General features: G+C 44.8%; 49 protein-coding genes and 8 pseudogenes. 32 read left to right on the top strand and 25 right to left on the bottom strand.

Translation table 11 applies throughout. The features are described from left to right. The first annotated feature begins 267 nt into the window (after positions 1–267). From L1D11_RS06935 to L1D11_RS06915, 5 genes and pseudogenes are all read left to right on the top strand, one after another. Positions 268–1,194, top strand: a complete 927-nt coding sequence (locus L1D11_RS06935) for a glycosyltransferase (RefSeq protein WP_239833321.1) — start codon at positions 268–270, stop codon at positions 1,192–1,194. 16 nt (positions 1,195–1,210) lie between these two features. Next, complete coding sequence (locus L1D11_RS06930; RefSeq protein ID WP_239833320.1) at positions 1,211–2,647, top strand: oligosaccharide flippase family protein; 1,437 nt, start codon at positions 1,211–1,213, stop codon at positions 2,645–2,647. Between the two features lie 134 nt (positions 2,648–2,781). Continuing rightward, the gene (locus L1D11_RS06925; RefSeq protein ID WP_239833319.1) at positions 2,782–3,114 is read left to right on the top strand and encodes a hypothetical protein; all 333 of its coding nucleotides are present in this window, start codon (positions 2,782–2,784) and stop codon (positions 3,112–3,114) included. A gap of 109 nt (positions 3,115–3,223) precedes the next feature. Then, the gene (locus L1D11_RS06920) at positions 3,224–3,838 is read left to right on the top strand and encodes a LysE family translocator (RefSeq protein ID WP_239833318.1); all 615 of its coding nucleotides are present in this window, start codon (positions 3,224–3,226) and stop codon (positions 3,836–3,838) included. A 48-nt stretch (positions 3,839–3,886) separates the two neighbouring features. Beyond that, positions 3,887–4,321, top strand: a pseudogene (locus L1D11_RS06915) (N-acetyltransferase). A gap of 35 nt (positions 4,322–4,356) precedes the next feature. On the opposite strand, the gene L1D11_RS06910 reads toward L1D11_RS06915, so the two are convergent. From L1D11_RS06910 to L1D11_RS06895, 4 genes are all read right to left on the bottom strand, one after another. Further along, positions 4,357–4,824 carry a DUF3429 domain-containing protein gene (locus L1D11_RS06910; protein ID WP_239833317.1) on the bottom strand — a complete coding sequence of 156 codons (468 nt, stop codon included), beginning with the start codon at positions 4,822–4,824 and terminating at the stop codon, positions 4,357–4,359. Then, entirely contained in the window at positions 4,821–5,366 is a 546-nt protein-coding gene (locus L1D11_RS06905; RefSeq protein WP_239833316.1) for a glutathione peroxidase, read from the bottom strand. Before L1D11_RS06905 ends, L1D11_RS06910 begins: the two co-directional genes overlap by 4 nt. 85 nt (positions 5,367–5,451) lie before the next feature. After that, positions 5,452–6,795, bottom strand: a complete 1,344-nt coding sequence (locus L1D11_RS06900; RefSeq protein ID WP_239833315.1) for an AarF/ABC1/UbiB kinase family protein — start codon at positions 6,793–6,795, stop codon at positions 5,452–5,454. A 383-nt stretch (positions 6,796–7,178) separates the two neighbouring features. Continuing rightward, complete coding sequence (locus L1D11_RS06895; protein ID WP_239833314.1) at positions 7,179–7,565, bottom strand: DUF393 domain-containing protein; 387 nt, start codon at positions 7,563–7,565, stop codon at positions 7,179–7,181. A gap of 162 nt (positions 7,566–7,727) precedes the next feature. On the opposite strand from L1D11_RS06895, the gene L1D11_RS06890 reads away from it, so the two are divergent. The 4 genes and pseudogenes from L1D11_RS06890 (at position 7,728) to soxR (ending at position 11,453) form a co-directional block, all read left to right on the top strand. Next, entirely contained in the window at positions 7,728–8,285 is a 558-nt protein-coding gene (locus L1D11_RS06890; protein WP_239833313.1) for a DUF1439 domain-containing protein, read from the top strand. A gap of 203 nt (positions 8,286–8,488) precedes the next feature. Continuing rightward, complete coding sequence (locus tag L1D11_RS06885) at positions 8,489–10,051, top strand: glutamate synthase-related protein (protein WP_239833312.1); 1,563 nt, start codon at positions 8,489–8,491, stop codon at positions 10,049–10,051. Between the two features lie 244 nt (positions 10,052–10,295). After that, positions 10,296–10,818 (top strand): annotated as a pseudogene (locus L1D11_RS06880) (NAD(P)H-dependent oxidoreductase). A 194-nt stretch (positions 10,819–11,012) separates the two neighbouring features. Next, complete coding sequence (gene soxR / locus L1D11_RS06875; protein ID WP_239833311.1) at positions 11,013–11,453, top strand: redox-sensitive transcriptional activator SoxR; 441 nt, start codon at positions 11,013–11,015, stop codon at positions 11,451–11,453. 18 nt (positions 11,454–11,471) lie between these two features. On the opposite strand, the gene L1D11_RS06870 is transcribed toward soxR, so the two are convergent. Both L1D11_RS06870 and L1D11_RS06865 read right to left on the bottom strand, forming a co-directional pair. Next, positions 11,472–12,233, bottom strand: a complete 762-nt coding sequence (locus L1D11_RS06870; protein ID WP_239833310.1) for a carbohydrate deacetylase — start codon at positions 12,231–12,233, stop codon at positions 11,472–11,474. A gap of 109 nt (positions 12,234–12,342) precedes the next feature. Further along, positions 12,343–13,671, bottom strand: coding sequence for a 6-phospho-beta-glucosidase (locus tag L1D11_RS06865; protein WP_239833309.1), 1,329 nt, complete (start codon positions 13,669–13,671; stop codon positions 12,343–12,345). 103 nt (positions 13,672–13,774) lie between these two features. Between L1D11_RS06865 and L1D11_RS06860 the strand changes: the two genes are divergently transcribed. The 4 genes and pseudogenes from L1D11_RS06860 to L1D11_RS06845 form a co-directional block, all read left to right on the top strand. Then, on the top strand, positions 13,775–14,659 hold the full coding sequence (locus L1D11_RS06860) for a LysR substrate-binding domain-containing protein (protein WP_239833308.1): 885 nt from the start codon (positions 13,775–13,777) through the stop codon (positions 14,657–14,659). A gap of 74 nt (positions 14,660–14,733) precedes the next feature. Further along, positions 14,734–15,114 carry a VOC family protein gene (locus L1D11_RS06855; RefSeq protein ID WP_008220917.1) on the top strand — a complete coding sequence of 127 codons (381 nt, stop codon included), beginning with the start codon at positions 14,734–14,736 and terminating at the stop codon, positions 15,112–15,114. A 97-nt stretch (positions 15,115–15,211) separates the two neighbouring features. Beyond that, positions 15,212–15,358, top strand: a pseudogene (locus tag L1D11_RS06850) (globin); the annotation flags it as partial. Between the two features lies 1 nt (position 15,359). Continuing rightward, a pseudogene (locus tag L1D11_RS06845) lies at positions 15,360–15,515 on the top strand (arylsulfatase); the annotation flags it as partial. A gap of 70 nt (positions 15,516–15,585) precedes the next feature. On the opposite strand, the pseudogene L1D11_RS06840 reads toward L1D11_RS06845, so the two are convergent. Next, positions 15,586–15,819: pseudogene (locus tag L1D11_RS06840) on the bottom strand (substrate-binding domain-containing protein); the annotation flags it as partial. Between L1D11_RS06840 and L1D11_RS06835 the strand changes: the two are divergent. Continuing rightward, positions 15,819–16,425, top strand: a pseudogene (locus L1D11_RS06835) (L-serine ammonia-lyase, iron-sulfur-dependent, subunit alpha); the annotation flags it as partial. The pseudogenes L1D11_RS06840 and L1D11_RS06835 overlap by 1 nt on opposite strands. A 33-nt stretch (positions 16,426–16,458) precedes the next feature. Here the strand turns inward: L1D11_RS06835 and L1D11_RS06830 are convergent. Further along, complete coding sequence (locus L1D11_RS06830; protein ID WP_239833307.1) at positions 16,459–16,944, bottom strand: Lrp/AsnC family transcriptional regulator; 486 nt, start codon at positions 16,942–16,944, stop codon at positions 16,459–16,461. A gap of 120 nt (positions 16,945–17,064) precedes the next feature. Between L1D11_RS06830 and L1D11_RS06825 the strand changes: the two genes are divergently transcribed. After that, complete coding sequence (locus L1D11_RS06825) at positions 17,065–17,664, top strand: LysE family translocator (RefSeq protein WP_239833306.1); 600 nt, start codon at positions 17,065–17,067, stop codon at positions 17,662–17,664. A gap of 159 nt (positions 17,665–17,823) precedes the next feature. Here L1D11_RS06825 and ahpF read toward each other — a convergent pair whose 3' ends face one another. Then, positions 17,824–19,416, bottom strand: coding sequence for an alkyl hydroperoxide reductase subunit F (gene ahpF, locus L1D11_RS06820; protein WP_239833305.1), 1,593 nt, complete (start codon positions 19,414–19,416; stop codon positions 17,824–17,826). A gap of 212 nt (positions 19,417–19,628) precedes the next feature. Beyond that, positions 19,629–20,186, bottom strand: a complete 558-nt coding sequence (ahpC, locus tag L1D11_RS06815) for an alkyl hydroperoxide reductase subunit C (RefSeq protein ID WP_239833304.1) — start codon at positions 20,184–20,186, stop codon at positions 19,629–19,631. Positions 20,187–20,551: 365 nt separating this feature from the next. Between ahpC and L1D11_RS06810 the strand changes: the two genes are divergently transcribed. Further along, positions 20,552–21,043, top strand: coding sequence for a VOC family protein (locus L1D11_RS06810; RefSeq protein WP_102425069.1), 492 nt, complete (start codon positions 20,552–20,554; stop codon positions 21,041–21,043). A gap of 464 nt (positions 21,044–21,507) precedes the next feature. Here L1D11_RS06810 and L1D11_RS06805 read toward each other — a convergent pair whose 3' ends face one another. Continuing rightward, positions 21,508–22,773: a NupC/NupG family nucleoside CNT transporter gene (locus L1D11_RS06805; protein ID WP_239831560.1), complete on the bottom strand. Its 1,266-nt coding sequence runs from the start codon at positions 22,771–22,773 to the stop codon at positions 21,508–21,510. Positions 22,774–22,836: 63 nt separating this feature from the next. After that, complete coding sequence (locus L1D11_RS06800; protein WP_239831559.1) at positions 22,837–24,045, bottom strand: adenosylhomocysteinase; 1,209 nt, start codon at positions 24,043–24,045, stop codon at positions 22,837–22,839. A gap of 181 nt (positions 24,046–24,226) precedes the next feature. Between L1D11_RS06800 and L1D11_RS06795 the strand changes: the two genes are divergently transcribed. Beyond that, entirely contained in the window at positions 24,227–25,108 is an 882-nt protein-coding gene (locus L1D11_RS06795; RefSeq protein ID WP_239831558.1) for a LysR family transcriptional regulator, read from the top strand. 184 nt (positions 25,109–25,292) lie between these two features. Here the strand turns inward: L1D11_RS06795 and L1D11_RS06790 are convergent, their stop codons facing one another. After that, positions 25,293–26,555: an amidohydrolase family protein gene (locus tag L1D11_RS06790; protein ID WP_239831557.1), complete on the bottom strand. Its 1,263-nt coding sequence runs from the start codon at positions 26,553–26,555 to the stop codon at positions 25,293–25,295. Positions 26,556–26,857: 302 nt separating this feature from the next. Between L1D11_RS06790 and L1D11_RS06785 the strand changes: the two genes are divergently transcribed. Beyond that, on the top strand, positions 26,858–27,352 hold the full coding sequence (locus L1D11_RS06785; protein WP_239831556.1) for a hypothetical protein: 495 nt from the start codon (positions 26,858–26,860) through the stop codon (positions 27,350–27,352). Between the two features lie 74 nt (positions 27,353–27,426). Here the strand turns inward: L1D11_RS06785 and L1D11_RS06780 are convergent, their stop codons facing one another. The 5 genes from L1D11_RS06780 to L1D11_RS06760 form a co-directional block, all read right to left on the bottom strand. Continuing rightward, positions 27,427–29,583: a TonB-dependent receptor gene (locus tag L1D11_RS06780; RefSeq protein WP_239831555.1), complete on the bottom strand. Its 2,157-nt coding sequence runs from the start codon at positions 29,581–29,583 to the stop codon at positions 27,427–27,429. 376 nt (positions 29,584–29,959) lie between these two features. Continuing rightward, positions 29,960–30,916: a GntR family transcriptional regulator gene (locus tag L1D11_RS06775; RefSeq protein WP_239831554.1), complete on the bottom strand. Its 957-nt coding sequence runs from the start codon at positions 30,914–30,916 to the stop codon at positions 29,960–29,962. A 221-nt stretch (positions 30,917–31,137) separates the two neighbouring features. After that, on the bottom strand, positions 31,138–33,135 hold the full coding sequence (gene fhuB / locus L1D11_RS06770; protein ID WP_239831562.1) for a Fe(3+)-hydroxamate ABC transporter permease FhuB: 1,998 nt from the start codon (positions 33,133–33,135) through the stop codon (positions 31,138–31,140). Next, positions 33,135–34,046, bottom strand: a complete 912-nt coding sequence (locus L1D11_RS06765) for an iron-siderophore ABC transporter substrate-binding protein (RefSeq protein WP_239831553.1) — start codon at positions 34,044–34,046, stop codon at positions 33,135–33,137. The genes fhuB and L1D11_RS06765 overlap by 1 nt, the downstream gene beginning before the upstream one ends. Positions 34,047–34,063: 17 nt before the next feature. Continuing rightward, complete coding sequence (locus tag L1D11_RS06760; RefSeq protein WP_239831552.1) at positions 34,064–34,831, bottom strand: ATP-binding cassette domain-containing protein; 768 nt, start codon at positions 34,829–34,831, stop codon at positions 34,064–34,066. A 153-nt stretch (positions 34,832–34,984) separates the two neighbouring features. On the opposite strand from L1D11_RS06760, the gene L1D11_RS06755 reads away from it, so the two are divergent. After that, positions 34,985–36,124: an MFS transporter gene (locus L1D11_RS06755; RefSeq protein ID WP_239831551.1), complete on the top strand. Its 1,140-nt coding sequence runs from the start codon at positions 34,985–34,987 to the stop codon at positions 36,122–36,124. Between the two features lie 3 nt (positions 36,125–36,127). Here L1D11_RS06755 and L1D11_RS06750 read toward each other — a convergent pair whose 3' ends face one another. Then, on the bottom strand, positions 36,128–37,846 hold the full coding sequence (locus L1D11_RS06750; RefSeq protein ID WP_239831550.1) for an amidohydrolase: 1,719 nt from the start codon (positions 37,844–37,846) through the stop codon (positions 36,128–36,130). A gap of 131 nt (positions 37,847–37,977) precedes the next feature. Beyond that, complete coding sequence (locus L1D11_RS06745) at positions 37,978–38,148, bottom strand: hypothetical protein (protein WP_239862298.1); 171 nt, start codon at positions 38,146–38,148, stop codon at positions 37,978–37,980. Positions 38,149–38,232: 84 nt separating this feature from the next. On the opposite strand from L1D11_RS06745, the pseudogene L1D11_RS06740 reads away from it, so the two are divergent. Together L1D11_RS06740 and L1D11_RS06735 are read left to right on the top strand one after the other, a co-directional pair. Beyond that, positions 38,233–38,499: pseudogene (locus L1D11_RS06740) on the top strand (AraC family transcriptional regulator); the annotation flags it as partial. Between the two features lie 147 nt (positions 38,500–38,646). After that, entirely contained in the window at positions 38,647–39,165 is a 519-nt protein-coding gene (locus tag L1D11_RS06735; protein ID WP_137406976.1) for a lipocalin family protein, read from the top strand. 88 nt (positions 39,166–39,253) lie between these two features. Here the strand turns inward: L1D11_RS06735 and L1D11_RS06730 are convergent, their stop codons facing one another. Next, a complete protein-coding gene (locus L1D11_RS06730; protein WP_239831549.1) occupies positions 39,254–39,874 on the bottom strand; it encodes a TetR/AcrR family transcriptional regulator in 621 nt (206 codons plus the stop codon). Positions 39,875–40,053: 179 nt separating this feature from the next. Here L1D11_RS06730 and L1D11_RS06725 point away from each other — a divergent pair, with 179 nt between their 5' ends. The 7 genes from L1D11_RS06725 to cyoE all read left to right on the top strand — a co-directional run bounded on the left by L1D11_RS06725 (position 40,054) and on the right by cyoE (position 49,732). Then, the gene (locus tag L1D11_RS06725; protein WP_239831548.1) at positions 40,054–41,175 is read left to right on the top strand and encodes an efflux RND transporter periplasmic adaptor subunit; all 1,122 of its coding nucleotides are present in this window, start codon (positions 40,054–40,056) and stop codon (positions 41,173–41,175) included. Positions 41,176–41,183: 8 nt separating this feature from the next. Then, on the top strand, positions 41,184–44,282 hold the full coding sequence (locus tag L1D11_RS06720) for an efflux RND transporter permease subunit (protein ID WP_239831547.1): 3,099 nt from the start codon (positions 41,184–41,186) through the stop codon (positions 44,280–44,282). A gap of 694 nt (positions 44,283–44,976) precedes the next feature. Next, a complete protein-coding gene (gene cyoA, locus L1D11_RS06715; RefSeq protein WP_239831546.1) occupies positions 44,977–45,873 on the top strand; it encodes a ubiquinol oxidase subunit II in 897 nt (298 codons plus the stop codon). A gap of 5 nt (positions 45,874–45,878) precedes the next feature. Beyond that, entirely contained in the window at positions 45,879–47,936 is a 2,058-nt protein-coding gene (gene cyoB / locus L1D11_RS06710) for a cytochrome o ubiquinol oxidase subunit I (protein WP_239831545.1), read from the top strand. Next, entirely contained in the window at positions 47,926–48,543 is a 618-nt protein-coding gene (gene cyoC, locus L1D11_RS06705; protein WP_008221707.1) for a cytochrome o ubiquinol oxidase subunit III, read from the top strand. Before cyoB ends, cyoC begins: the two co-directional genes overlap by 11 nt. Next, on the top strand, positions 48,543–48,854 hold the full coding sequence (gene cyoD / locus L1D11_RS06700) for a cytochrome o ubiquinol oxidase subunit IV (RefSeq protein ID WP_004740018.1): 312 nt from the start codon (positions 48,543–48,545) through the stop codon (positions 48,852–48,854). The genes cyoC and cyoD overlap by 1 nt, the downstream gene beginning before the upstream one ends. An 8-nt stretch (positions 48,855–48,862) precedes the next feature. Beyond that, the gene (gene cyoE / locus L1D11_RS06695) at positions 48,863–49,732 is read left to right on the top strand and encodes a heme o synthase (RefSeq protein ID WP_239831544.1); all 870 of its coding nucleotides are present in this window, start codon (positions 48,863–48,865) and stop codon (positions 49,730–49,732) included. Between the two features lie 56 nt (positions 49,733–49,788). Here cyoE and L1D11_RS06690 read toward each other — a convergent pair whose 3' ends face one another. The 3 genes and pseudogenes from L1D11_RS06690 to L1D11_RS22710 all read right to left on the bottom strand — a co-directional run. Next, entirely contained in the window at positions 49,789–50,283 is a 495-nt protein-coding gene (locus tag L1D11_RS06690; protein ID WP_239831543.1) for a peptidylprolyl isomerase, read from the bottom strand. A gap of 228 nt (positions 50,284–50,511) precedes the next feature. Next, entirely contained in the window at positions 50,512–50,652 is a 141-nt protein-coding gene (locus L1D11_RS06685; RefSeq protein ID WP_239831542.1) for a hypothetical protein, read from the bottom strand. A 112-nt stretch (positions 50,653–50,764) separates the two neighbouring features. Beyond that, a pseudogene (locus L1D11_RS22710) lies at positions 50,765–51,119 on the bottom strand (hypothetical protein); the annotation flags it as partial. A 290-nt stretch (positions 51,120–51,409) separates the two neighbouring features. Here L1D11_RS22710 and L1D11_RS06675 point away from each other — a divergent pair. Continuing rightward, on the top strand, positions 51,410–52,396 hold the full coding sequence (locus tag L1D11_RS06675; RefSeq protein ID WP_275665849.1) for a glycosyl transferase family protein: 987 nt from the start codon (positions 51,410–51,412) through the stop codon (positions 52,394–52,396). A 158-nt stretch (positions 52,397–52,554) separates the two neighbouring features. Here the strand turns inward: L1D11_RS06675 and L1D11_RS06670 are convergent, their stop codons facing one another. Beyond that, positions 52,555–52,788 carry a hypothetical protein gene (locus L1D11_RS06670; protein ID WP_239831539.1) on the bottom strand — a complete coding sequence of 78 codons (234 nt, stop codon included), beginning with the start codon at positions 52,786–52,788 and terminating at the stop codon, positions 52,555–52,557. A 303-nt stretch (positions 52,789–53,091) separates the two neighbouring features. On the opposite strand from L1D11_RS06670, the gene L1D11_RS06665 reads away from it, so the two are divergent. The 3 genes from L1D11_RS06665 (at position 53,092) to L1D11_RS06655 (ending at position 57,645) form a co-directional block, all read left to right on the top strand. Continuing rightward, entirely contained in the window at positions 53,092–53,508 is a 417-nt protein-coding gene (locus L1D11_RS06665) for a CBS domain-containing protein (protein WP_239831538.1), read from the top strand. Between the two features lie 174 nt (positions 53,509–53,682). After that, a complete protein-coding gene (locus L1D11_RS06660; RefSeq protein WP_239831537.1) occupies positions 53,683–55,146 on the top strand; it encodes an MATE family efflux transporter in 1,464 nt (487 codons plus the stop codon). Between the two features lie 153 nt (positions 55,147–55,299). Next, a complete protein-coding gene (locus L1D11_RS06655; RefSeq protein WP_239831536.1) occupies positions 55,300–57,645 on the top strand; it encodes a zinc/cadmium/mercury/lead-transporting ATPase in 2,346 nt (781 codons plus the stop codon). Positions 57,646–57,671 lie beyond the last annotated feature (26 nt).

Genomic DNA, 57,671 nt, shown 5'->3' with positions numbered 1-57,671 from the left:
AACCAACAAAGCAAGATACGAACCAAGATCAAACCGTAGCTTTGGCGAGCGTTTCAATGGTTTCCTAAGGTTACCCACCTAGAAGTAGCTCGTTTTCTCAAATTGAAAATCAAATTGAGGTTGTAGGTTTTTCGACCGGTTGTGTTTTTTCGTTATTTTGGGAATGGGCATGTAGGAGGCTGATCTAGAAGTGATTTTATCGCAAGGTACTCTCGGCATGGAACATGCAATGTCAGCCATATAACGTATAAATCTGAGGGCGTCATTATGGCTAAAGTAAGTGTTGTTATTCCCACCTACAACTGTTTGGATTACCTGCCGAAAGCAATTGGCAGCGTACTTAAGCAGACTCATCAAGATGTTGAGTTAATTGTTATTGATGATAATAGTAATGATGGGACGTCGACTTATCTCTCGTCGCTACACGATGAGCGCATCATTAAATTATCAACTCTGGGTGTGGGTGCACCTCAAGCTAGAAACCTTGGAATAGCGAAAGCAACGGGTGAATACATTGCTTTTTTAGATGCTGATGACTTCTGGTTACCCGAAAAACTCGAATGCCAAGTTGAATTTCACCAACGATACCCAGATCTCGCGATGAGCTTTACCAATTACGAACATCTCACTGAAAACTACCAATTCATAGTTGATTGCTTTAGTTATTGGTCGCAGTTTCAGGGCCAAGATGATTTGTTCATCAATATCGAAAAGCCTTTAGAGTTCATCATTGAAAACAATGTCATTGGAACATCGACGGTAATGGTGAAGGCAGAAGTTTTATCTCAAACAGACGGTTTCAGAGCTGATATCAAATACGCAGAAGATTGGGAGTTGTGGCTTCGAATGAGTGAAAATCACCAGATTGGCGTATTGAACTCGGTGCAAGTTGGCTACTTAATGAGAGCAAGTTCTGTCACTCAAACTGAAAGTCTCAAATTGAGAAATTTACAGTCTATAGAAACTATTCTTCAGCGTTACCAAAATGACCCTCAACGATGGAACCTGCCAGCGTCTAGCTTCAAGATAGCAAGGGCGAGAATATTAGAGGGCTACGCTGACTATTACCGAGGTTTACAGAAAAACCGCTTGGCCATCTCTTATAGCATCTGCTCGTTAGTTTTGGCTCCACAAAAACGAACGTTACGACATCTTCTTGGGGACTGTAAGAGTTTCCTAAAGCCTGCATGGTAAGAGATCGGTGACTCGTATGGGTTCGTTAAAACAGTCAGCCTATTACGCTATTGGCATATTGATGATGAAAGGGATCTCATTGGTGATGATCCCTTACATTACTCACAAAATGACGTTGGCAGAATATGGATCATTAGAAGCGATCGTCTTATTGGCGGACATCGGTACGATCTTGTTTAGTTTTGGTATTGTCGAATCGATGTATCGTTACGTTGGCGTCGCTGAAGGCGATGAAAAGCGCAAGCTGATATCTAACTGCTTTACGCTCAGTTTAGTGGTGTGTGTACTTGGCGGCGTGCTCATTGCGCTCAGTATGCCTCTGTTGCTACTGATGTTGCCTGTTGAATTCAAACCCTATCAGATCGCTCTTCTACTCATTCCTACGATGCTCGACGGGGCAATATCCATCCCTCTTACTTTGATGCGTATGAACGCCATGGCGAAACGTTTTTGCCAACTTAACGTATTGAAAGCCGGTGTTCAGGCTGTTATGACGTTTGTCCTGCTTGAAGCGGGTTATGGCATTGATGGCGTGCTGATTTCTGCCGCTGCTTCTAGTCTGCTATTGATGCTTTGTCTGGTGAGTTATCAGTGGCAGCAGATGGGCAGTTTAGGTTGTTTTCAATACTCAGCGAAGATCTTGAAATTTGGGTTACCAACCTTGGTTGGCGGGGCATCCATTTATATGATCACCGGGCTAGATCGCTGGGTGATGGCAAGCTTTGTCGGCGTTGAAGAGTTGGCCATTTATGCGGTTAGTGGTAAGTTTGCGTTAATTTTAGGCTTGCTGCTGCAACCTTACGCGCTTTGGTGGTTTCCAAACCGAGTCGCCATGCTTCAGCTACCCGACGGCAGCAAAATGTGTGCAGACAGAGCGTTAATCGGAGTCAATCTAGCCATAGTGTTAGGAGGGTTGATGATCTTAACTGTCCCTGGTTTCATTTCTCTCATCTTACCAAGCAGCTATCATCAGGCTGGGGTTATAGTGGTCGCATTGCTAGCCATCGCTGTTATTAAAAGTGCGGGCGACTACCTCAACTTAGGCTGTTTCAGCGGTGACTCAAGTCAATCTCAGATGTGGATCCAAGGTGGCTGTGCGATCTTGGCTGCGATTGGCTATTTTGTTGTGGCACCGATTTATGGAGTGTGGGGCGTGGTGGTGGTGCTTTGTGGTACTTATACCGTGAGGCTGTTACTGCTCTATATCGTGAGCCAAAAGATGGAATATTTACCTTATGATCACCGTAAATGGATGGTCGCGGTGAGTATCGGTCTACTTGCGATTATCAGTGACAGGCTCCTTGGTTGGGTGCTGGTTGATGTGCATGATTTTGTTTTAGGCAGTTTTGTTGCGATAGTGACGTTAGTTGCCTTCATTCGATACTCTATTATCCCTGTACCACAGGCGCTACTCGATAAGTTTATGTTAGGTAAGCATTCGCATGTGGGTTGAATTCGTGTCACCTAAAGTACAGCGGGTAATCGGCACTTAGACACACAATCATCCGCGACAATAAAACGCTGTTCATAATCGGTCGAATTAGATAGTATTTATAAATTCGGTGAATACTAACGATGGAAAGATATATGAATAAGTGGATGCTGCTCCTTTCTCTGTTTTCAGCTACCTCATACAGCTCCTTTGATTTTTCAAGCGAAGGTATTACTGCTCCTGACTTCAATTCTCCGGATTTCAAGCCGCCTGAAGTTTCTCAACAGGAACAGCACAATATCGTTTGTGAAAGCGTGGTCTGCAATTCAACGTCTGCACGCCAGCCGGTTCCTGTTGTTGGTGAAGTGCCTGATAGAGAGCTGAACCAAACCATTGAAACTCTTGCGAGTGCTATCTATATCATCGGTGAAATTGGTGTCGCGGAAAACTTGTCTACGCCAGAATATGAGAAATTTTTTGAGAATTAGTTGAAAGGATACGACAGTAGGATTGGTACTGGTTTTAATAGCTGCTATAAAAGGTCGTATCTCACTTAATGATACGACAACCTTGGCATATTGAGACTAGGAAATACCAATGGAAATATGGAAGTTGCTGCTGTTTATCCCAGCGTGTTTTGCGCTCAACATGACACCGGGCCCAAACAATTTGTTATCAATGAACAACGCCCGTTGTTACGGATTTCAGGCCGCCTTTGTCGCTGGGTTAGGAAGAATCCTCGCTTTTTCTGGCATGATTGCTTTGGCTGCATCTGGCTTAGCGGTTGTGCTTTATACCTCTGAAACTCTGTTCTTCCTTATCAAACTATTTGGTGCGATGTATTTGTTGTGGATCGCGTTCAACCTATGGCGCTCACAAGTGAGCCCGGTCGCGGAAATCGAACGAAATAAGAATTGGTTTGGTCTAGTTAAACAAGAGTTCGCACTCGCAGCTGGTAACCCCAAAGCGATACTCATCTTTACCGCATTTCTGCCTCAATTTGTTGATGTTTCTGCGAACGTAAATACTCAATTCTTTGCTTTAGGTAGTACGTTCCTTGTGTTAGAAATGTTCGCGATTTCCATCTATGCGGCATTTGGCTTATATCTACGAAATTGGTTTTCAAAACCTCAAATGGCCAAGCGCTTCAATAAAGCATGTTCTGTGTTTCTTGCCTTGTCTGGTGCGAATTTGTTGGTGAGCCGTCAGTAGCTCTCATTTTGCTTGTTTAGTTTATCGTTAATCTTTTAAGGCCTATGTATGAATTTTGTCTGTGCGGAAAAACAAGAACTGGCTGATATCTACCAGCTTGAACACGCTTTGTTTGGCGAGCACGCCTATCCGCTGTTTTTCTTTCGTCAGGCATTTGATTGCTGGGGGAAGGGCTTGCTGGTGGCGAAACAAGATTTGCAAGTTGCGGGCTATGTGTTAATGACACCAACCGACAAACAACAAGAGTATTGGGTTTTGTCACTGGCTGTTGATGCTGCTTACCGAGGCATGGGGGTTGGTCGTTCATTGATGCAGCAGGCGATAGTAACCTTGCCGCAAGATTCCAAGCTGTTGCTTACCGTTGATCCAAGTAACAGTTAGGCTTGTGAGCTGTATTTGTCGATGGGTTTCGTGACTATCAAGGAAGAGAGTAATTACTTCGGAGATGATGAGCCTCGTCTGGTCATGCAACTCATCATCTAGTTCTTCCTCAAAAACATCTATTTGGGGGCTGTCAATCAAGTCAGCATCACGATACCGTGCATTAACACGACACTAGAGGTTAGCCGAGTCCTCATATCAAAGTAGCCATCGGGGCCTTGGCTCTGGTTCTCTTCTCTCATCGCCCTTTCAGCTCGCCAAACCGCAATATAACCAAAGATGAGAATCAGTGTTGTCACTAGCTCTTGTTGTTCGCCAAGCAATACTGCCAACCAAGCGACTAGTACAATCGCGTTGCTTAGCAGTAGCGCTTTGTTGCTTGATTGGCTTTCAAAGTTTTCGATGCCATTTGCCCACAAGATCCCTGAAAGAAAGCTCAAAATAGCCACGCTGTAGGTGATGAAGAGCGTTTCACCGCTTATCCCCATAAATTGGCTGTCGGTGAGCGAAAGGAGGAGACCGAATAAAAACGGAATTAACCCCATGTACCCCAATTTGGACATGGTGTTACGGGTTTGAGTTGTTGCCATGTAATTCGCCCTCATAGCTGCTGCTCGATCGCGTTTTTGAGCGTAGCGCTCACTGGTGATGTGGAGCTAGGGAAGGTGGCGACGACTTTACCTTCTTTACTGATCAAGAATTTGTAAAAGTTCCATTTAGGCGTTACGCCTGCTTGCTGTTGTATCTCTGCAAACACGGGGTTGGCGTTGCTACCAGACAGTGAAGCTCGCGCCATCATAGGGAAGGTCACGCCGTAGTCGAGGTAACAGACTTTTGCCGTCTTCTCTTCACTTCCCTTATCTTGGCGAAAATCATTACTTGGGAAACCGATAACGGTGAGGCCTTGGTCTTTGTAAGTTTGATGAAGTTGTTCGAGCTGCTCAAACTGCGGAGTGAAGCCACATTGGCTAGCGGTGTTTACCACCAATAGAGTTTTGCCTTTAAACTCATCGCACAGCGCAATTTCTTCGGTTGAATTTAATAAGCGCTGTTTGCCATTAAGTATCTCTGGGCAGCTCGCTGCAAACGCGATGGAGCTCGTTAGGCTTGTAATCAGTGCGGTTGAGCAAAGTAGTGAACATTTCATAGGTTTGGCTCATTTTAGTTGGCGTAATGATTATTACTCTTGAGCACGATGAAATGATCACTTTGCGTATGATTTTACTGTCTCTTTAACTCGCGCTTTTAGTTATACATTTGTTCTCTGACATAAGATATGGAGTGACCAAGCGACTGATATTCACCTTCGCACCAAGGCGAGCTGCTAATAGATACATACCTCCGATCTTTCGGTGCAAGAACAGCGCATCGGCGGGAGGGGTATGCCAATACTCTTGTTCCATGCTCAGAATGGTGCCAGCTTCACGAAGACGTTGTGCTAAACCACTTGCTTTGAAGTCGTAGTCTTCGTCTACCAACATTGGCTCACAAGCCATCTTTACTAGGTTTAGAATCGCTTGGCGTTGTTCGGGAAGAATTGTCTCGCTAAAGAAACCAATCTGCTCTAACGCTTGATTGAGCCCTTGCTCATCGTTGTTAATGACAGAGGAAAAGGCCAAGCGATAACCCTCGCTGAAGCGGTCACTGTATTCACGGGTTGCTCCGAAATCTAACAAGCCAATTTGTCGGGTGTTTTTAACATAAAGGTAGTTAGCGAAATTGGGATCGGTTTGCACCATCTTAAAGTCGAATAACTCTCTGAATAGGAGCTCAAGCAAGCTGTGCATCACAAAGTCACGGGTGCGTTGGTCGTAACTTTCTATCTGTTCTATTGAGACGCCCTCAATGAAGTCCATGGCGAGCACGGATTCTGAAGAGACTTGCGGATGGATCTTAGGTACGACGAAGTGTGAGTGTTCTTTTAATGCATTGTGATAACGAGTCGCATAATCAGCCTCGCGAGCATAGTCCGCTTCATCATGGAGTTGTTTTTTTGCTTCCTCTAACAAACCTTTGTAGTCGACCGATTTTGGTATCAAGCCAACAATGTTGAGCAGTGTGCCCACGTTATCTACGTCACTGTCGATACTTTTTCGAATGCCTGGATATTGGACTTTGACGGCGAGCTTGTCCCCGGCATCGCTGTACGCTTGATGCACTTGTCCTATAGATGCACTGGCAATCGGTTTAAAATTAAAGGAAAGGATTTCGGTTTTCCAATGGTTTCCGAGCGAGCTTTCTAAGACTTGATTGAGCTGCTTTGTTGGCAGTGGGTCAGCGTCTGAGCGCAGGCGAGAAAGAATGTCGGCTAACTCCGGCTCTAAGACATCCCCCGCATCCATTGAAAGCATCTGCCCCAGTTTCATAGCAGCGCCACGTAGGTGCGCGAGCTGATCGGTCAGGCGAGCTATGTTCTGTGGTGTTAACAGTAAATCTTTTGCTTTGGGCATATTGCCTTGTGCAATTTGCTTGGTGCCTTCTGTTAGCACGTTACCTGCGACTCTTGTCGCCAGCGAAGCGAACTTACTAAATCTAGAAAGTCGATGAGTGGGAAGGTTTCTCTCTTTTGCCGACATAAAGGTTCTCTCTGGGAATTAGGTGTGATACCAATCGTAGTAAATAACGGTTCACCCTAGCTTGTTAAAAAACTCGATAACTTCGTTAGATTTTTTGATTGTAGAATAACTACTTATCGAAAAATCTGCCTTGTTCTCAAGCTTTTTCCCTGCGCTATTTTTGACCCCTTACTTACTGTGATTGGTATGACTACAAAGTTCTATCAATCATTACACAACCGTTTGTTATGTTGTGATAACTTGTCGCCTGAATCAGTAACTCGATTGAAAAGGACAAAGCATGAAGTTTATTTGGTTGAAAGTCGCTCTTACCGTATTAGTATTTGCTGCACTGTTCGGCATCGTTTACTACAAAGTCGCCAGTGGTATGTCTTAATTCAATACTATTTCGTGCAGCTGTTTCCGTTGCAACGTGATTTTCCGGTCAGCCAGAATGAGATCTTATATCGATTCTTGGCAAACCTTAGGTAGCACCAGTCTGCAATCGGCTTGAATATGGCCCAACGTAATGGCGCATAAAGCCAACCTTTTCCTACTAGGTTCCATGCTTGGTAGGTCACATCTAACCCCAGTAGTAGCTTTCCGTTTTCATCAAGAGCATGCAGCACTGTGTTCGCCGCATCCGCATCAATCTGAGGATAGTTTGCAAACGCTTCACTGTAGATGTCGATGGTCTGAATCTTGTTCTTGGTATCGTACTTGGCGAGCGCAGCCATCTCTTTTGCACACAGTGGACACGTTCCGTCATAAAATATCGTTAATTCAGTCATTGATTTCTTTACTATTTTTGCCATTTTCAAACTATACGCGAATGTTGATTAGGTGGATCATTCTGCCTACATATCCGACACTGTCAGTGTGACGACTGTTTTACGATATCATCTAGAGGTAACATCCGTTCCATGCAACTAGAAATTAAGAGTCGAATTTACATGACAACCAAGCTAATTAACCGCCTCATCATCGCCTGTATCGCGCTCATCTTGAGTGGTTGTGTCAGCTACAGTATTACTGAGCAAGAGATGACAGAATATCTTGCTGATTCAGTCATGCTTGAACAAGAGGTAGGTGTACAAAGCGTGATGTATGCGCAAGTCGCGGTCGATGATCTACAAGTGAAAATTGGTCGAGCAGATGAACAGCGAGTGTCAGTGTTAGCGAACACCAATGCAAAAGTTCAAGTCTTCAATATGCCGAATATGGGGCTGGACCTAGATTTGGAATTCAGCGCGATTCCAGAATATGACAAGGAAAGTGGTGAAGTGTACCTAAAATCATTGCGCCTCGAGCGCTTTGAAGAGAAGGAGCAACAGCTATCTCCTGAGATTGAAAAGCTGCTTAAGCCTGCGGTATCAATGATCGGTTTTGCTTTGTCTCAATCCCCAGTATACAAACTGGATAGCAACAAGGCTCAGGAGTCGTTGATCAAGTCATCAGAACCGAATCTAGTGATCCGAGATAACAAACTGGTCATTGAGTTATTTGATTAACCCAACATACATCAGTTCTTACTAAGTTATCACACATAATGGCTGCCTATTAAGCGGCCATTTTTCTTTCTATTGAGTTGGTTCACTAACCTTATCTAATAGGTCATTTATTGAATTAGCCGCGTATCTCACCTTTACTTTACTCTTGTGAGCAAGTCATCGCTTCAGTCATCAAATCATAAGAAAGAAAAGGTGAGCAAACTATGAAGAGTCCAGTAATTGCGGATAACAAACCCGTCAAAGTAGAGCTGACGAAGGGAGAGGAGTATTACTTCTGTACCTGTGGGAAATCAAAAAGCCAACCGTTTTGTGATGGTTCTCATTCCGGTACAGGGTTCAAACCGAAAAGCTTTATCGCCGAGGAGGACGGTGAAGGCTACCTGTGCCGCTGCAAGTATTCTAACAACCTTCCTTTTTGCGATGGCACTCATAAACAGTTCACTGCGGAACAAATTGGGCAAGAGGGCCCTGAAGTTCACATTCAAGCGGCAGCCCCTGACTTATCTCCTGCGGCAACCGCAACCAAAGAAGAACCTACTGTGGAGTTTATTCACCAACTGGCGCGTGATGGTTTGTCCAAAGTGGGTCATCATGGGCCTATGACCTCTATGGGTGTACCTAGGCACCTCTTGCCTCACTGGGATGACATTCAAGTGATGGTCGCACAAATGGCCACCAAGCCTTTATTGGAAAACGTGCCAGTAGGAACGGAACTGATCATTGGCCCGAATGCTAGAAAACCGCTGAAGCTCAATATTCCGCTGTTTGTGTCGGATATGAGTTTCGGGTCGCTATCTGAGGAGGCGAAAGTGTCTTTGGCGACGGGGGCTGAACTTGCAGGAACCGGGATCTGCTCTGGGGAAGGTGGCATGTTACCCGAGGAACAGGCAGCCAATTCTCGCTACTTTTATGAGTTAGCCAGTGCTCAGTTTGGTTACGATGAAGCCAAGCTCAAAAACGTTCAAGCCTTCCATTTTAAAGGCGGGCAGGGCGCAAAAACGGGAACGGGCGGGCATCTGCCTGGTGTGAAGAATATCGGTAAGATCGCGGAAGTACGTGGCATTGAAGCGGGTACGGCAGCGATTTCTCCTCCTACTTTTAAAGATCTAAAAACCGCAGCGGATTTCAAGAAATTCGCCGACCGAGTTCGAGAAGTGACAGGCGGTATCCCGATCGGTTTTAAACTAAGTGCTAACCATATCGAAGAAGACATTCAGTTCGCATTAGAGGCCAGTGCCGATTACATCATTTTAGACGGTCGAGGCGGCGGTACAGGCGCAGCACCAGAAATGTTCCGAGACCATATCAGTGTGCCAACTATTCCAGCGCTTGCTCGTGCCAGAGCCTATCTAGACAAGCAAGGTGTCAGTGACAGAGTCACATTGATCATCACGGGCGGTTTGCGCGTACCGATGGACTTTGTGAAAGCAATGGCGCTTGGTGCTGATGGTGTCGCCATCTCGAACAGTGCCATGCAGTCGATAGGGTGTGTGGCGGCGAGAATGTGCAACACCAATAATTGCCCAGCGGGTATTGCGACTCAGAAGGCCGATTTACGCCAGCGTTTAAATGTCGAGAAGGCATCGAATCAGCTTAAAAACTTCTTCGAGGCGTCGACAGAATTAATGCAAGTAATGGCGAGAGCGTGTGGGCATGATCACTTGAATCAATTTAACCCTCACGATTTGGCAACATGGAATCGCGAAATGGCAGAGCTATCGGGCGTTGCCTATTCTGGTGTCAGTCCACTAAACCAACTTAAGTAAACAGCACTTCGATAAGGCACACCTACTGCTTTTTTGGGTGTGCTTATTTCCTCAAACTCAAAACTATCATTTTGTAATTCATTGCTTTATAAGGGTTTTTTTAAAATATCTCCTATTTTTTGAAAATATCGCTTTACCTAAAGTTAACTTGAGGTTTTATTATCATTCCCAATCTAAATACACAGACAATCGCCTCTGAAACCATGAATGTGGAAAGGTGATACAAATGAATTAGGAACCAACAATGAAAGTATTAGCGATTGGCGCGACTAACAGTACAACATCAATTAACCAACAACTTGCAGCTTACACAGCAGGTTTAGTCGAAGGCGCGCAAGTCGAGGTGCTCGACCTCAATGATTTCGAGATGCCAATTTATAGCGAGAAAAGAGAGCAAGACTCGGGCATTCATCAACACGCTCAACGCTTCTTTGAGAAGATTGGAGAGTCAGACGCAGTCGTCATCTCCTTTGCGGAATACAACGGTTCATACACCGCAGCCTTTAAGAATGTGTTTGATTGGACATCACGCATCGACATGAAAGTTTATCAAGGCAAACCTGTTGTTATGCTCTCCACATCACCAGGCCCTGGTGGTGCAAGTTCTGTGTTGTCGTCAGCGGTAAATTCTGCACCTTACTTTGATGCTGATTTGAAAGGCTCTATGTCGATGCCAAGCTTCTACGATAACTTCGATATGGAAAGCGGGAGAGATGACTAACGTAGAGATGATCGATAACCTCAAGATGATCATGAAGAAGATCTGAATATATGGTTTATATTTCAAACTAAGCGAAATCAGCCATCATTTGACGGCTGTTTTTTCTTCAGATAGAGATGTTTTTCGTGGTATGAACGTAATGTAATCAATGGAACTAAACTTAAGGTTAACTTTAGCTTTAGCTATAATCGAAAACGGATTCTAATCTACCAGCAATACATTCAGGGAAAGTAAACAGATATGAAAAACATCGTGTATTTAACGATTGGTCAACTCTCGGAGCGCAGTGGTGTCGCACCTTCGGCTCTGCGTTTTTATGAAACCAAAGGATTGATTGCCTCTATCCGCACCAATGGTAATCAACGACGTTATCAATCAGCGATGTTGAGGCGAATTGCCCTTATTCAAGTTGCTCAGTCGATAGGTTTCACGCTAGAAGAGATCACCGAAGAGCTGTCTAGCTTGCCGATGAACCACACTGCAACCAAGCGCGATTGGGAGCGAGTGGCAAAGAAATGGCAAGGGCAACTCGACAGTAAGATGGCACAGATCCGTTCATTACAAGCAAACCTCACAGGCTGTATTGGCTGCGGCTGCCTGAGCATGCAAAAGTGCCATCTATTAAACCCAGAAGATATTTTGCATGACCAAGGGCAGGGTGCTCAGCGTATCGTTGACTAGATTGGTTTTCGGATTTAGCTAAAGCTGGTTGAATCCAATGCATTCAATACCATTGTCAGAGAGCCATTGTTTTAAGACCGGACTAGTCAATAAGGCGTGTTCTTCCACTCGCTTAGTGAGATAGCTAGACAATGACCTCAGTTCGTCACTGGCAAAAAGCGCGGGATGGCACATCAATTCGATCGTGCCGTTAGGTGTCATGGCTTGGTGGCTTAACAGCAAATCTTGCAAGCCGGTTAGTGAAACCCCGTCATCAAAAAATCGCATATCAAACGCATCTGGCGTTGGCACTAAAAGTGAATCTTGCCCGCTCACAATATTGTCGATTCGTCTCACAGGCAGGCCGATATCATTGGCGGTTCGAGTAAACGCAGCTTTAAGAGGCTGGAAAACGCCGCCGAAGTGATGACTATCGATATGATTGATCTTTAAACCGGCATCAAGTGCAGCTTGGTATTGCGTGTTAAGCTCAAGCACCACCTCTTCTTCGACAACATCTGCTTTGTTGAGTAGGGTAGTTTTATCTAAAAAATAACCCTGATTATCGACAAGGCTGGGGATGAGCTTTGGTGAACTAATGGGTTTGCCTGCGGTGACCGTAAAATGTAATCCAACTTCAGGAACTAAGCCTTGGTGGTAAAGTTCGATGGCATGTTGTGTGCCTGGTTGGTTCATCATAATGGTAGTTGATTTCACCATACCGGCTTTCAAACAATCGACAATGCCAAGGTTTACGCTTTCTGTGAGACCGAAATCATCGGCGTTCAATATCAATTTCATGGTTGGCCTCATTCTAATGAGAAGGTGTGGACTTTTAGTTTTGAATTAGCTCAGCATTTACTGAGCTAATGTACCGAAAACAGTGAGTTATACTGAGGGAGTTATCACACTATGTGAGCCGATGAGCGAACGCAGGCATGAACTCTAAGTTTTCGCGAATCGTTTCTAGTAGAGCCTCATCAATGTGCGAGCCCGTATCGACGATTGGGTTTAGGATCAGGGCGCGTTTCGCTGTGGCAATATCTCCCGTTATTGCAGCTTTTACGGTGAGGGTTTCAAACTCTTTCATTTGTTGGATCAAGCGTAATGTGTCACTGTCAAAAGGCTCGACGTTGAGTGGGATGATTTCACTGCTAGTGATCACAGAGCTGACTTCTACCGCGCAGTCATCTGGCAACCCTTGTATTGCGCCGTTATTGCGGGTGTTTACATGCATGATAGAGCGCTTGTTGTTATAAATACTGCTCATCAACTCACAAGCCGCTTCAGAGTAATAGGCACCACCACGCTCTTCTAACAGTTGAGGTTTGGTGTCTAACCTTGGATCTTTGTATATCTCAAGCAGTTGCTTCTCAACTTGAGCCACCAAGTCGGCGCGGTTAGCGTTGTTCTTCGACGCCTCAAACTCTTTATCTAATATATCTCGAGACTGATAGTAGTAACGCAGGTATGCACATGGAATGATGTTGAGTGAGCGAATCAACTCGCCGTCCCATTCAAAGAGAGGGATATTTTTCGGCATCATTTGATCGTTGCCACCAAGAAGTTGATTGATGACCTCACCCAGTTTGTCTTGCCCTTCATGTAGCACCTTGCGAGCCCACACTAAGTGGTTCAAGCCCGCAATTTGCATCGTAATATCTTCACGTTTTGCGCCAAGCATTTTGGCTGCACCAAGCTCCATGTTGACTGGAACGTTACATAGGCCAACGGTTTTAATCGACGAGTGTTTAAGCAGAGCTTCGGTCACCATGCCTGATGGATTGGTGAAGTTGAGTAGCCATGCGTTCGGGCACAATGCTTCCATCTCTTTTGCGATTTCTAAAGCAATCGGGATAGTTCGACAGGCGTTTGAGAAACCACCCAGCCCGTTAGTTTCTTGCCCGATCATTCGATATTTCAAGGCGATACGTTCGTCACGCAACCTTGCTTCTAGTCGACCCGCTCGAAATTGAGAGCATACGAAATCGGCGTCTTTCAGAGCCAATTGTCGGTCCGTGGTTAGGTGAACATTAATTTCGCAGTTCACTTTATTAATCATACGCTTGGTTAGATCGGCAATGATCTGAGCTTTTTCTAACCCAGCTTCGATATCCACCAGCCACAGATCAGTAATAGGTAATTCGTGATGACGTTTTAACAAGCCTTCAACTAACTCAGGGGTGTAACTTGAACCACCACCGATCACGACGACTTTTAATTTTTGTTCTTGTTTCATGTTATTCACCATTAGACTTTTAGATTACGTGATTTAATCTATATGATGAGTTGGCACACCGACAAACCAGAATTGACGAGTTATAAATTAGTGAGATTAATCCATGAGCTTGTTTGAAAATAGGCAACAGACATTATCACTGCTACACACATTCAGTGTTGCGGCTAAACATTTGAGTTTTACTTTGGCTGCTGAAGAGTTGTTTTTGACACAGGGCGGTGTCAGTCATCGTATTAAAAAGTTGGAGCAACAACTGAAGTTCAATCTGTTTGTGCGCAAGACAAGAAAACTTGAATTGACCCCAGAAGGACAGCGAGTGCTTTCGATGTTGAATGTCTCTTTTGAGTCGATATTTTCTGAACTTATGGACATTCAAACCGGCGAATTGAGTGGTGAGCTATATATAGCAACCTCTCCTTACTTCGCTTCTTCTTGGTTGATGCCACGTCTGCCCGAATTTAGAAAACTCTATCCGAACTTGAGCCTCAAGTTGCAAACCAAACAGAACCAATCTGACTTTCAATTCGAACCTTATGATGTGGCCATTTTTTATAGCGAAGGGCATTACCCTAACCATCACAGTGAGCGACTTTTTTCAGGGATCAGAACGCCTGTGTGCAGCCCAGAGTACGCCAAGAGGTTTAGTCTCGATAAGGGGGTACATCAATTAGCGGATGTACAGTTTATTCATAGCGGGAACGTGACGGCGTGGCAGCGGTGGCTAGCTGAAGCTCAAAGCGATGTGGATTGCACCTTGATGTGTGATTACTACAGTGATAATCGTTTGGCCATGGATGCTGCGATACTCTCAATGGGCGTTGCACTAGGGCGCTTAGAGTTTATGAAGCCGCAAATCGAGCAGGGGCTGTTAGTGGCTCCAATGATGAGTATTGAGTCTGGTAAGGGCTATGACTTGGTGTGCCCGAAAGGGATGGATCAACGAACCAAGTTTCAGGTTTTTGCTCAGTGGATAAAGCAACAATTGTAGTTAGGGAACGCCTAGACAAATGAGGTTGAAGGGACTAGTTTAGGAAGTTCTTTCACTAAAAGAAGAGGTTAGTTATGTTTAGCCATGTTTTTCTAGGTACCGAAGATGTTGAGCGCGCGAAGTCTTTCTATGATCCAATTATGAAGGTGCTTGGTTACAGCGAAGGCTCTGTAGACCCAAAAGGGCGTTGTATCTATGTTAGCCAAACTGGAGTATTGGGCTTAACGAAACCGATTGATGGCCAGCCAGCGACACACGGCAATGGTATGACGGTTGGCTTTTTGGCCTCTTCACCAGAAGCGGTGGATGAGTGGCATCGTGTTGGTGTAGAAAATGGCGGTACGAGTATTGAAAACGGGCCTGGTGAGAGAGGGTCGGATGAACGCCGACTTTACATGGCGTATTTGCGAGATCCTGATGGAAACAAGATCTGTGCAACTCACTTTATGCCTTAGTTCATGATATGCCTCAGTTCGTTTTATGCCACTGTGGCGTATAATTAAGTCATCTTAGTGGTTCAAACCAAACAGACTATTGCAAAGGATTGGTGAGATGACTTCAAACGAACTATTTTATGAGAGCTTTGAGCGTTGCCGGATTGATCAAGCGTTTTTAGAGTCATTCTTGGCCGACTTTTGCCAACATAATCCTAGGTTTTCAGAACGCTTTGAGAAAGTAGGATTGGAGCAACAAACTAAGACAAGAGTCTGGCACGTACTTGAAGTGGATGGGGCAGAAGATGTGGGCATTTGGCCCAGCGCAAGCTGCTGTACAGCAACACTTCGTGACCTTCAAAGAGTGGCCACCTAAAACACCAGAAACCCAATCAGGTAATACTGGTGGCGTGGGCAACTAGTTAAACAGCATAACAAAAATTCCGCTTTGTATGAGCGGGATTTTTGTTGGAAGGTGTCTTTCAGTCGGTATTACTTGAGCGTCGTTTTTCTCTCAATAAACTTCACCGGGACCATCAGTTTTACTAGGCTAGTGTCTTGGTCTTGAATCTGACTCACTACAATTTTCACTGATTCACGAGCAAGGCGTTTGAAATCTTGTTTGAACGTTGTGAGTTGGTAGTTAAGCCACTGCGTTTGAGGAATATCATCGAAGCCAATGACTTGAAGATCTTCAGGGATACGCAGGTTGAACTCTAAACGTGCTGCCATTTCATGAGAATGGCATGATGATCACTGCTTTCGACCAAGCTGGAAATGTGATTGTCGATGAAACCTATTACTCGATCGGTGGCGGTTTTATTGCAACGGCAGATGAATTGCAAAATGGCACTAAAACTCAATCGGTTGAGGTGGCTTATCCTTTTAAAAATGCCGATGAAATGCTGCAACAATCCGAAAAAATGGCATGAGCCTTGGTGGTATGATCCTGAAAAATGAGTCGGCTTTCCAAGATGCTGATGTGATTGCAGAAAAAGCCGATCACCAAACCTACTGAAGAAGTTGGAAACGAATGCTGCGGTTGAAAACGACCCAATGGAAATCATGGACTGGATTAACTTGTTTGCTTTTGGTGCTGCAGGCGTGATTCCAGCTGTGGTGATGTATTACCATCGCTTTATTAAAGTGTTGGATACCAAGCAGCTAAAAGACTTTTTAGCGGTATCGGGCATGATTGGTATTTTGTACAAAACCAACGCTTCCATTTCAGGTGCCGAAGTAGGGTGCCAAGGTGAAGTCGGCGTATCATCTTCTATGGCGGCTGCGGGTTTAACTGCATTGCGCGGTGGTAGCAATGAGCAGATTTGCATTACCGTTGACTAGGCTTTCTAAGTTTTAAACACACTAATCTTGCAGTGGCAGTTGGTAGCTGTTTTTAAGCTCCTTCACTGAGATGTTAGACTGAATTGCGCTGACGCCTTTCACTCGTCGAATTGAACTGATTCGTTCAAAATACTCTTCTAGATCTCTTGCTAACACCTGAATCATGTAATCGGCTCCGCCTGCAATGCAGTGACACATGGTGATCCAATCTGTCACTGCGACAAACTCTTCAAAAGGCTCGGTGTTTTCAACCTCATGGTTGCCGAGTGTCACCAGGGTGAAACCTGCTACATGCAGCCCCAGCTTTTTGCGGTTCAGTTGCGCAGTATAGCCATCGATATAGCCTGTCTCTTCCATGCGCTTCCAACGACGCCAGCAAGGTGTCTCACTCAGGTTGACCTTCTCGGCAAGCTTGCTGTTACTCATGCGCCCATCTTTTTGGATATGTCCAAGAATGGCAATATCCGTATCATCTAGCACTTCATTGGTGGATTCTTTCATTTTCATGGTGTTTTTAGGAAAAGCCTGCTCAAATTTGATTTTATACTAGCGCATATAGCAATTTAATTCCTACTCGAATCGGTAAACTCTTCTCCCAATAACGTTTTATTTACTAGGAGAGAAAGAATGAGCGCTCAATTAATGCTGGCGTTCTTGTTGTTTTCAATATCTATTGGAATTACACCGGGAGCAGGAAACATTGCATTGCTTGGGATATCAAGCCGATATGGGTTTGCGGCAACATTGCCTTTTGTCTCTGGTAACGCTTTTGGCATTATCATCATACTGGCGGGTTCAAGTGCTGGCTTAGTGAGTCTGTTTACCCTCTACCCAGAGATCTACACGGTAATGAAGTACCTTGGGGCAGCTTATTTACTGTTTATGGCGTGGTCGATTGCCAACATGGAAATTGAGCAAGAAGAATCGGTGAATCGCTCAGGATTTCTGTCTGGTGTTTTGATTCAAGTATTGAACCCGAAAGGGTGGATTGCTTCACTGACTGTATTTTCTCAGTTCATCACCACACAGGCAGATTACCTGATTCAAGTGGTGACGATTACCACCATTATGGTGGGAACCGGTGTATTGTGTATGTTGGTTTGGGCGTATTGCGGCACTATGTTGCAGCGTCTATTACAATCACCAAAACAGATGGTGATGGTTAACCGTTGTTTGGGTGGAAGCCTAGCGTTAGTGGTTGCTTTTATGCTCTATCAGCCAGCGTAAAGCGTCTTTACCAAAGAAAAAAAACCACTCCTAAATCCATAGGAGTGGTGTCTAAATATCGACAAAGTCGTTAACAAGAATCAGTCAGTTAATCATCACTAATAAGTTAATCATAACTGATACGTTAACAAGGACACTTAAGGAAATTTGCTTACAAGATTAAGCGGTTTCAGCCTCTTTTACTGGAGCTGGGTTACGAATTAAGTGGTCAAATGCGCCTAGACTTGCTTTCGCACCTTCACCCATCGCAATGATGATCTGTTTGTAAGGTACTGTTGTTACATCACCTGCTGCAAACACACCTTTCATCGATGTTGCGCCATGAGCGTTAATCTCAATCTCACCGCGTGGTGAAAGCTCAACCTTCGAACCTTTCAACCATTCGCTGTTCGGCATTAGACCGATTTGAACGAAGATACCCGCGAGTTCGATCTGTTTCAGCTCTTCAGTGTTGCGGTCTTTGTATTCCAGACCTGTTACGCGATTTCCATCACCCAACACTTGTGTCGTTTGAGCCATTTTGATGATTTCGATGTTTGGTGTTGCGTTCGCTTTATCGATAAGCACTTGGTCAGCGCGTAGCGTGTCTGCAAATTCAAGCACGGTTACATGTTCCACAATACCTGCTAGGTCGATAGCTGCTTCGATGCCTGAGTTACCGCCACCGATAACCGCCGTTTTCTTACCTTTGAACAGTGGACCGTCACAGTGTGGGCAGTAAGCCACGCCTTTGTTACGGTATTCTTGTTCACCCGGAACGTTCATTTCACGCCAGCGTGCACCTGTACTTGTGATAACAGAGCGAGCTCGTAGCGTTGCGCCACTCTCTAATTCAACGTGGATGTATCCGTCTTTCGTGTCTTCTGCAGCAATGATGTTGGCAGCACGCTGCTCAGTCATTACTTCTACACCGTACTCTTTTACGTGCTCTTCTAGGCTCGCCACTAGCTTAGGACCTGTCGTCGCTTTCACTGAGATAAAGTTTTCAATCGCCATGGTATCCATTACCTGACCACCAAATCGGTCAGCAACAACACCAGTGCGAATGCCTTTACGTGCTGCGTAAATCGCTGCTGAAGAACCTGCTGGACCACCACCCACAACTAACACGTCAAATGGTGCTTGTTGATTTAGGTTTGCTGCTTTTTTTTCCGCTGCGCCTGAGTCTACTTTATTAAGGATCTCAGCCAGTGACATACGGCCTTGACCGAATAGTTCACCATTAATGAACACGCTCGGTACCGCCATGATATCGCGAGACTTCACTTCCTCTTGGAATGCTGCGCCATCAATCATAGTTGTCTTAATTAGCGGGTTAATCGCTGACATCATGTTGAATGCCTGAACCACTTCTGGACAGTTTTGGCACGATAGTGAGATGAAAATTTCTACATTAAGCTCTTGATCGAGTTCTTTAATTTGCTCGATTACGTCAGCTTCAAGCTTGATAGGGTGACCACCACTGTGAAGCAGTGCCAGTACCAGTGACGTGAACTCGTGACCCATTGGTAAACCGGCGAAACCAATCGCAGTGTCTTTCTCTTGGTTCACTACCTGCATGATAGGGCTGCGCGTGCTTGCGCTATCATCGCGAGTTACTTCAATTTTGTCCGTTAAAGACGAGATGTCATTTGCTAGGTCTTGGAGTTTGTGTGCGGTATCGCTGTCATCTAGGCTCAGCACTAACTGAACATTGGTTTTTAAGTTTTCTAGGTATGCTTTTAGCTGCTGCTTCATTGCTTGATCTAACATAATCGTGCCTGCTCTTAAATTCTGTGTCTTGGTATTGACCAATACCTTCTTGCTAAAAAAGGAAAATAAAAAGGGGGCGCAAGTCGGCAAATTGAATGTGGTGTTGATGCTTTGAAAGGGTGGCGCGCGACTGCCCTTTAGGAGGGAGGCCGAAGCGCGCCTGTAGAACCGTTTAGCTATTCTGCTTTATTTGTTCTTTGGCTAGGCTTAGATTAAATCTTACCTACTAGGTCTAGAGATGGAGCTAGAGTCTCTTCGCCTTCTTTCCATTTTGCTGGGCAAACTTCACCTGGGTTAGCCGCTACGTATTGTGCTGCTTTAACCTTACGTAGTAGGTCTTCAGCGTCACGACCGATACCTTCAGCAGTGATTTCCATTGCTTGGATAACGCCTTCTGGGTCGATTAGGAACGTAGCACGGTTTGCTAGGCCTTGACCTTCACGCATTACGTTGAAGTTGTTTGTGATAGTGCCTGTTTGGTCGCCTACCATGAAGTATTCGATAGTGCCGATTTTGTCAGAAGTATCGTGCCATGCTTTGTGAGAGAAGTGAGTGTCAGTTGATACTGAGTAAACTTCTACACCGCGAGATTGAAGCTCTGCGTATTTGTCTTGTAGGTCAACTAGCTCAGTTGGACATACAAACGTGAAGTCCGCTGGGTAGAAGAAGAATACAGCCCATTTGCCTTTAACGTCTTGCTCAGTGATTTCTACGAATTCGCCGTTTTTGAATGCTGTTGCGTTGAATGGTTTGATTTCTGTGTTGATCATGTTTTGACTCTCTTTCTAATTTGTAGTGTTTAACGCTATCCCGCGTCGATGGATATATATTGCATTGGCACCGAAAATAAGTGAAATCGGACATTTCTATAGATTCAATAGGCGAATCCTATCTTCGAAAGGAAAGAACCATCGAGAAAAGCTATCAAAGTTGGTTAAAGCTATATGGGTATGGTTTCTTTAGTCCCACTTATAGGCTTAGTTTGAGATTAAATCATAAATAACAAAAAATTATCATTAATATAAATTATGATAATTTAAATTAATTGCAATCTCTCCCTATACTCTCTCCATCGAAACGAAGTACAGAAGCTGAGCTTCGAAAAGTACAGAATTAAAATGAATTGGAGAAAGTTATGAAAATGAATCACGTAGGCATCATGGTAGGCGACATGGACCAAGCAGTAGAGTTTTACACTAAGGCTCTAGGTCTAAGAGTTGTAATGAACAACACTAAAGTGATGGAAGAGCGCGAATCAGCAATCGGCCGCATGTGTATCGCCGTATTTGGCGAAGGCTTCAAAGGTTTCAACATCGCTCACCTAGTAACATCTGATGGTATCGGTGTTGAGCTGTTCGAAATGGTTGACCGCCAAGAGCGTCACGAAGTAGATTTCTCTCGTCTAGGTATCTTCCACTTCTGTCTGCAGCTTCCAAAAGAGCAATTTCATTCAGCTATTAAACGCGTTGAAGAGTTTGGCGGTAAAGTACGTATGGATATTCACCGTTACCACCCAGAAGACGAACTAAAACAAGCACAAATGGTTTACCTAGAAGACCCGTTTGGCAACCTATTCGAATTCTACTCTCACTCATACGAAGATACGTACGCGACTGATTACGAGTAATAGATGCCATCTACCTGTCATAAGGTAGAAAAACCGAAACACCCCCTGAAGAGGATTGGTAGAGATACCAATCCTTTTTTTGTGTGGAGCATATTTGTCAATTTCATCTCGCCGGTCATTGCATATGATATCGAGAGATGAAAAAACGAATAGACCACCAGATTGAAGGCTTGATTTCGTCCAGAATAGCAACTAAAGAGCTTTTAAGATTTTTAGTATAATCTGGCGCGGATCTCATCAAAGAGCTGAGGCTAATGATGTCTCCTATAAACTCTGAATACATTAGCGCAAACCAACTCTGTTATTTTGAATTTATCACTTACAAAATACGGCGTACCATAGATTCTAGACAAAAGCGTGCTAAGCAAAATCGAGTATTACTATTAATGAATGACAGCGAATCTCACGACAAATATAAAAGATAGAGAAAGGCTTCTTGAGCCTCTAAAGCCTTTCTCTATAGTTCAAAGTGACAAAAACAGACCAGCGATTGCGGCACTCATTAAGTTAGATAACGTACCTGCAAGAATGGCATACAGACAAAGGCTAGATATTTCAGAGCGCCTTTCTTTTGCCATGCTACCTAGACCGCCTAACAACATTGCAGCTGCTGAGAAGTTAGCAAAACCACACAAGGCAAAGGTGATAATTGCTGTAGTACGCTCAGATAACGGATGATTTACTAGGAACTCAGTAAAATTGACATAGGCGACAAATTCATTAAGTACTAATTTTTGACCAATAAACGTTGCGGCGTTAAACGCTTCTTCTAGTGGAATACCAATGATCACAGCAAGAGGCGAAAAGAGGTAGCCAAGTATAAGTTCTAATGATAGTTCGGGTATACCAATAACCCCACCGGCTAACCCTAGTAGACCATTTAAAAGAGCAATTAGGGCAATAAAGGCCAGAAGCATCCCACCAACGTTAATCGCTAGAGCAACACCATTTGATGCCCCCTCTGCGGCTGCATCAATCACATTGCTTGGTTTATGAGCTTTTACTGGTTGACTTACCTCACCGTTCTCACGCTCTGCCTCCAACTCTTCTGATTTCTTCGTTTCTGGTAATAAGATCTTCGCAAACAACAGACCACCAGGTGCAGCCATAAACGATGCCGCGATTAAGTACTCTATGTTCACGCCCATGGCAGCAAATCCACCAAGCACCGTGCCCGCGATAGATGCAAGGCCTCCACACATCACAGCAAATAGTTCAGAGCGGCTGAGCTTGTTAATATATGGAGCGATAACCAAAGGGGCTTCCGTTTGACCGACAAAAATATTTGCAGTTGCTGACATCGATTCATACTTACTCGTCCCCAACAGTTTTTGCAAGCCGCCACCCAGAATACGAATGAATATTTGCATGATGCCAAAATAGTATAAAACGGATACTAGAGCAGAAAAGAATACAATTACAGGCAATACGCGAATGGCAAAGACGAAACCACCGCCTCCAAATAGTTCAAACATTTTGTCGCTTGCTAAGCCACCAAATAAGAATCCAATGCCATCAGCTGAATAACCAAGAACCGCATTGATTCCGTTTGATACATACTGGAGTAGATCTTTACCAATAGGCACAAACAGTACGAATGCGCCGATCAAAAATTGAATAACAAATGCACCTAGAACCGTTCTTACGTTTATGGATTTACGGTTCAAAGAAAAGGCATAAGCGATACCAAGCAGCGCTATCATGCCAAGTAGACTAAAGAGGGGTTGCATAGAAATCTCCTTGTTCTTTCAAATAAAAACGGCAAACCCAAATAGTCCACCGTCAAGTAGAGATTAGTGATTGATCCAGTGTTTACAGGCTAGTTCAGCCACCATCATCTCAATGTCGTATGGCACTGGTTGAGGTATCTTAGTGAGTGATTTAGCATTCAGTGCTATACGCTCAAGGCTTAAAGTTTGCAATGCAAGACCTAAGTCCATAATTTCAATTGGATTTCCATCTCCTGCAGACAGATTTACCAAGTTAGCATCAGATAAGACGAACAACACTTTGTCTTCACCTGCGATTTGATAAGCGGTAACGTGGGGACGTATACGATAAACACTCTCGCTCATCTCATTGAGTTGAGGTAGGTTAATTTCTCGTTGAAAGTGACCTGCGTTTACGAGAATGGTTTTATCACGCATGAGTTTGAAATGTTCTTTGCGTAGAACATCGTCGCGACCTGTGATCGTAACAACTATGTCTGCATCCGATAGCGCTTTTTCGAGCGTTGAGGTGTAGAAACCTTCCATATGCGCTTCAAGCTTAGTAAGAGAATTGCTCTCAACCACGGTTACATGAGCGCCCATACCACGCAAACGTTGTGCAGTACCAGAACCACAGTAACCATAGCCGATAACAATTACTTTCTTTCCATGTAGCATTACGTTTGTGGCTCGCATAATGCCGTCAACAACAGAAGACCCCACCCCAAAGCGATTTTCAATGACACGCTTAGACATGGTGTCATTGATGATTAATGTTGACCACTTATCAGATTTGAAGTCTTCACGGAGACGGTTTGCCCCAGTGGTTGTTTCTTCTGTTGCACCTAACAGCGTGCCTTGCAGATGCTCAAATTCAGGGTGTGTAAACACAAGCTCGTGTAAGTCTGCACCATTATCAGCAATTATGTCTGGGTTAAAGCTGAGAACATTTTCACAGTAACGAATGTGGTCTCCAAATGATTCATTACGATGAGAAAATACATGAACACCGTAGTCTTTTACGAGCGCTGCTGCGGTTTCATCTTGGGTCGAGCCTGGTGAACCTGTCAGTACAACTTTTGCCCCGCCTTTTGTTAGGGCTTCCATCCATACGCCTGTTTTCGCTTCTACATGTAGACAGATGCCGATAGTCAAATGCTTGAATGGTTGTTCTTTTTCTAGGCGCTCGATAAGACTTCGCATAATCGGCATGTGTTCACGCGCCCAAGCGATTCGTTTAGTACCGCTAGGTGCAAGACTCAAATCTGCTACGTGATGGATGATGTTCGTCATTTCAGTATCCTTTTGGGGAAATAGGGATAGACACAGAATGCGCGAAATGGAGTTTTTGAAAAACAAAGCTACGTGGAAAGATTGTTCTTCTAAGGAAACTATAACGTGAGGTGTATAGAAGGAACTTCTGAAGTTTTTAGTAGTCGTACGTTAGAATAGATTTGCTATTTGAGGCTCTCTGATGAAAAACCTGAATCTAAACTTGGTTACTACCTTTTACACCGTAGTTAAGAACAATTCTTTTTCTCAGGCAGCCGATGAGTTGATGTTATCTAAGTCAGTTATTAGCAAGCAAATACGCCAATTAGAGAATGAGTTGCAATGTACACTGATTCAGCGCACCACTCGAACGCTTTCATTAACTGAACATGGACAGTATCTCTATGAACGTTACTCAAAGGTTCTAGACGACATCAAAAACGCCCATGACGTGATCGACCAACGAAATGACACATTGAGTGGTTCTTTTAAAGTGCGGATCCCCATTGTTCTTGAGAATGACTTAAGCTTAATGAAAAAAATCAGTTCGTTTGCACAAGTTTACCCGAAAGTAGAGCTCGAGTTTCTTTATGGATATACACTAGATAATTTAGTCGCTGACGGCATCGATTTAGCCTTTCATATCGGTGACATGCCTGATAGCAGCTTTCGATGTAGAAAGATAAAAGACATAGGTACTAGAGTTGTCGCATCCAAGAATTATCTAGATAAAAATGGTAAGCCAAGCGTTCCGTCTGACTTAAAACAGCATCAATGTATGAACTATCGAAGTTGCCTGACTAAGGACAAATGGCGCTTTAATTTTTCAGATGAAACATACGAATTTGTTGATCTCAATTCAGCGATTCGATCTGACTCTGAAGCTATGCTCGTCGAGATGGCAAAGAATGGGGTGGGCGTTGCATGCGCACTAGATTTTCTTGTTAATGATTACATTGAGCAAAAACAACTGGAAAATTTGTTGACAAACTACACGTGGTCTACTGAATTGTACGTTGTTTATCCTAGTTCGGTTATAGTGTCTCATAAGGTGAGAACTTTTATTGACCACATTTTGCAATGACTTCACTGGTTACTGTGGGCTACTACGACAACCCAACTCATCAATAAATCAATAACCTGTGTTTAGTAGTAGCAATGATCTGCTCCAGCAATAAAACAACGCTTAACAAAAAGGGAAGCAAGCGACTAAAAAGTTCGCTTGCCTGACTTTGAGTTTTAGTTACTCAGTGAGTGAATATTGAATACTAAAGCGTGTTTTTGTACACCTTACCGTCTTTCATGATCAGTTTTTGTGTCTCTGTATTGGCAACACATGCCACACCTTCTAGTGGGTTACCATCGATGATCAGTAGGTCGGCATAAGCGCCTTCAACCACTTGACCAAGTTTGCCTTCTTGGTACGGGTGTTGGTATGTCGACATTTCGAATAGTCGTCCACAGTTTGACGTCGCCATGCGAAGTGCAGTGATGGTATCGAATACTTGCTCAATCGCACCAAGCTCATTCAGCTGGGTCGCATGCACATTGGTTTCGCCCACACAGTCGGTACCAAACGCGATGTTTTGGATGTCGTATTTCTTAATCAGTTCTGCCGACTTGAACATGGCTTTACCCACACGCTCTGTTTTGCGATATGTCTCTTCGTTTGGCAGTGGGATCTTACGCTTTGCAATCAATGAAGAGGTAAAGTAAGACGGGATCACCCAAATACCTTTCTCTTTGATGATCTCGGCGATCTCGTCATCCATGATAGTAGCGTGTTCGAAAGACATGACGCCCGCTTCAGCTGCTCGACGCATCGCATCGGAAGTGTGGATGTGCGCGGCAACATAAGTACCATAGTCTGAAGCGGCTTGTACTGCAGCTTCCATCTCGTCAGAAGTAAACTGCAATGTGTCTAGCGGGTCGAAGGTCGATGATGCACCGCCACCTGCCATGATCTTGATTTGTGATGCGCCCATAAATAGTTGTTCACGTACGGCTTTCAATACTTCTGAACGGCCATCGGCCACTCGCATCGCGCCTAGCTTCATCATTGGCGAGTCTTCGTGCCCATTAGCCAAACGCTCTTGTGCTTGGTTTTGGCGATAATCTGAGTGACCGCTGGTCTGTGAAATCGCCGCCATTGAAGGAAGAATACGTGGGCCAGTCGCGTAGCCGTTGTCGATACTGTTTTTAAGGCCAAGCGTGTTACCTGCGACATCACGAATAGTGGTAAAACCGCGCATCAGCATCTCTTCTGAAATCTTGGCAGAGCGAATTGCGACTTCTTCACGTGTCATAGTATCAATCACATTGAAAGGTGCAGATAGCGTGATATGAACGTGGGCGTCAATCAAGCCAGGCATTACCGTGCCACCTTGAGCATCAATGATTTCATCGGCTAACGTAGCGTCAACCTCACCAATTTGAGTGATCAAGTTGTCTTCGATAAGAATAGATACGTTCTCGATTAGGTTGTTATCAACACCGTTAAATACGTTCGCGTTAGTGATTAGCTTTTTCATAGTCTGCACCTTTTTCAAATGAGTGTTTGTCGCTGATGGAGCCATCTTATGAGGTGACGCCTATGAAAAATGGCCATTTGATGACAAGCAGTGACGAGACTTATCTTTTGGCACTTTTCTATATTATTGAGTATTGCCGTATAGAGGGAAGAGAATTATTGGTACAGAAAATGATCAATCAATAAAGATTAACAATTTTGAATGGAAAGGGGATGGTGTCACCAAATGGTAAGTTTTGTTCTGATTCGAACGCTAAGATGTATTTCAAATCGAGGCTACTTATCAAATTAAAGAGAGACAACATGACTAATTCAGACAAAGTTTACGGATTCAATACACCACAACGTTTATTTGTTGGTTACACGTTAGCAGTGCTAGTGGACCTAGTGGTTCTTAACTTCTTTGATGAGTACTGGGACTTTGTGAATATCGAGTCTTTCACTATCTCTTTGATAGCGGCGTTGTTGCTTCAGCTACTATTGAAACTTTCTATTGGCCTAGAACATAAGATTGCTGAGCACTTTAAAAGCAAGCCGGGTATGGCTCCTAAGGTTTACCGAGCAATTACCACTTACATTATTTTGGTGGGTTCGAAGTTTGTCATGCTAGAAGCGATTAACTTATTGTTCGGTGACAAGGTGAGCTTTACTGGCCCTTGGAACGGTATTGTTGCTTTCTTTGCTGTGGTATTTACGATTCTAATTGCTGAAGTGCTTGTGTCGAAGATTTACTTTGTTTTGGATGATAAGCAGGAAGAGAGTGGTAGAAAGGTAGATGGTAAAAAAGTGGAAGCATAGCCTAAACGTTGATGCTCTGGACTCCAAATAAAAGGGTTGGTACTAAATGCCAACCCTTTAATTATTAACAAACTTTAGAACTTAACCTGATAGTTCAGAGTGTAAGTACGTCCACGGCCTTTGTAGCCGTATGCAGCTGGAGCGTAGTGTGCTGAGTACACAATTTGAGCACGCTGTCCCCAAATGGTTGTGTAGTCTTCGTTCAATAAGTTTTGAATACCGAAGCCAAGGCTACCAACAGGAAGCTGATAGGTACCGACTAAATCAAACACGGTGTAACCATCTAGCTTGTTTTGATCCGCATCTTCGTAATCGAACATAGTTTGGCTTTGTAGTTTTACAGATAGATCTGTGTCGTACCAACCAGCCCATGCGTTCGCTTTCGATGTACTTGCTTCACCCGCGGTAAAGTCTTCCCAACCGTCGTCACCTTTTACTTCAGAAATCACATAGTGGCCAGATGCGCCAAGCTGAATGTTATCGTGTACCCAGTAAGAGGCCATCGCTTCTAGGCCGTAAACACGCTTCTTATCATCAATTTCTTCGATAAGTAATGTGTTCTTGTTGTAACTCACAGACTTGTCGGATTGCGAGTAGTACGCCGCCGTTTGTAGGTTTAGCTCGCCGGTTTCTAAGCGGTAACCTAGCTCGAAGCTGTTGGTTTTAATACCAGACATCTTTGAATCATTCACATTGATGCTGTCGTTCAGTTGCCAATGATCGCCAACCAGTGTGTAGTCACCTTGTCCGTAGTATTTTGCAGGGTCAGCAAGGTCAAAGCCTTGAGAGAAGTTTGCCCATACTTGAGACTCGTTGTTTAGGTGGTAAATCGTACCCAAGTTAAATAGACCAACGGTGTAGCTTGTTTCACCGCCTGGTACCGCATCGGCAGACGTGCCAGTGCCAGAGGCAATTTTCTTTTGTTGGCTGTAACCGACAAAATCATCAATCTCGTTAGACATATATTGGTAGCGGAAACCACCTTCGACAGTCCAATCATTGGTTATCGCATAATCCGTTTGGATAAAGCCAGCAATTGAGCTCACTTTTACACCAGGGTAGCGACCTGTTTTAGCATACGTTTTGTTGATCAAATTACCAGAATCATTGGCAATCGTTGGATCATACAGAGCTTGGTTACTATCCAGTTTGTCTTGATAAGCATCAATACCGTAAACAAGATTGAACTTGTTAAAGCTTTTCGCTAATGCTGTTTTAAGTGAGATAACGTCGGTAATTTGCTGACCAGAAGATTGGTAATAAGGTGTATAAGTTTGATCTTCTTTTCGATAAGACGCTTCTGCGATCAGCTGATGACCAAGGAACTGCTCATCAATATAGGAAGCACTCAACATGATGCGCTCTGTGCCATGTTCGCGGTCTGAATCAAATCCTTTTCTTACATCAACAAAGTCACTGCCGACAATGTATAGGCCGTAAGGTGAATCTTGTTGGCTATCGTAGTATTGAGCAAGGAAGTTAAGCTTCTGAGTCTCAGTGATGTTGACACCCACTGTAGTTAAGAAGTCGACCGTCTTATTAAATTGCAGCGAACCTTGTGAAATATCAGGGGTAACAATGTCACCATTTGCATCGAAGAAGCCTTGTGTCTCTGTGTAAACCACAGAAGAGCGAGCTTGAACCGTCTCGTTGCCACCAGAGATAGACTGACCGATTTTGTAATCGAAATCTTCATTCGAGTTGAAGCCAGATGAACCGCCAACAAAGGATTCGAATTCTAGCTCTTCACCTTGCGCTTTTTTGGTGATGATATTGATAACACCACCCGAAGCGCCTGCACCATAAATCGAGGTTGCGCCTGATAATACTTCAATACGGTCGATGTTGAATGGGTCGATGGAATCTAGGTGGCGACTGATTGGACGAGACGACTGTAATGATACGCCGTCAATCATTACTAGCATTTTACGACCACGTAAGTTTTGACCGTAGTTAGTGCGGGCACCACTGCTAACATCTAAAGATGGGATGGTCGCCGATAGAATCTCACCTAGTGATTTACCACCTCGATACTCTTGTTCAATTTGTTCAGCATCGATATACCAAACGGTACCAGGGATATCACTGATGGCTTTAGGCGTGCGGCTAGAAACCACCACCATTTTTTCTTCAGTTGTTAGATCTTGAGCTTGGGCTGTGAATACTGTAGTTACTGCCGCAACTGCTAATGCGACGGTGGAAAGCTTGAAACTTCCTTTTTCGGTCTTCATTTTTTTCTCTGCATTTATCAATGAAAGGCTGCACACATTTCTTTTGGCGCGGTGACTCTATTTTTTATTGTGTTTATCCAGACTCAACAGAGTGGTGAGTAATGACGAATCGGATAAGTGAGTCGTTATTACTGCTGTTTCTGCTCTTGGTCTAAATAAGAATCATTATTATTGTATTTCTGATGTGAAAAAACAATATGAGAATGCAATTTATTTTCAAATGCAATAATAGTGTCTGTTTTATAGGATCGTTAAAGCCCAGCTCTTATGTCTGGTTTCATATTAAGCTTATGATTAAATAGTATTTTTTGCGTTGGGCGAGAGGCGACGGAAAGTAAATGAAGAGAGAGCAGCATCAAAGTATGCTGCTCCTAGGTTAGTTGTTTTTTCCTGAAAGACTGCTGAGTAATTGTTCTCGTTGCTCGCGCGATACGTTCATGACATTGTTGTAGGTGCGATTCATTACTCGTATATCGTTTTCGAGCAGTTGGGCTAGTTGTGTTGAGGCACTTTGATTGTCGCCTTCTAGAACTAGATCCATGATGTCCAAGCGGCGCTGGCATGACTTAACCACGGAAGATTGAATATGCATAGAGACCAAATCCGTAGCCTTACGTAGACGATTTTGTTGTTGCATCATCCCTAACAAAAATCGGTTTCCGGAGCTAGCTGCGATCAGTTCATGGAAGTCGACACTCAGCGCAAAAAGTTGACTAGCGGAAGTCGATTTTGGATTGTTGATGGCGTATATATGGCGATCTCGGCATGCTTCGAGTTCGCTACGCTTTAAGTTCCATGTCGGCTCAAGTAGTCCTGCGGGTTCAAAGATCAAGCGGCATCGATAGCTCTCGGTATGCCTTTCAAGTGTGTTTAGAACACCATCAAGTTGCCATTTATAGCCGGGGCTGCGACGGAAAATACCATCGCTTTCTAGTAGGCGAGTGACATTTTGAATTTCGCCACGGTTGGCCTCATACCGTTCTTGTAAATCTTTTTCCGAGAAGGAGCTGCTTAATTCCCCAAAGAACAGGTCCATTAAAATATTCAGGTACAGTTGTTCTTGGCGGGGCTGTTCGTCGTCTGTCGGTACGTCTAGCTTAATATCAGCCGCATCCATTTGAAGCACCGAACCTTTATAGGGAACAACCTTAGTAATGCCCTGACTCGACAAATGTTTTAAAACGGCGCGTATTGGACTTCTTGAAACTTCGAATTGTTGTGCCAAAGAAGATTCATTGAGGCTACTACCGGCTTTAGCGTCTTCGGCTTTTAAGCTAGCAATGACTTTAAACAGCAAGTCTTGTTGGAGCTTTGTAATTGTCGTTATGTCCATAGGGCTTACAAATCAGTTTGTTATTGGAACCATGGTAAACATAAAAGTGCTCGAATACCATTTATTGTGTTTCTGCAACCAAAAAACAATTGCTAGTATTCCGGATTAGCGATGTCGGTGAGAGGATAAACAAGGATTGAAGGGGTAAAGACAGAATTGAAATAAGCCTCCACTTCGGAGTTCAGCGAAGTGGAGGAGAAATTAATAGGCTTGTTGAAAGGTTACTTTCTCATTAGGTAAAGGAAGTAGCCACCCCCAAGTAGAGAAGCAAGCAGCCCAGCAGGGAACTGCCAAGGGAACCACAACGTACGGCCAATCCAGTCCGCTGCGACCATGATGATCGCGCCCAACAATGCCGCTGTTAGCATTTGCGGGAGCGCTCTATATTGGTGAAGCGAGCGGGCCATGTGAGGCGCTAACAGTCCGATGAAGCTCAGCGGACCAATAACGATGGTGCACAGCGTAGTCAGTGTTGCGACCAATAACAGCAAGGCTAAGCGAACTGTGGTTGTGTTCATCCCCAAACTGCTGGTGGTTACTTCCCCCAGGTTTATAAGCTCAATCCAGCGATGCAGTGAAAGGGAAATAGCACCAACAATTGTCACACCAACAGCAAGTAAAACGACATCTTGTGTGGCAACCAGATACGTTGAACCCGATAACCAAGTCAGCAGTGCCGTGGCATTTTCGTTACCTGAACTCATCGTAATACGCAGCAAAGCATCCAGCCCTGCACTTAACGCGATACCGGTTAATAGAGTTTGCGTTGGCGCGAAGTTGTGCTTTCTGCCCATCAACCAAACTACAGCCGTAACAGACGTTGCTCCAAGTGTACCAAGCAGCATTTGTTCTTCGCGTCCAATCGAGTTGCCCCAGAGTGTGCCAAGAACCAGCGCTAGGGCAGCACCTGAACTTATGCCCAATACTTCCGGGCTCGCCATCGGATTAATTGAAATGCGCTGAATAATGGTACCTGCAAAAGCAAGGCCAATACCGGCTAACAGTGCAACCAGTACTCGTGGCGTGCGTAATTCGAATAAGGATTCATGAATCTCAATACTCCAGCCGAATTGGTTTTTGCCGACAGTGAGCGCAATCAAACATGTAACCGCCAATACCAAAGACATAGCAATCAAGGTTTTGGCTGTGCTAACTCGCTTGTACTGTTCTATATGCTCGTTACGGCTCTTGAGAGCCGATTGAAGTTTAGTACGTTGCAATAGCCACAATAAAAATGGAGCGCCAAGTAATGCTGTCATTGCGCCCGTTGGTAGTAGCTCTCCACCAAAACCTGAGAATGGCTGAATCACTAAATCGACAATCAATAGGATTAAACTACCGATCAAGCCACTGGTTAAAATTTGTTTAGCTAATGATCTAACGCCTAGCAGCCTTGCAATCGCTGGGGCAACAATACCTACAAAGCCGATTAAGCCCACCTCACTGACTACCGCAGCGGTGATAAAGATTGCGAGTGATAGACACAACAGTTTGATTTGCTTAATGTTCACGCCTAGCGAAGTGGCGACATTATCACCAAACTGTAATGCAGATAATGGTCTTTGCAGGGCGAGCAGTAGTAGAGTTGGAATGGCAATCAGGGGTAATAAAACTTGAACGCTAGACCAATCATTTTGGTTAAGCACACCAGCGCCCCATACGAATACACTGGTAAGCTGTTGCTCATGCAGCATCAGTAGCATGGTGTTGAGTGATCCTAAAAATAGGCTCACGACCATACCCGCCAGAACCATATGCAGTGGCGAAAACCCACGTGCAGAGCTGAGTGCAAAGACTAAACCCGTAGCAAGGCAGCCACCAATGAAAGCAGGGATAAAAAGAGGAACAGCGACACTTGCCGGGATTAAAAGCAAACCCAATACCATACCTAGCTCTGCGCCCGCAGCGACACCCAGTGTCGTGGGTGAAGCAATAGGGTTACGTAACACAAACTGCATCACACAGCCGGCGACCGCTAGTGCAAAACCACACAGGAGTGCAACAGCAAGTCTGGGTAAATAAGTGAGATGGGTGATCAGGTGTTGGTAGTTCGCTGAATCAAAATGAAAGAGCGTATCCCAAATCAACTCAATGCCTTTCGAGTAGGGGGCAGTTACCTGCAGTAGCGAGCAGATAAGGAGAACAGCCGTAACCGATAGAGCGACTGTTTTAACGTGAGTTCTTGCCACTGCTGAACCTTCAATCTTGGTGGTTGCTATCATTTTTGGGTCAGTAGTTCTGTTATGTGGTCACTAAATCTTTGCGCAGCGATAAGACCTCCAAAGGTCCAGATGCTCGGAAGCTCATACACTGAATCTGTTCTGGTGAATTCCATTGCCTGCCAAAGTGCAGATTGAGTGAGTTGATTTTTTTCGTTTTCAGTCAAAGGACCAAAAAGCATCACGTTTGTTTGTTGATGTTCCGCGAGCCTAACGACACCTGTGGTGCTAAAGCCCCAAAGGTTGGTCGGTTCCTGCCAATCGTTTTTTAGCCCCATCGCTTGAATGGTCGCTTGAGCTAGTGAACCTTGGCTGTGAATTCGTAAAGTTTTATCGTTGATGAAACGTGCAAAGATCAATGGCTTATCTGAATTGCCTGCTGCTTGTATTTTCTCACCGTTGTCGTGAAGTCGCTGCTTTGTGTCTGCAATAATTTGTTGAGCTCTTTGTTCTTGGTCGAACAATTTACCAAGCGACAACGTAATCGCCGTTGCAGATTCAATCGGCTGCTTCTTTTGGCTGTAAACGCTATAAACTAACACCGGAGCAATTTTATTGAGTTGGTGATAAGCCGCAGCCATGTGTTCGCTAATTAGGATTACATCAGGCTTCAACTTAGTTAATAGTTCTAAGTTAGGCTCGCGTCGAGAACCAACATCGGTGACACCTTGGTTCGACTCTGGCTTCACAACCCACTGTTGATAGCCTTTGGCATCGGCAATGCCTTCTAGCTCAACGCCAAGGCTGAGCACCGTTTCTGACAGAACCCAATCTAACGCCACAACTTTTTTAGGGGTTGTTTCGAAAGAAGCGGTTCCCATTTCGTGTGTGATTTCTAATGCATGAGGGCTCTCTAGCGCATAAGCATTAAATACGAATAAGACAGACAGTAACGCCATGAACTTTTTCATAACAGATTCCTCATCATTTAAGGGATATAACTGATTGGTTGCCCTGTTTCAGGGTGGTCGAATAGCGCCAGCTCCATGCCATAGATTTTCATCAGCGTTTCCGGTGTCATCAACTCTTTCGGAGAGCCAGAAGCGATCACTTCACCGGAGTGAAGAGCAATAAGATGGTCACTGAATTTTGCCGCCATATTGACGTCATGAAGTACCATAATCACGGTCAAACCAAGCGATTGGTTAAGTTCTCGAATTAAAGCCAGTAACTCATGTTGATGGGCAACATCTAATGCCGATGTTGGTTCGTCTAATAAAATACATTGGCTTTGTTGAGCAAGCAGCATGGCGACCCAAGCTCTTTGTCGCTCACCACCCGATAGGGTTGCAACGAATCTATCTGAGAAAGCGTTCAAGCCTACTTTCTCAATAGCTTCATCGACAATTTGGTAGTCTTCTTTGCTGTATCTTCCAAATGCGCCTTTCCAAGGGTAGCGACCAAAGCAAACTAACTCACGAACGGTAACACCATCAGTAATAGGTGGGTGCTGCGGTAGGTAAGCGACTTGATGTGCAAACTCTAGGTTACTGTAGGAAGACAGTGGTTGTTCGTTCAAGAATACTTCTCCCTGGGTTGGGGCATTTTGTCGACTCAGTAGTTTCATGAGAGTCGATTTACCGCATCCATTATGACCAAGTAATGTGGTGACCTTTTTAGGCTCAAAGGTTAATTGGGTAGGGGAGAGGATCTTCTTACCGTCGATTTCGAACGAGGCATTGGTAAGTTTGTACATAGTGAAATATGAAGTTGAGTTATAGGCTACTAGCCGTTAATGTAACATAATGAAAAACAAATGATAATCATTCTTCAAATCAATTAGTTTACTGCCATTCATGTTGTTGCCCACTCACTTGCTTTCGAAAATAGCTTAATCAATCTCGATACTATGTCCGTTATACAAAACAAAAAATTTCATTTAGGGGCCATTAGCCTGATTTCGGCGTTGATGGGCATAGGACAAAACGGCTTACTTGTCTCCTTACCGTTTCTTGTTGAACACTCTGCGTTCAGCTTACCTACGTGGTCTATATTTATCGCGATTGGAAGTTTGCGGTTTTTGTCTTCCGCCCCTTTTTGGGGAAGGTACAGTGATAAACATGGCCCAAAGAAAGTGGTGTTACAGGCGTTATCTGGAATGGCGGTTAGCTTTGCGTTATTGACACTGTTTGCAATGAATAGCGGCTATTTTCAATCGGATAGCCATAGTGATCGTGTGTACATTGTCTGTTTTATTGGGCTGGTCATCGCACGAATTCTATATGGCTGCACGGTCGCAGGTTTGGTGCCGGCAAGTCAGCACTGGGCAATATTGTTGTGTGGTGAGAAGAACCGCTTGCAGGCGATAACATCGGTGAGTATCGGTTTGAGTGCTGGTCGATTGATTGGCCCACTCATTTCAATTGTGGCACTCAAATTTTCTTATTTCTCACCGCTCATGTTGATGATTCTACTGCCGTGTGTTGCGCTAGTCTTAGCTATTTTCTTGCCTGAACCGGCAATGCTAAGTACCAAGCAGGCCCAGCGAGAGAGCGCATCGTGGCTGCCCCAAAAAGGGCTATGGGTGTTTTTGTCGAGCGGGTTGTTGCTTTGTGCGACAGTGGCATTAAAGCAATATAGCTTCTCGCCACTCATTTATGCTGTTACTAGTTGGTCAACTGAAAAAGTGAGTGATGCGATTGGCGTATTATTAACCATTAGTGCAGCGTGTACTTTTTCGACTCAAGTTTTGGTGGTTAAGAAAAGCAAATTGACGCCCACAACTATGTATCGCTTTGGCGCTGCGCTGCTTGTTCCTGCATACACGGTATTTGCGACTGAAAAACAAAATGAAGCCCCCGGTACTGCCGTAGGCTTCATTTCGATGTCTCACACACCTGGCTATGGAGTCGCGTCGTTGCTGGCGTTCACCGCAACTCTCCATCCGCTATACCCAATCTATTTGTGTCTGATCTTTGCCACACTCATTCTTGCCGCATCGTTTTCAGTATCTAATAAAAAGAGTTCCTTAGGTTTAGAACGAGGCTAGGTTTTAATCGTTCTGCGTATACACCACATCGCCACGCAGTACCGTCATTAGCACTTGAGTCTTGGCGATGCCTCTTGCTGACAAGGTGGTGATATCTTTATCTAGAATGGCGAAGTCTGCAGATTTACCAACTTCAATCGTGCCCGTAATATCATCAATTCCTAGGCTTTTAGCTGCGTTGAGGGTGTAAGCGTCGATGGCGGTATAGATATCGGTTAGACCGGTCTTTCCCATGATCAAGCTATTCGCGATGCCAACCAGTGGGTTGATGTCGTGTACGTTCCAGTCACTGCTTAACGTGATATTGGCGTCGGTTTTGAGGATTGCGTCGAGGTTCATCATGGCTTTCGCGCGTCTAGCTCCAAGGAAGGCATTAGCCCATTCGTGGTCATGTTGCGCGACGTAGTCTGATCCAACTTGGAAATCTGCGGTTACGCCGAGTTGTTTAAATCGTGGAACATCCTCATTATTGATCAATTCAACGTGAGTTAGTGTGTATGGCTTTTTCGAACCTTGCTTACGTACGCTCTCGATGGCATCTAAAGATTCTCGAACTGCGCCGTCACCAATGGCATGTATGTGGGCACTAAAGCCGATTTTTTCTAGGGCCGTTAACCACTGCTTCATCTGTGCTGGTGGGATGTAGTTCAAGCCGTTAGGAGAGTTTGGTAAGTAAGTATCTAAGTACGGAGCGAGCGTTTTTGCTGTGCCATTGATAAAAATACCATCGCTGTACATTTTCACCTGATCGACCAACAATAGACGACTTTTTTCATCTGAGTACATCTTCTCAAACACTTCCAATTGAGAAGGCATGGCCATGGAAGGGTAAACCCAAGGGCGCAATGAGACGCGCGCTGTAAGGTCTTGGTTTTGCTCGGCTTCTAGCCAAATATCATACCAACCGCGCTTCCAATACATTCTACCGTCACCTATGGTGGTGATACCGTGCGCGGCCGCTTCTTTAAGGCCGTACATTAAGCCTTGGTAACTTTGTTCGAAGAGTTCGCTTTGACTGTTCCACGCCATTTCCATGACTTGGTCACCGGCGTTGTCCAGTAAGATGCCGTTGAGCTTACCGCTTGTAGGATCTTTTAAATATGCTCCGCCTTGTGGATCTGGTGATTGGGGACTAATTCGGGCGATTTTTAGCGCTTTGGAGTTAACCCACATTGAATGTGAAGTTTGCTCCATGATCACGACTGGTCGATCGGGGAAGACACTGTCGATGATCTCAAGTGGCGTGTACTCGGAGTCACTGTTGATTGTGGATTCCAAAGAAAATCCATACCCCATCAACCATCCTCTGCCGTTTGAATCAGCATTGATTTTGCAGGCTTCTAAGTAGGGGATTTGTTCTTCAAGTGTTGCTTCTGAATCCAGCTCGCAAGTGCCACCCAGCTCAGAGGCGGCCTCAAAAACATGGTTGTGGTTGTCTATGAAACCCGGCAGAACAAAAGCATTCCCTAAGTCGATAACGTCGGTATTCTGCCCTTGAAACGTTTTGGCTTCTTCGAGGTCGCCAATAAAAATGATCTTGCTGTCATGGGTAACGATAGAATCTGACTCTCGATGCCCGTATATATCGGCATTAGTGAAAATTTGGTCAGCCGCTTGGCTTTGCACTGCTGATTTAGCTTGTGCGAGGGCCGGTGATACGGCACTTAACGTTGTGACTAAAGCGGCTAATGCAGTGCGTGGCAGAGTAAGCTTGTTGTTCATTATTGTGTCTTCCATGTTCCACTGTTTAATAAGTATAGAAAGCGAGTGGTCAGTGTGAAACTTTACATGAATGAGGAACAAAAGCCGCGATTACCCCGCGTATTGTGGCTTTGGTATGCCTTTCATCATGGTTATTGTTTCAAACTTTTAAGCAGATCATTCTTGTACTCGGTGTATGAGTGATAGCCATAAAGTTTCCACGTGTGGTCACCTTTAATATTGTGGCTGTAGGTGATTTCTCCGATCCACTGCTGACGTGTGGCATGAATCATATCGCGTATTTTTAATAATAAAGTGTCCATAGTTGCTCTCCTGATTAAGTTCACCTGCAGTATATTTAGCGGAGAAAGTTGGATGAGTACCGTTAGCGCAATATCCAATACTTTTCAGTAAATGACTTAGCTAGTCATTTGTATGTTAGTGAGAGCAGCGTCAGGCCTTTGTTTTAAAAGCACTACAACGAGAGCTTCAGTCAGCGGTTGAAGAAAATTAGATTAAATGTGGCGTGTGATTTACTGCTAAATACAAGTCTGCCTGTGAATTTGATTATGGAAAAAGTCGGTTATGATAACCAAGCGAACTTCAATCGCCAGTTCAAATCTTATAAGCAGGTGACTCCTACTCAATATCGAGAGTCAATGAAGCGGCTTTGATTCATTCACCAACGAAACGATTTCCATAAACGTCTGAATAATTTAATGTTATATGAACCATGCTAATGGGGTTCACGTATTAACAAGGACGTAAGTTAAGACTCAAATGACTTACTCGTATTACGATTAAAACAAGTCGAGGTTAGGATGAAGAAAATACTTTTGCTGCTGAGTGTGATTTTATTGGGCGGATGCGTTGGCATGCCAGAAACCGTCAAGCCAGTTCAGCAGTTTGAATTGGATAGATATTTAGGGAAATGGTACGAAGTGGCTCGCTTAGACCACTCGTTTGAGCGCGGTTTAAGTAATGTGAGCGCTGAATACAGCCTACGCGATGATGGCGGCGTAAAAGTGATTAACCGCGGCTATTCGGCTGAAGAGGGCGAATGGAATGAGGCTGAAGGCAAAGCGTACTTTGTTGAAGGTAGCGACCAAGGTTACTTAAAGGTGTCGTTCTTCGGTCCGTTTTATGGTGCCTATGTGGTATTTGAATTGGAAGAGGAAGGATACCAATACGCGTTCGTTTCTGGGCCCGACACTGATTACTTATGGCTATTAGCAAGAACCCCTGAAGTCGCACCAGAAGTGATGGAGAAGTTTAAAGCGATGTCGAAAGAGCGTGGTTTTAATACCGATGAGCTGATCATTGTGGAACATACCCAATAAACCGATCGCTGTTATTGCTGAGAGTGACTGATGATTGATAAGGCACAGAGGATGAATTTCTCTGTGCTTTTTTTATTCAAAGATAGAGCTACAATTCACGAGGCTGGTTTCCGTTCAAGAAAAGTGCAACGCATTCGCGTGTGTAGTTGAGTCTTTCGTTATCGGATTCACCGCTATCATGACCGAAGAAAGACCAATAGGCTGATTTGCCATGAAACATCAGCAGCAGTTGACGAGCTGCAATGATCGGTGAGCTAGACGTCGACAAAGTAAGGTCACCAGAATCTATTTTCGATTGCAGGTAATCGGCGAGTAATTTTGTTGTTTTTTGAGGCCCACTTTCTAAATAGATAGAGGCGATCTCTGGGTGTGTGTTGGATTGGCTGACCGCATTCTGAAAGGTTTGTCGTGACTGTTCATCCAGCAATAAGTCCTGAAACTTCACACCAAACTTCATCAATTCTTCTTCCAAAGTGGCGTCCATATCAAAGGCTGAATGGCTCAGTTCACGCTCGGCACATTTGGTTTGCATGCAGGTTTCAAAAAGTACGTCTTTATTTTTAAAGTGAGAGTAGACCGTTTGCTTGGAAACGTTCGCTGCTTTGGCTATTTGATCCATATTGATCTTGAAGCCATGTTCAGAGAAAAGCTTACTTGCTGCGGTTAAGATCTGCGTTCTCTTTTGTTCACTTTTGATGATTTTCGTCACGTGCTTATTTCTCGCTACCTAGTGCTAACTTGTTGTGCGCTAGCATTATGCTTTTTGTGATGGTTTTATCAATCACTGACGATGAAACTTATTTTTAACACAATCAAACTAGACAGTCTAGTTTGATTTGGTTAGTCTAAAAAAAGAACACAATTGAGTACCGCATAGGAACAGTGAGTATGTATAAATTGATGAAGGGAAGCGCAGTAGCCGTGGCGTTGTCGACTCTTCTTGTTGGGTGTGGTGAAAGCACACAAGCCGAGACAACTACCGATGCAGCGAGCACTGCTGAATCGAACGGTACCGAATCGACAGTGTTAACGGTAGAAACTGTCGCCCTAGAGCGTTCTCCATCATACGAAGTACAACGTGAATATGTCGGTGTGGTAAAAGCGGGTCAACAGGCGAATCTCGGCTTTGAATTGGCGGGGAAAGTTAACGAGATTCTGGTGGATGTCGGTGACACAGTCACAGAAGGTCAGCCGTTAATCACGTTAGATACTCAGCTGTTGAAGACCGAATCGAGCCAACTAAAAGCACAAGCTGAAGAAGTGAAAGCTCAATTGAGCCTGGTTGCTGCGAACTTAAAACGTCAACGTTCACTGAAAGCAAAAGGCTTCAGTGCCGAAGCTGAAATCGATTCGCTAACCAGTGAGCAGCGTGTATTACAAGCGAACTTGCTGCGTATTGACGCCTCGGTGAAAGGTAATGATCTCAAGCTAGTGAAGTCTACGATTCTTGCTCCTTATTCTGGCACCATCGCTACTCGATTTGTCTCGCTAGGTGACGTGGTCAATGTCGGTAATCCGACGCTCACTCTATTGGCATCGGAAGGCAAAGAAGCCTTTATTGGTATTCCAGCCCATCAAATGCAAAAGGTCACGTCACTCTCTGCGCCTAGTATTCGAGTTGGACGTAACGATTATGCAGTAGAGCTATTGAACCCGGGCGCGATGGTCGACACTCAGTCTCGCAGTGTTGGATTACGCTACCTATTTCCGGAGCAATCTTCGGTATTGGAAGGGCAACTGGCCTATCTTCAATTTGACGAACAGGTTGAAGAACAAGGCTATTGGGTCCCTTTAACAGGCTTGATTGATGGCTTACGTGGTGTGTGGAATATCTTTGTGATTGGCGATGGCAACAAGGTTGAACGTAGAAGTGTTCAGGTGTTGTTTGCGAACAATCAACAGGCATACGTGAGTGGTGCGATTGAAGATGGTGAGCAGGTTATTGCGAGTGGTTTGCATCGCTTGGTTCCGGGGCAAACCGTGAAGCCAGTAAGCACTGCTGCTGAATAGGGAATAGTATGAAAATCATAGAGACTATTTCCAATACCCGACTGCTGCTCTTAATGACTGCGCTGCTGATGGTGAGTGGCATTTCAGCCTTCATGACGCTACCACGCGCAGAAGATCCGGTGATCATCAACCGTTATGCGAACATCACCACTAGTTTTCCAGGCGCTAGCGCCGAACGAGTGGAAACTTTGGTTACGGAGGTTATCGAGAATAAGCTTCGTGAACTGAGCGAAGTTAAACTGGTGAGCTCAACCTCAAGGCCGAGCGTGTCTATTGTAACGCTTGAGCTTGATGACACTATCACCGAGCCTGAACCAGTCTGGTCGCAAGCACGTGACAAGCTGTCTGATATCGAATCCATCTTACCTGCGGGTGCCCATTCTCCCGATCTCGACAGTGACCATACCTATGCTTTTACCACTATCGCTTCCCTGACTTGGTCTGGTGCGGGTGAACCTGACCGCTTAACACTAGGGCGTTATGCCAAAGAGTTAGCCAAGCGATTAAGAACCTTGTCAGGCACTGAGTTTGTTGATGAATACGGGATGCCTCAAGAAGAAATCCAGATAAGTCTACGAACTGCTGATGCTGCAGCGCTTGGTCGTTCTAGTTCAAACATCGCAGAGTCTCTAGAAGGGGCAGATGCTAAGAACTCAGCGGGCGAACTGGTCAGTGCTTATTCTCGTTTTGGTTTAGAGATTGAATCGGAACTTGATTCGATTGAACGTATTAAGCAAGTCCCTATCGCGACGGATAGTAATGGTCACATCATCCGCATGGAAGACATCGCTTCGGTAAAGCGTGGTGAGAAAACCCCACAAGACCAGATTGCCATTATTGATGGTGAACCGAGTGTGATCGTCGCGGCGCGAATGCACCCTGATCTTCGGGTTGATAACTGGACTTCACGTGCGAACGCTTTGATCGACAAGTTTCAACAAGAGCTGCCAAGCAATATCGATGTCACCGTGCTATTCAATCAGCAGGGCTATACCGAAACTCGCCTAGATGATTTAGGCAAAAGCTTGATGATCGGTTTCGGGTTGATCTTGATTGTATTGTTCGTGACCTTAGGCGTCCGCGCGGCAATATTAGTGGCTATTTCGCTGCCACTCACTTCACTGCTTACGTTATCGATCATGAAAATGACCGGTGTGCCAATCAACCAGATGTCGGTGACTGGATTAATCGTAGCACTCGGGATCATGGTCGATAACGCGGTGGTGATGGTCGATACCATTCAGGCCTATCGATTGAAAGGGCAGCATAGAGCAGAAGCGACTATGAATGCCTTGAAGCACTTGTGGGTGCCGCTGTTGGGCTCAACCTTGACCACGGTTTTGGCGTTTGCCCCGATTATCTTGATGCCGGGTGCGTCGGGTGAGTTTGTCGGTGGTATCGCGATTACTGTGTCTTTCTCACTGATCGGTTCTTATGTGATTTCGCATACCTTGATTGCAGGCTTAGCGACTAAGTTATTGCCGAAACAACTCAGTGATGTGGATAAAAAAGGCCAACATCACTGGTATATGACAGGCTTAAGAATTCCCGCATTAACACGTTGGTTCTCATCTTCTGTCCGCTTTGGTGTCACGCATCCAATCATCACTATTGCTCTGGTGTTGTTGGTTCCGTTTACCGGTTACTGGAGTATGTCTCAACTGACAGAACAGTTCTTCCCGCCATCAGACCGAGACATGTTTGAGATTCAGGTATATATGCCTCCACAAGCGAGCATTTATGCGACGAAAAATACCTCTGAAAAAATAGACGACATCATTCATCGCTATCCAGAAGTGGAGCGCATTGATTGGCTAGTAGGCGCTAACTTCCCATCTTTCTATTACAACTTGCAGGCAAGGCAAAACAACGCGCCTTACTTCTCGCAAGCCATGGTGAAAACAGAGAATTTTGACCAAGCCAACGCGCTGATTCCTGAGTTGCAAAAGGTGTTGGATGAAGAGGTACCTGAAGCACAAATCTTGGTACGTAAGCTTAATCAAGGCCCTCCATTTACCGCGCCAGTTGAGCTGCGTGTTTATGGTGAAAACCTTGATACCCTAAAAGCGATTGGTGAAGATGTACGCTTGATTTTGGCCGGTGTTCCTCATGTCACTCACACGAGGGAAACGCTGCAACCGGGTACACCTAAGGTGTGGTTGAAGGTCGATGAAGACACTGCAAAACTGAATGGTATATCACTGAACCAGTTTGCGGGCATGTTGCAAACCACGTTGACAGGTCGTGAAAGCGGCTCTGTGATTGAGGGCAGTGAGTCGGTGCCAATCCGTGTTCGTGTGGCGGATGAAGCGCGCGAAAACTTAGCGCATTTAAGCAATATCCGTTTGCCGATCAGTTCTGATGTCTACTCAACGGGCATCAATGTGTCGACTTTGGCTGAACTTGAACTGACTACCAGCCGTGGTGCGATTACACGCCGAAATGGGCAACGTGTGAATACCATTGAGGGTTATATTGAAGCGGGAGTCTTGCCTCAAACTGTGCTCAATGAATTCCAAAAACGCCTAGAAAGCTATGAGATGCCATCGGGTTATACGATTGGTTTTGGTGGTGAATCGGCTGAGCGTGACAATTCAGTCAATAGCCTTATCTCGAATGTCGCCGTTGTGGTGGTATTGATGGTGTTGGTGGTGGTGATGTCGTTTAATTCGTTCCGAATGAGTAGCATCATCTTCATGGTGGCAGGATTGGCTGGTGGTCTAGGGTTGCTGTCGGTGTGGATCTTCGGTTATCCGTTCGGCTTTACGGTGATCATCGCGATGCTTGGGATTGCGGGTTTGGCGATTAACGCGGCCATTGTGATTCTGACGGAATTGAAGCTAGATAAAGAGGCTTCATCAGGCAATGTGGATGCGGTAGTCGAGGCGGTGATGTCGTGTACGCGTCATATCAGCTCAACCACGATTACGACGGTTGGCGGTTTTATGCCATTGATCATCGCAGGTGGTGGCTTCTGGCCTCCGTTCGCGGTTGCGATTGTTGGCGGTACGGTACTAACCACACTTATCTCATTCTATTTTGTGCCTGTGGTTTATCATTTGATGACTAAAAAACAGCGTAAAACCGTGGCACCACAAGCGGCATAATTGATAAACCAGCGCCCTTACTTTCCTCGACTTTGGAGAGTAAGGGGGTGCTTATCTCTGTATTTTGAGGACAAAAACGACTCCTTTTACTCTGCTTTAGCTTGATTAACCTTCTATTTCGATACCCATCATCGTGATGTAACTAAGGTTCTTATTCATGCTGGCAATGAATGCTTCGTGGTAACGATTTTATTTATGAATACCATTAAACTTGTATGTGAATTCATAAATTTGAACTTGATCACACTTTGTTTAATTCGCGATTTTTAATGTAGTTCATCGCTGTGGTGGTCGTTGACTACCAGTCTCTTCGTCAATTGTTTCTTTGCGATTCCTTTTCACAATTAGCTTTGTTGATGTAGCACGCCTATCTCGTGCACCTTTCTATCGACTCATTTCAGCCATTCTACTTTCATAACTGGAAGGTTAGTTTTCAAGTTTACTGGGTGAGCTTTCAATTCCAACTCCCCATAATGCGCAGAATGTAACAATGTATTTCAAAGAGTAACAATTAAGTCATATTTTTTGTGTGGTTTTAACCGTGCGGTAATGTTTTCACCAAGCAAAATTAAACTCAATTCGGCTTCCCTTTGAGATGCAGCGTTTCACATGCTCAACACATAAATATTCTAATGACCATGATAACCAGTACTCGGGCGTTCGTTCTGAGGCTGGATAACCATCGAGAAAGTTAATGGAAGCTTCAAGATATAAACGCATTTTATCGAGAGCAAATCTGTCGAGGATTGGTTTGGTGGGAACCGTCCTGATGCTCGAAGGATGTAACTCCGCATTGCTCGACCCAAAAGGTAGCGTTGGCGTTCAGGAAAAGGAGCTGATTATCACGGCTCTATTACTGATGCTAATAGTCGTCATCCCCGTGATTCTGATGACCATCTACTTTGCTTATAGATACCGCGAAAGCAATACCACAGAAGAGTATGCTCCTGACTGGGCGCACTCAACCAAGATCGAAGTGGTGGTATGGACGATTCCAATCATCATCATCGCGATTCTTGCCACCATCACTTGGCGAACAACACACGAACTAGAGCCTTCAAAGCCTCTGGAAAGTGATGTGCAACCTATGGTGATCGAAGTGGTCTCTCTGGATTGGAAGTGGCTATTCATCTATCCGGAGCAACACATTGCAACGGTTAACTATGTTGCGTTCCCGAAAGATGTTCCGGTGACGTTTAAGCTGACTTCAGACAACATCATGAACGCGTTCTTTATCCCGCGTCTTGGTTCGCAGATCTACGCGATGCCGGGAATGGTGACCAAGCTTAACTTGATTGCTAACCATGAAGGTGATTTTAAAGGTTTTGCATCGAACTACAGTGGCAAAGGGTTCTCTCAGATGAAATTCACTGCATCAGCGATGCCCGATCAAGTGGCATTTCTAAACTGGGTGGAGAAAGTGAAAGCAAGCCCAGACCGTATTGAAGACTGGGAGCAGTTCCGTTCATTGGCCGCGCCAAGTGTGGCTGAACCCGTCACGCTGTTTTCTAGTATCCCACCATTTTTATTCACCGATGTCGTGACCCAGCACCCTGGTTCAATGAACTGTCTGCCGGAAACCCAAGGATAATCGTCATGTTTGGAAGATTAACTCTAGACTCAATTCCCTACCACGAACCCATTATTTTGGTCACGTTAACCATGATTGCTTTAGTGGGCAGTTTAGTGGTGTACGCGGTAACCAAAGCCGGTAAGTGGCAATACCTTTGGAATGAATGGTTTACGTCTGTAGACCACAAAAAACTGGGCTTCATGTACATTGCGGTTGCGATGGTGATGTTAGTTCGTGGCTTTGCTGATGCGGTAATGATGCGTAGCCAGCAATTGCTTTCTGCAGCGGGTGAGACCGGCTATTTACCGCCGCATCACTACGACCAGATCTTCACTGCTCACGGCGTGATCATGATTTTCTTCGTGGCAATGCCGTTGGTGATTGGCTTGATGAACATCATTGTGCCGCTGCAAATTGGCGCTCGTGATGTTGCATTCCCTTATCTGAATAACTTGAGCTTCTGGCTGTTTGTGGTGGGTATTATCCTCACCAACATGTCACTGGGCTTAGGTGAGTTTGGACGCACGGGTTGGTTGGCGTATCCGCCGCTCTCTGGCATTGAGGCAAGCCCGGGAGTGGGTGTCGACTATTGGATATGGGCACTGCAAATATCTGGTGTCGGTACAACGTTAACGGGTGTGAACTTCTTCGCGACTATTTTGCGCATGCGTACTCCGTCTATGCCAATGATGAAGATGCCAGTGTTCACGTGGGCGTCGCTGTGTGCCAACATCCTGATCATTATCTCATTCCCTATCTTAACGGTAACCATCGCGCTACTGACTTTGGATAGATATATCGGTACGCACTTCTTCACCAATGATCTTGGTGGCAACGTGATGATGTATGTGAACCTGATTTGGGCATGGGGACACCCTGAGGTGTACATCCTAATTTTGCCTATCTTCGGTGTGTTCTCTGAAGTGACGGCAACCTTCTCACGCAAAAAACTGTTTGGTTATACCTCGCTGGTATGGGCGACGGTCGCTATCACAATCCTTGCGTTTGTGGTTTGGCTGCATCACTTCTTTACCATGGGTTCAGGCGCCAATGTGAATGCCTTCTTCGGCATCGCGACCATGATTATCTCTATCCCAACTGGGGTTAAGATCTTCAACTGGCTGTTCACCATGTACAAAGGCCGCATCCGTTTCACAACACCTATGTTGTGGACTGTTGGCTTCCTTATCACCTTCACTGTTGGTGGTATGACGGGCGTATTAATGGCGGTTCCGGGGGCGGATTTCATTCTGCATAACTCGGTATTCCTGATTGCTCACTTCCACAACGTAATCATCGGCGGCGTAGTATTCGGTTGTTTTGCAGCGATTGGTTACTGGTTCCCGAAAGCGACCGGTTTCACTCTGAACGAGCTTTGGGGTAAACGCGCATTCTACTGCTGGATCATCGGTTTCTTGATGGCGTTCTTGCCGCTTTACGCTCTGGGCTTTATGGGTATGACGCGTCGTTTGAGCCAAGACATCAACCCTGAATTCTTCCCTCTACTGGCGGTTGCGGCTGCAGGTACTGGTGTGATTGCGATGGGTGTTGTGTGTCAGTTTGTTCAGTTCTTCGTGAGTGTTCGTGACCGCGACCAAAACCGCGACCTTACTGGTGACCCGTGGGGCGGACGTACTTTTGAATGGGCAACGTCTTCACCACCGCCGTTCTACAACTTTGCAAAATTGCCTAAGGGCGATGAGCTAGATGCGTTCTGGTATCAAAAGCAAAGCGGCGAGTTCGATCCAACTCAGGAAGAAGAATACGAACGTATCCATATGCCGAAGAACACACCGACAGGTATTTATGTATCTGCATGGTCGTTGGTATTTGGTTTTGCAATGATCTGGTACATCTGGTGGCTAGCGGCAGCAAGCCTGGTTGGTATTGTCGTGATGTGTATTCAACACAGCTACAACGACGATGTTGACTACTACGTGGAAGTAGAAGAGATCAAAGCGATTGAAGCGGCTCGACGTGCACAGTTAGCAGAAGCGAAAAAACAGTCGGTGGGTGAGAACAGCGCTGACGGTGATAACAACACAAATAAAGATGATTTGGAGACGACGTATGCAAGCTAATACTCCGTCGCACACTTACGATCTTGCACACTCGCATGATCATCACCATGACTCAGCGGGCAACAAGCTGTTTGGCTTCTGGGTTTACTTGATGAGTGACTGTGTGCTGTTTGCCACGCTTTTCGCGACTTATGCCGTGTTAGAGAGTGGCTCTATTGCAGGACCAACGGGCAAAGACATCTTCGAACTTCCGTTCGTGTTTGTGGAAACCATGATGCTGCTGTTCAGTAGTATCACTTTCGGTTTTGGCATGATCGCAATGAAACGCCAAGATGTTGCTGGTCTGAAAAAGTGGCTAAAAGTAACGTTTCTACTGGGCTTAGCCTTTATCTGTATGGAAGTGTATGAATTCCATCACTTGATTGCTGAAGGTTATGGCCCTCAAGAGAGTGCGTTCCTATCTGCGTTCTTTACCTTAGTTGGCACACACGGCTTGCACGTAACGTTTGGTCTTATTTGGATGGCAGTGGCGTATCACCAGCTTTCAACTAAAGGCTTGAACGACAATATGTCGATGCGCTTTCAGTGCTTGAGCTTGTTCTGGCACTTCCTAGATATCGTTTGGATTTGTGTATTTACCATCGTGTACTTAATGGGGGTGATGTAATGGAACAGCATCTAGACAGTGGCGCAAAAGATTACGTGATTGGCTTTGTTGCATCACTGATTCTGACCATTATTCCGTTCTATGTTGTGTGGGCGCATGCGCTTCCAAGTACTGAGACTTACGTAGTTCTGTTTGGCTGTGCGCTAGTGCAGATCTTCGTACACTTTAAGTACTTCCTACATATGGAAGTGAAGACAACCGATGGTCAGTGGAACTTAGTATCACTGATGTTTACAGCCATTGTTGTATTGATCCTGATCGCTGGCTCGGTGTGGATCATCTACAACATGAACGTCAACATGAAGTTGTAGGCTAGGGTATGCTGAAAAGTTATTTGTCTATTACCAAACCGGGCATCATTTTCGGCAACCTGATTTCTGTTGCGGCGGGGTTCTTCCTTGCCGCAAAGACAGAACCAGCCAGTGCGATGTTGTTACTGACAACATTGGCGGGTGTGGGGCTTGTGATTGCATCAGGTTGTGTGGTGAACAACATTTTTGATCGCGATATTGATCAAAAAATGAAACGCACTCAGAACCGAGAGTTGGTTCAGGGCAACATCAATACTGACGTCGCATTCATCTATGCGTTGGTCATGTTGCTAGCTGGTACGGCTTTATTGTTCCAATACGTTAATCCGATGTCTGCGGTAGTGGTGTTGCTAGGCTACGTGTTTTATGTCTTTTTCTACACCATGTGGTACAAGCGTAATTCGGTGTATGGCACGCTCGTAGGCAGTATCTCTGGTGCGGTACCACCGTTAGTTGGTTACCTTGGCGTGACAAACTACTTGAGTATCGAAGCGGTGCTGCTGTATATCATGTTCTGCTTATGGCAGATGCCGCACTCGTATGCGATTGCGATGTTCCGCATTCAAGATTACCGAGATGCGGGTATCCCTGTGCTCCCGGTAAAAGAGGGTGTCGGTAAGGCCCACAAACATATGAAAGCGTACGTGGTTGCTTTTGGCGCGGTTGCTCTTGGGCTGTTCTTGCTAGGAGAGGCGGGCTACGAATACCTAGCGGTGTCGGCGGCAGTATGCTTTATGTGGACTAAGGTGACATTCCGTAAGGTGGATTGCGCCAACTACATCCAATGGTCAAAGACGGTCTTTAAAGTCTCTTTGCTGGTGGTGATGAGCATCAGCGGTGTTCTTGGACTCGAACTTATCCCACTGCCATTTTTATAGTACTGCACTAATAAACTATCCCGCATCAGCGGGGTAGTTTTTGTATTCTTTACCGATTACTTGTTGATCGTAACTTTTGTAATCACAATATCTTCACAAGGTACATCTTCGTGACCCAAGCGAATTGTCGTTGGTTCAGCTGCAATCTTATTTACTACATCCATACCCGCCGATACTTTACCGAATACCGCGTAACCCCAGCCTGCGTTCGTAGTCGAGGTGTGATCAAGGAAGTCGTTGTCATCAAGGTTGATAAAGAATTGTGCTGTTGCAGAATGTGGTGCATCAGTACGTGCCATTGCTACAGAGCCAATTACGTTCTTTAGACCGCGGTTTGCTTCATTCACGATAGGCGCACGAGTTGGTTTTTCTGTCATGTCGATAGTGTGACCACCACCTTGAATCATAAAACCTTCAATAACACGGTGAAATGTCGTGCCTTCGTAGAAACCGTCTTGGCAGTATTTAAGGAAGTTTTTCGACGTTACTGGTGCTTTTTCAAGGTTCAGTTCAATTTCAATGTCGCCAAAGTTGGTAGTCAGAGTGATCATAAAGGTCCCAATATTTGAGTGCTAAGGGTTTTGAGTACGAGTATTTTCAGTACAACAATATAGTCGATGACTTAATAAGGTGCAGTATATGAAAATTTACTGCGGATGCCAGTTAACAATAGCGCTAGTCTTTAATTTACATGCGCTCTGAGAGCGGTAGAGATAAAAAAGCCAGTGAGGAGTTCACTGGCTTGGAGATGCAAAATGACTTAGAGCGTTAGCAGGTAGTTAGCTAGCTGGTTGTACTTTTTGGAAGCTTGCTGACTTTTGTAAGTCTTCTTTTAGATATTTAATCACCCCTTCAAATTGTGCGGCGTTTACTGAAGCACTCAAGATAAGAGCGGCAAAGAGGCTAAATAGTGTTTTCATGTGTTCATTTCCTAAATTCGGATGTCATTAGATACAACAGAAAATGCGCTGTTATATCTTGGTAGCAGATATTGCCAAATAGGGACAAATGATTAAGAAAGAGGACGGCGATAGGCGCTTGTGTTGCAACAATCGCTTTGTGTGAAGGCTCTTTTTCTATCAATGCCAGCGATTCAATCTGAGTATCGAAAGATTCAGAAACGGTAAGTGGCGGCATTTTCAGTAGACAAACTGCTCCACAGCAGTGGTGTTCAACGTTGGGTTATGAGCAGGGAAAAAGTATTGGGGGCGCTTTCTACAGAACTGATGCTAGAAGCAGAGAAAGAGAAGCTATTGACAGAATTTGATTGAGCTTGTGGTAGTAGCAGAGCATTGCTGCTCGCGATGCTGTTCACACTGATGATACCCATAAGCATAGCGAAGAGCATGAAAGCGTGTACCCAAATTTTGTTAATCAACTTTGGCATCAACTCTTAGTCTTGGTATATGAACGAGTGTTGGGGCGAATAAAATTGTGCAACCGCTAACCGTAAAATAGGAAAAGTGCAAACGTTTCGATAATACACGACTTGTTTCAGCATCTCTAATCAAACCCAATGAAACTTGCCAGGGTTCTATTTTTGTTTAACCTATCAAGGTGCTCTGCTGCATACGTTTATTTTACCTCAATTTGTGTATTGATAATTAGGGATCAGCTGTTGAATCGCTTTGCAATGGACCGCGGGTATCATAGAATCGAAAACGTATTCGAATTTTATTGATATCAACGGAAGAGAATAAACAATTAATGAGTAGTATTTTAGAGTGTATTCGTACAGTTGGACGAGGAGAAAGAGGGCGTAAGCCTTTGTCGTTCGATCAAGCCTACCGCATCATGGATGAGTATTTAAGCGGAGAGGTCGGTGACGACCAAATGGCGATGCTACTGATGTTGATTCGTGTGCAGAATGAAACCAATGAAGAGATTGCCGGCTTTGTAAAAGCTTTTCAATCACGAGTGCCAGACTTAGGCGCAGATATTGACTGGCCGTGTTACGCCGGTAAACGTAATGATACTGCCAGTGGTAAGCCGTGGAATTTGCTTGCTGCGAAGATATTGGCTGACGATGGTTATAAGGTATTGATGCATGGCTATATGGATAAACCAAGTGGCCGCACGCACGTAGAGAATCACCTTGGGTGTGTCGGTGTGCGTAGTGCGAAAGATCCACAAGACGCGAAGCAGATCTTAGAATCTGATGGTATCGCTTATTTACCGCTTGCCAACTTTGCGCCAGAAGCTCAGACCATGATCGGCTGGAAACACCGTTACGGTTTGCGCACACCAATCAACACTGTGGTTCGAGCATTGAACCCAGGTGGTGGTCGTTTAGGTCTGCGTGGCAGTTTCCACCCTGGTTTTCCTCAGTTACACGCTGAAGTTGAACATGTCATTGGTAATAAATCCCACTCGGTGATTTCATTCAAAGGGATGAATGGTGAGTCGGAATATAACCCTAAAGTTAGCCAAACGGTTTGGATGAGTTCTCCTGACAAAGTCGCATCGTTCTACTGGGAAGAGGTGATGAACCGAGAGCTGCCACTTCCTAGTCAATGTATACTTGGTACGCCGGCTGAAGAGATGGCGTTAATGGCGAATACCGTTGTTGACAGCATGACAGCCATTCTCTTTGCAGAAACACACGATAAAACTGAGGCATACCAAAAAGCGGTGCGCTTATGGCATGAGTACTGTGTACGTTAGCAGAAAAATGATATAGCTTGTAAGAGAAGGTCAGCGATTACTGGCCTTTTTTATCGGGTATTTATTGAGTATACCGTTTGTTGCTCAAGCTTGTCAGTCTGAATTCGGCAACCAGTCGAACATGGCTGCCATATAGCGAAGAGTTGGTGTACAAGCTGTTATCTGAAGAACAAGCCGAAGTCAATCTCTTGTTCTCTTTGGTATTTCACCAGCTTCACTTTTAGGTCGTGTTTTGCTGCTAAGTCAATGGCCAAGCACGACATGCGTTTTATCTCATCAACGCAGCTTGAAATAAGCGGTTTTTCTTGATTATCGATAGTGGCGATGAGTGTGTTTTCTGTACCGTCTTTACCTGCATAAACATACGCGTACATGTTGTTGTCGTGTTGCATAAATTTCCTAAATCGGGATTTTTTAATTATTAGTACGGGGAAGGTTACAGGGTTTATCTACTCAGGCTAGTTTTCTTAAGTAAGGTTAAGCAAGTAAAAGTAAGGCTTTGTAAGGGTTATTTTTTTCTTTTTTCTAGTGTTCGAAAACGTGCTCAACCCTTTGTTTGTCTCACTTTTTTGTCTTGTTAGGTTTTGCCTATCAATAAAATTGTTGAAATCCATTTAGTAAAATCAAGATTTTAGACAACAATTAACTTAACAAGATAGAAAAATATATGACGCAAAGTATTTAGGGAGAACGCAATGCATTCTATTAAAGTGAAAGATTACATGACGCAGCAGGTTGTGACATTTACTCCTGATATGCCGTTAAGTCTAGCGTTAGACAAAGTGATGCGCAGCCACCACATGGGTGGCCCCGTAATTGACAATAATGATCAAGTGATTGGTTTCCTTTCTGAGCAAGATTTACTCTCGAAACTGGTTAAGGTTAGCTATTTCTGCCAAGACACACATATTGTGGGTGACTGCATGTATCAAGAAGTGCTGTCGGTTTCACCTGACTTATCCATTATTGAGCTGGCGGACATGATGCAAGTTGGGAAACCTAAGGCATACCCCGTAATTGATAACGGGAAGCTAGTCGGTATGATCACTCGAACCGATGTCTTGAGAGCAATCGGCAAGAACTTAGATGAATGTTTCAAACATCCTGTATAGTAAGGTGTTATGAACGATTATTTTTATCAATAGCCATAACTGACAAAAGGCGCACTTTGGCGCCTTTTTTCTGTATAGAGCTTTTCTAGATAGCCCCTTTCTTTGTGAATCCCCAGCTTGTGGTGACTAGTTTATTAAGCTTTGGCTTGTGGTATGCTAATTTTTGGAGGTTTCATGTCAAATCAAACGGCGAAGTTTGTAGAAGGTTCAACGATGCGCCACATATTGGTGATGTCGGGGGCTAGCTCTGTCGGTTTGATGGCGTTATTTGTAGTAGATTTACTCGACATGCTGTTCATCAGTATGCTCGGGCAGGTTGAATTGGCCGCGGCAGTGGGCTTTGCAGGTACGCTGACTTTTTTCTCTACCTCGGTTTCGATTGGTACTTCGATTGCGATGGGCGCAATAGTATCAAAAGCTATCGGCTCAAAGAATCAAGAACACGCTCGAAATCTAAGCACCAGTATCATGCTGACTGCGTTTGTTATCAGTTCCACCGTAACTGCAATTATGTTCGCTTATATTCCAGAGCTGTTAGCCGCGATAGGCGCAAAAGGGATTGCTGCTGAGCGTGCTCAAGTTTACTTACAGATTTTGCTACCGAGTGGTCCATTTTTGGCGTTAGCGATGGCGGCGGGTGCGGGCTTGAGAGCGGCGGGCGATGCGAAACGCTCTATGTGGGCGACTTTGTCGGGCGGTATTGTTAACGCGATTCTCGATCCTCTGTTTATTTTTGGTTTTGGTTGGAACATCGAAGGGGCAGCTATCGCTTCTGTGGTGGCACGTTTTTCGGTTCTCTTCTTCTCGCTTTATCCTCTGATTCGCAGCCATCAGTTGGTGGCTCCACCTTCGTTTGTGCAATGGCGCATTAATATTCGACCAATATTGGCGATTGCTCTGCCTGCGATTGTCACCAATACCGCAACGCCTATCGGTAATGCGATTGTGACGACAGGTATCGCACAATATGGTGAGGACTTTGTCGCGGGCTTTGCCGTGATCGGTCGTCTAACACCGGTTTGTTTCGCGGTGATTTTTGCTTTGTCTGGCGCTGTGGGGCCCATCATTGGTCAGAACTTTGGTGCAGAACGCATGGACAGAGTTAAAGAAACACTCAATAACTCATTGCTGGTGACGACACTTTATACCATTGCCGTTTGTATTCTGTTGTACTTCGTTCAAGGTTATGTCATTCAAGGCTTTAGCTTACAAGGTGATGCGGCAATCATTGTGGCGGCTTTCTGTACTTATGTGGCGTTAACGTTCACTTTTAACGGCGCGCTATTTGTTGCCAATACCTCTTTTAATAATCTAGGTAAACCGCTTTACTCAACGGCGTTGAATTTGGGCAAAGCGACGTTAGGTACTCTACCATTCGTCTATCTAGGCTCTCAGTGGTATGGCGCTTTGGGGGTTTTGTACGGACAAGCGTTAGGTAATGTTCTGTTCGGGATTTTAGGTATTTTGGTACTTCGACATCATATTACTGAGCTGATGCAAGGTTCTCAAGTTGATCCAGTTGAAGACGATGTGTCTATTGTCAGCTTGAATACACAACCGTTTTGTTCACACGATGCGGTTCTTATTGATGATGTATCGGCGAATCGTGAAGAGTGTGCGGATCTTAAATCTCAGTAAACCATTGGCGCTGGCATAATATTTTTGTTTTCTCGATAACTTCTTCTTGACCTTGGAGTAGCCTCCAAGGTTTATACTTTTGATGAACTTATGGTTCTGTTGCTCGTAAGTTAGCAACAACCTCAAGGCTTTTGAGTATTAAGGAGATACATTATGTGCGCAAAACATGCAACGTGCCGCTCAGTAAAAGTGGACGTTCAACCACAAGCAGCCGGAGCAAGCTGCTCTAGCCCTAAAATTTCAAGCATTACTGCAGCTGGCACATCATCAGCATGCTGCAGCTCTTCTTCAGCTACAGTCGCGTCATCGGGTGATGGCTGTTGTAGTTCAGACAGTGGAGAAGAAGACAGTCAGTCCTCAACGATTACGAACGATGCTCAATTTTCTAAAAGTTGGTTGGTTTCCGGAATGGACTGTCCAGCTTGTGCCCGAAAAATAGAAAAAGCGATCAGCAATATTGACGGTGTAATTCAAGCGAAGGTGCTCTTTGCTACCGAAAAACTGGTTGTGAAATATAACAGTGAACTTCTTGCAGACATCATCGAACAAGTCTCTATAAACACTGGCTTCCCGTTAACGGAAGTGGGTTCTAAGAAAGAAAAACAACAACCAGAGAAGTTTTGGCAAGCGCATATTCAACCTAATTTACAGATCATAGCGATAGCCGCTGCGATGCTGTTTGCGGCGTTACTGACAAGTACCTTTCCTCAATTAAGTGAAGGTTTATTCATCGCGACATGTCTACTTGGATTGTATCCGGTTGCTAAGAAAGCCGTTCAACTAGCCCGCTCGGGAACTCCTTTCGCGATAGAAACCTTAATGAGTGTGGCTGCTCTGGGTGCGCTATACCTTGGCGAGACCGCTGAAGCGGCAATGGTATTACTTCTTTTCTTGATTGGTGAACGCTTAGAGGCGTTTGCTTCATCTAGAGCAAGAAGTGGTGTTCAAGCGCTAATGGCTTTAATACCTGAGAATGCGACCAAGATTATCAATGGTGAACGTGTTGAAGTGGCAGTAAGCGAGCTTGTTCCTGGTGATATCATTGAAGTCGCGGCGGGTTCTCGCTTGCCTGCTGATGGCAAACTGATTACAGACGCGGCAAGCTTTGATGAAAGTGCGTTAACCGGTGAATCAGTTCCTGTTGAACACACCGAAGGTAACAGCATTATGGCTGGTGCCGTCGTCGTGGACAAAGTGGTTCGTATAATCATCATTTCAAAACAAGGTGAAAACGCAATCGACCGTATTCTTCACCTGATTGAAGAAGCAGAGTCTCGTAAAGCACCGTTGGAACGTTTCCTTGATAAGTTCAGCCGTTGGTACACACCATTAATGATGTTGGTTGCTTTGTTGGTCATCATCACGCCTCCACTGTTGTTCGCTCAACCTTGGGAAACATGGGTATACCGTGGCCTAGCGTTACTGTTGATTGCTTGTCCGTGTGCGTTAGTTATCTCGACGCCAGCAGCGATTACTTCTGGTTTAGCGACAGCAGCGAAACGTGGTGCACTAATTAAAGGCGGTGCAGCACTGGAGCAGCTTGGCAAAATTCAAACTGTTGCCTTCGATAAAACAGGCACATTGACAGAAGGTAAGCCCCAGGTGACTGATATTGAGCCACTGTCAGGTTGGCAGAAAGATGCGATGCTTCGTGTGGTTGGCGCTATTGAAGTTGGCTCTACTCATCCATTGGCAAAATCGCTGGTGGCAAAAGTTGAAGAGCTAGGCATTGATATTCCTGAGTCACATAACAAAAAAGCGCTGATTGGTAGTGGCGTGGAAGGTGACGTCGATGGTGTGAAATATCGAGTGCTTACGCCATCTAAGCTTGATTTCGCTTTGGATGCAGAGGTATCTAAGCAAATCGAATCGCTAGAAGACGAGGGTAAAACCGTTGTTGCTGCATTAGAGGTTAAAGACTCTGATCAGGCAGCCAACGCGATTGGCCTGATTGCATGGCAAGACACATTACGTAGTGATGCGAAGTTAGCGATTGAGCGCCTTAATGGTCTCAGCATTCAATCCATTATGCTGACAGGGGACAACCCACGCAGTGCTGCTGCGATCAGTGGCAAGGTTGGTATGCAGTACAAAGCGAGCCTGCTTCCAAGTGATAAGGTGTCTTACATACAAGAGTTGTCTCAACAGTCGCATGTAGCGATGGTTGGAGATGGCATTAACGATGCGCCAGCGATGAAAACCGCTCATGTCGGTATCGCAATGGGTGGGGGCACAGACGTTGCTTTGGAAACCGCGGATTCAGCACTGACTCATAACCGTCTAACTGAATTACCAGCAATGATTGAGCTGTCGCAAGCTACTATCAATAACATCCGTCAAAATGTCGCTCTGGCTCTTGGCTTGAAAGGTGTGTTCTTAGTGACGAGCTTGTTTGGTATTACGGGTTTGTGGGTAGCGGTTCTAGCGGACAGCGGTGCAACTGCACTGGTGACATTGAACGCATTGCGCTTACTGCGATTCAAGTCTAGAGCAGACTAAATCCAACGCTATTATACAAAATAGTC

The sequence above is a fragment of the Vibrio sp. Isolate32 genome (genome assembly GCF_022397955.1).
Taxonomy (GTDB): domain Bacteria; phylum Pseudomonadota; class Gammaproteobacteria; order Enterobacterales; family Vibrionaceae; genus Vibrio.
The sequence above is the reverse complement of the archived record's forward strand: the minus strand, read 5'-3'. Positions and strand labels throughout refer to the sequence as shown.

Bases quoted from the DNA above. Each gene is read 5' to 3' on its own strand.
- L1D11_RS06935 (WP_239833321.1), top strand. From the start codon at position 268: ATGGCTAAAGTAAGTGTTGTTATTCCCACCTACAACTGTTTGGATTAC.
- L1D11_RS06930 (WP_239833320.1), top strand. From the start codon at position 1,211: ATGGGTTCGTTAAAACAGTCAGCCTATTACGCTATTGGCATATTGATG.
- L1D11_RS06925 (WP_239833319.1), top strand. From the start codon at position 2,782: ATGAATAAGTGGATGCTGCTCCTTTCTCTGTTTTCAGCTACCTCATAC.
- L1D11_RS06920 (WP_239833318.1), top strand. From the start codon at position 3,224: ATGGAAATATGGAAGTTGCTGCTGTTTATCCCAGCGTGTTTTGCGCTC.
- L1D11_RS06910 (WP_239833317.1), bottom strand. From the start codon at position 4,824: ATGAGGGCGAATTACATGGCAACAACTCAAACCCGTAACACCATGTCC.
- L1D11_RS06905 (WP_239833316.1), bottom strand. From the start codon at position 5,366: ATGAAATGTTCACTACTTTGCTCAACCGCACTGATTACAAGCCTAACG.
- L1D11_RS06900 (WP_239833315.1), bottom strand. From the start codon at position 6,795: ATGTCGGCAAAAGAGAGAAACCTTCCCACTCATCGACTTTCTAGATTT.
- L1D11_RS06895 (WP_239833314.1), bottom strand. From the start codon at position 7,565: ATGACTGAATTAACGATATTTTATGACGGAACGTGTCCACTGTGTGCA.
- L1D11_RS06890 (WP_239833313.1), top strand. From the start codon at position 7,728: ATGACAACCAAGCTAATTAACCGCCTCATCATCGCCTGTATCGCGCTC.
- L1D11_RS06885 (WP_239833312.1), top strand. From the start codon at position 8,489: ATGAAGAGTCCAGTAATTGCGGATAACAAACCCGTCAAAGTAGAGCTG.
- soxR (WP_239833311.1), top strand. From the start codon at position 11,013: ATGAAAAACATCGTGTATTTAACGATTGGTCAACTCTCGGAGCGCAGT.
- L1D11_RS06870 (WP_239833310.1), bottom strand. From the start codon at position 12,233: ATGAAATTGATATTGAACGCCGATGATTTCGGTCTCACAGAAAGCGTA.
- L1D11_RS06865 (WP_239833309.1), bottom strand. From the start codon at position 13,671: ATGAAACAAGAACAAAAATTAAAAGTCGTCGTGATCGGTGGTGGTTCA.
- L1D11_RS06860 (WP_239833308.1), top strand. From the start codon at position 13,775: ATGAGCTTGTTTGAAAATAGGCAACAGACATTATCACTGCTACACACA.
- L1D11_RS06855 (WP_008220917.1), top strand. From the start codon at position 14,734: ATGTTTAGCCATGTTTTTCTAGGTACCGAAGATGTTGAGCGCGCGAAG.
- L1D11_RS06830 (WP_239833307.1), bottom strand. From the start codon at position 16,944: ATGAAAATGAAAGAATCCACCAATGAAGTGCTAGATGATACGGATATT.
- L1D11_RS06825 (WP_239833306.1), top strand. From the start codon at position 17,065: ATGAGCGCTCAATTAATGCTGGCGTTCTTGTTGTTTTCAATATCTATT.
- ahpF (WP_239833305.1), bottom strand. From the start codon at position 19,416: ATGTTAGATCAAGCAATGAAGCAGCAGCTAAAAGCATACCTAGAAAAC.
- ahpC (WP_239833304.1), bottom strand. From the start codon at position 20,186: ATGATCAACACAGAAATCAAACCATTCAACGCAACAGCATTCAAAAAC.
- L1D11_RS06810 (WP_102425069.1), top strand. From the start codon at position 20,552: ATGAAAATGAATCACGTAGGCATCATGGTAGGCGACATGGACCAAGCA.
- L1D11_RS06805 (WP_239831560.1), bottom strand. From the start codon at position 22,773: ATGCAACCCCTCTTTAGTCTACTTGGCATGATAGCGCTGCTTGGTATC.
- L1D11_RS06800 (WP_239831559.1), bottom strand. From the start codon at position 24,045: ATGACGAACATCATCCATCACGTAGCAGATTTGAGTCTTGCACCTAGC.
- L1D11_RS06795 (WP_239831558.1), top strand. From the start codon at position 24,227: ATGAAAAACCTGAATCTAAACTTGGTTACTACCTTTTACACCGTAGTT.
- L1D11_RS06790 (WP_239831557.1), bottom strand. From the start codon at position 26,555: ATGAAAAAGCTAATCACTAACGCGAACGTATTTAACGGTGTTGATAAC.
- L1D11_RS06785 (WP_239831556.1), top strand. From the start codon at position 26,858: ATGACTAATTCAGACAAAGTTTACGGATTCAATACACCACAACGTTTA.
- L1D11_RS06780 (WP_239831555.1), bottom strand. From the start codon at position 29,583: ATGAAGACCGAAAAAGGAAGTTTCAAGCTTTCCACCGTCGCATTAGCA.
- L1D11_RS06775 (WP_239831554.1), bottom strand. From the start codon at position 30,916: ATGGACATAACGACAATTACAAAGCTCCAACAAGACTTGCTGTTTAAA.
- L1D11_RS06765 (WP_239831553.1), bottom strand. From the start codon at position 34,046: ATGAAAAAGTTCATGGCGTTACTGTCTGTCTTATTCGTATTTAATGCT.
- L1D11_RS06760 (WP_239831552.1), bottom strand. From the start codon at position 34,831: ATGTACAAACTTACCAATGCCTCGTTCGAAATCGACGGTAAGAAGATC.
- L1D11_RS06755 (WP_239831551.1), top strand. From the start codon at position 34,985: ATGTCCGTTATACAAAACAAAAAATTTCATTTAGGGGCCATTAGCCTG.
- L1D11_RS06750 (WP_239831550.1), bottom strand. From the start codon at position 37,846: ATGAACAACAAGCTTACTCTGCCACGCACTGCATTAGCCGCTTTAGTC.
- L1D11_RS06745 (WP_239862298.1), bottom strand. From the start codon at position 38,148: ATGGACACTTTATTATTAAAAATACGCGATATGATTCATGCCACACGT.
- L1D11_RS06735 (WP_137406976.1), top strand. From the start codon at position 38,647: ATGAAGAAAATACTTTTGCTGCTGAGTGTGATTTTATTGGGCGGATGC.
- L1D11_RS06725 (WP_239831548.1), top strand. From the start codon at position 40,054: ATGTATAAATTGATGAAGGGAAGCGCAGTAGCCGTGGCGTTGTCGACT.
- L1D11_RS06720 (WP_239831547.1), top strand. From the start codon at position 41,184: ATGAAAATCATAGAGACTATTTCCAATACCCGACTGCTGCTCTTAATG.
- cyoA (WP_239831546.1), top strand. From the start codon at position 44,977: ATGGAAGCTTCAAGATATAAACGCATTTTATCGAGAGCAAATCTGTCG.
- cyoB (WP_239831545.1), top strand. From the start codon at position 45,879: ATGTTTGGAAGATTAACTCTAGACTCAATTCCCTACCACGAACCCATT.
- cyoC (WP_008221707.1), top strand. From the start codon at position 47,926: ATGCAAGCTAATACTCCGTCGCACACTTACGATCTTGCACACTCGCAT.
- cyoD (WP_004740018.1), top strand. From the start codon at position 48,543: ATGGAACAGCATCTAGACAGTGGCGCAAAAGATTACGTGATTGGCTTT.
- cyoE (WP_239831544.1), top strand. From the start codon at position 48,863: ATGCTGAAAAGTTATTTGTCTATTACCAAACCGGGCATCATTTTCGGC.
- L1D11_RS06690 (WP_239831543.1), bottom strand. From the start codon at position 50,283: ATGATCACTCTGACTACCAACTTTGGCGACATTGAAATTGAACTGAAC.
- L1D11_RS06685 (WP_239831542.1), bottom strand. From the start codon at position 50,652: ATGAAAACACTATTTAGCCTCTTTGCCGCTCTTATCTTGAGTGCTTCA.
- L1D11_RS06670 (WP_239831539.1), bottom strand. From the start codon at position 52,788: ATGCAACACGACAACAACATGTACGCGTATGTTTATGCAGGTAAAGAC.
- L1D11_RS06665 (WP_239831538.1), top strand. From the start codon at position 53,092: ATGCATTCTATTAAAGTGAAAGATTACATGACGCAGCAGGTTGTGACA.
- L1D11_RS06660 (WP_239831537.1), top strand. From the start codon at position 53,683: ATGTCAAATCAAACGGCGAAGTTTGTAGAAGGTTCAACGATGCGCCAC.
- L1D11_RS06655 (WP_239831536.1), top strand. From the start codon at position 55,300: ATGTGCGCAAAACATGCAACGTGCCGCTCAGTAAAAGTGGACGTTCAA.